At 73.8% G+C, this 47,347-nt stretch carries 49 protein-coding genes and 2 pseudogenes; 28 read left to right on the forward strand and 23 right to left on the reverse strand.

What is annotated here, in order from left to right; genetic code table 11:
• Positions 1–167 precede the first annotated feature (167 nt).
• From AC07BS_RS14675 to AC07BS_RS14685, 3 genes are all read right to left on the reverse strand, one after another.
• Entirely contained in the window at positions 168–1,640 is a 1,473-nt protein-coding gene (locus AC07BS_RS14675) for an MFS transporter (protein WP_478639635.1), read from the reverse strand.
• 96 nt (positions 1,641–1,736) lie between these two features.
• Complete coding sequence (locus AC07BS_RS14680) at positions 1,737–2,945, reverse strand: cytochrome P450 (protein ID WP_478932378.1); 1,209 nt, start codon at positions 2,943–2,945, stop codon at positions 1,737–1,739.
• A gap of 124 nt (positions 2,946–3,069) precedes the next feature.
• Positions 3,070–3,789, reverse strand: a complete 720-nt coding sequence (locus tag AC07BS_RS14685; RefSeq protein WP_478639629.1) for a TetR-like C-terminal domain-containing protein — start codon at positions 3,787–3,789, stop codon at positions 3,070–3,072.
• A 162-nt stretch (positions 3,790–3,951) separates the two neighbouring features.
• On the opposite strand from AC07BS_RS14685, the gene AC07BS_RS14690 reads away from it, so the two are divergent.
• The gene (locus AC07BS_RS14690; RefSeq protein ID WP_478639628.1) at positions 3,952–4,959 is read left to right on the forward strand and encodes an alpha/beta fold hydrolase; all 1,008 of its coding nucleotides are present in this window, start codon (positions 3,952–3,954) and stop codon (positions 4,957–4,959) included.
• Positions 4,960–5,125: 166 nt separating this feature from the next.
• On the opposite strand, the gene AC07BS_RS14695 is transcribed toward AC07BS_RS14690, so the two are convergent.
• From AC07BS_RS14695 to AC07BS_RS14705, 3 genes are all read right to left on the reverse strand, one after another.
• A complete protein-coding gene (locus AC07BS_RS14695) occupies positions 5,126–6,478 on the reverse strand; it encodes an FAD-dependent oxidoreductase (RefSeq protein WP_478639625.1) in 1,353 nt (450 codons plus the stop codon).
• A gap of 113 nt (positions 6,479–6,591) precedes the next feature.
• A complete protein-coding gene (locus AC07BS_RS14700) occupies positions 6,592–7,212 on the reverse strand; it encodes a TetR family transcriptional regulator (protein WP_478639623.1) in 621 nt (206 codons plus the stop codon).
• A 224-nt stretch (positions 7,213–7,436) separates the two neighbouring features.
• Positions 7,437–8,153, reverse strand: a complete 717-nt coding sequence (locus AC07BS_RS14705; protein ID WP_478639621.1) for a TVP38/TMEM64 family protein — start codon at positions 8,151–8,153, stop codon at positions 7,437–7,439.
• A gap of 183 nt (positions 8,154–8,336) precedes the next feature.
• Here AC07BS_RS14705 and AC07BS_RS14710 point away from each other — a divergent pair, with 183 nt between their 5' ends.
• Together AC07BS_RS14710 and AC07BS_RS14715 are read left to right on the forward strand one after the other, a co-directional pair.
• Entirely contained in the window at positions 8,337–8,561 is a 225-nt protein-coding gene (locus AC07BS_RS14710; RefSeq protein ID WP_478639620.1) for a hypothetical protein, read from the forward strand.
• Between the two features lie 102 nt (positions 8,562–8,663).
• Positions 8,664–9,509, forward strand: coding sequence for a spermidine synthase (locus AC07BS_RS14715; protein WP_478639619.1), 846 nt, complete (start codon positions 8,664–8,666; stop codon positions 9,507–9,509).
• A 51-nt stretch (positions 9,510–9,560) separates the two neighbouring features.
• Here AC07BS_RS14715 and AC07BS_RS14720 read toward each other — a convergent pair whose 3' ends face one another.
• Entirely contained in the window at positions 9,561–10,622 is a 1,062-nt protein-coding gene (locus AC07BS_RS14720) for a DUF8017 domain-containing protein (protein WP_478639617.1), read from the reverse strand.
• A gap of 81 nt (positions 10,623–10,703) precedes the next feature.
• Here AC07BS_RS14720 and AC07BS_RS14725 point away from each other — a divergent pair, with 81 nt between their 5' ends.
• The 3 genes from AC07BS_RS14725 to AC07BS_RS14735 all read left to right on the forward strand — a co-directional run bounded on the left by AC07BS_RS14725 (position 10,704) and on the right by AC07BS_RS14735 (position 12,765).
• Positions 10,704–11,156, forward strand: coding sequence for a DUF4442 domain-containing protein (locus AC07BS_RS14725; RefSeq protein ID WP_478639615.1), 453 nt, complete (start codon positions 10,704–10,706; stop codon positions 11,154–11,156).
• A 233-nt stretch (positions 11,157–11,389) separates the two neighbouring features.
• Positions 11,390–12,064, forward strand: coding sequence for a DedA family protein (locus tag AC07BS_RS14730; protein WP_478639613.1), 675 nt, complete (start codon positions 11,390–11,392; stop codon positions 12,062–12,064).
• Between the two features lie 170 nt (positions 12,065–12,234).
• Positions 12,235–12,765, forward strand: coding sequence for a gamma carbonic anhydrase family protein (locus tag AC07BS_RS14735; protein ID WP_478639611.1), 531 nt, complete (start codon positions 12,235–12,237; stop codon positions 12,763–12,765).
• A gap of 49 nt (positions 12,766–12,814) precedes the next feature.
• Here the strand turns inward: AC07BS_RS14735 and AC07BS_RS14740 are convergent, their stop codons facing one another.
• Complete coding sequence (locus AC07BS_RS14740) at positions 12,815–13,681, reverse strand: EamA family transporter (RefSeq protein ID WP_478932384.1); 867 nt, start codon at positions 13,679–13,681, stop codon at positions 12,815–12,817.
• Between the two features lie 107 nt (positions 13,682–13,788).
• On the opposite strand from AC07BS_RS14740, the gene AC07BS_RS14745 reads away from it, so the two are divergent.
• Complete coding sequence (locus tag AC07BS_RS14745) at positions 13,789–14,361, forward strand: helix-turn-helix domain-containing protein (protein ID WP_478639607.1); 573 nt, start codon at positions 13,789–13,791, stop codon at positions 14,359–14,361.
• Positions 14,362–14,382: 21 nt separating this feature from the next.
• Here AC07BS_RS14745 and AC07BS_RS14750 read toward each other — a convergent pair whose 3' ends face one another.
• Positions 14,383–14,880, reverse strand: coding sequence for a GNAT family N-acetyltransferase (locus tag AC07BS_RS14750; protein ID WP_478639605.1), 498 nt, complete (start codon positions 14,878–14,880; stop codon positions 14,383–14,385).
• 86 nt (positions 14,881–14,966) lie between these two features.
• Positions 14,967–15,374: a CoA-binding protein gene (locus tag AC07BS_RS14755; protein WP_478639604.1), complete on the reverse strand. Its 408-nt coding sequence runs from the start codon at positions 15,372–15,374 to the stop codon at positions 14,967–14,969.
• Positions 15,375–15,438: 64 nt separating this feature from the next.
• Here AC07BS_RS14755 and AC07BS_RS14760 point away from each other — a divergent pair, with 64 nt between their 5' ends.
• Entirely contained in the window at positions 15,439–16,065 is a 627-nt protein-coding gene (locus AC07BS_RS14760) for a YigZ family protein (RefSeq protein ID WP_478639601.1), read from the forward strand.
• Positions 16,066–16,130: 65 nt separating this feature from the next.
• Here the strand turns inward: AC07BS_RS14760 and AC07BS_RS14765 are convergent, their stop codons facing one another.
• The 7 genes from AC07BS_RS14765 to AC07BS_RS14795 form a co-directional block, all read right to left on the reverse strand.
• Positions 16,131–17,150, reverse strand: a complete 1,020-nt coding sequence (locus tag AC07BS_RS14765) for a CinY protein (protein WP_478932387.1) — start codon at positions 17,148–17,150, stop codon at positions 16,131–16,133.
• A 63-nt stretch (positions 17,151–17,213) separates the two neighbouring features.
• Positions 17,214–18,092, reverse strand: coding sequence for an ABC transporter permease (locus AC07BS_RS14770; protein ID WP_478639599.1), 879 nt, complete (start codon positions 18,090–18,092; stop codon positions 17,214–17,216).
• Positions 18,089–19,066 (reverse strand): ABC transporter ATP-binding protein, encoded by a 978-nt coding sequence (locus AC07BS_RS14775; protein ID WP_478639596.1) that lies wholly within the window; start codon positions 19,064–19,066, stop codon positions 18,089–18,091. Before AC07BS_RS14775 ends, AC07BS_RS14770 begins: the two co-directional genes overlap by 4 nt.
• 8 nt (positions 19,067–19,074) lie before the next feature.
• The gene (locus AC07BS_RS14780) at positions 19,075–19,992 is read right to left on the reverse strand and encodes a Nif11-like leader peptide family natural product precursor (protein WP_478932389.1); all 918 of its coding nucleotides are present in this window, start codon (positions 19,990–19,992) and stop codon (positions 19,075–19,077) included.
• 14 nt (positions 19,993–20,006) lie between these two features.
• Entirely contained in the window at positions 20,007–23,288 is a 3,282-nt protein-coding gene (locus tag AC07BS_RS14785; protein WP_478639593.1) for a type 2 lanthipeptide synthetase LanM family protein, read from the reverse strand.
• Positions 23,289–23,425: 137 nt separating this feature from the next.
• On the reverse strand, positions 23,426–23,656 hold the full coding sequence (locus AC07BS_RS14790; RefSeq protein ID WP_478639590.1) for a cinnamycin family lantibiotic: 231 nt from the start codon (positions 23,654–23,656) through the stop codon (positions 23,426–23,428).
• 44 nt (positions 23,657–23,700) lie between these two features.
• Complete coding sequence (locus tag AC07BS_RS14795; RefSeq protein WP_478639589.1) at positions 23,701–24,072, reverse strand: DurN family substrate-assisted peptide maturase; 372 nt, start codon at positions 24,070–24,072, stop codon at positions 23,701–23,703.
• 202 nt (positions 24,073–24,274) lie between these two features.
• Here AC07BS_RS14795 and AC07BS_RS14800 point away from each other — a divergent pair, with 202 nt between their 5' ends.
• Positions 24,275–24,751: a hypothetical protein gene (locus AC07BS_RS14800; RefSeq protein WP_478639587.1), complete on the forward strand. Its 477-nt coding sequence runs from the start codon at positions 24,275–24,277 to the stop codon at positions 24,749–24,751.
• A 33-nt stretch (positions 24,752–24,784) separates the two neighbouring features.
• Here AC07BS_RS14800 and AC07BS_RS14805 read toward each other — a convergent pair whose 3' ends face one another.
• Entirely contained in the window at positions 24,785–25,435 is a 651-nt protein-coding gene (locus AC07BS_RS14805) for a response regulator transcription factor (protein WP_478639586.1), read from the reverse strand.
• The gene (locus AC07BS_RS14810) at positions 25,432–26,643 is read right to left on the reverse strand and encodes a sensor histidine kinase (RefSeq protein WP_478932393.1); all 1,212 of its coding nucleotides are present in this window, start codon (positions 26,641–26,643) and stop codon (positions 25,432–25,434) included. Before AC07BS_RS14810 ends, AC07BS_RS14805 begins: the two co-directional genes overlap by 4 nt.
• A 131-nt stretch (positions 26,644–26,774) precedes the next feature.
• Here AC07BS_RS14810 and AC07BS_RS14815 point away from each other — a divergent pair, with 131 nt between their 5' ends.
• Complete coding sequence (locus AC07BS_RS14815) at positions 26,775–27,485, forward strand: class I SAM-dependent methyltransferase (RefSeq protein ID WP_478932395.1); 711 nt, start codon at positions 26,775–26,777, stop codon at positions 27,483–27,485.
• Positions 27,485–27,955 (forward strand): annotated as a pseudogene (locus AC07BS_RS14820) (DedA family protein); the annotation flags it as partial. The gene AC07BS_RS14815 and the pseudogene AC07BS_RS14820, both read left to right, overlap by 1 nt.
• A gap of 189 nt (positions 27,956–28,144) precedes the next feature.
• Here AC07BS_RS14820 and AC07BS_RS14825 read toward each other — a convergent pair.
• Complete coding sequence (locus AC07BS_RS14825; protein ID WP_478639579.1) at positions 28,145–28,930, reverse strand: AfsR/SARP family transcriptional regulator; 786 nt, start codon at positions 28,928–28,930, stop codon at positions 28,145–28,147.
• A gap of 370 nt (positions 28,931–29,300) precedes the next feature.
• Between AC07BS_RS14825 and AC07BS_RS14830 the strand changes: the two genes are divergently transcribed.
• From AC07BS_RS14830 to AC07BS_RS14895, 14 genes and pseudogenes are all read left to right on the forward strand, one after another.
• Positions 29,301–29,813, forward strand: a complete 513-nt coding sequence (locus AC07BS_RS14830) for a zinc metalloprotease (RefSeq protein ID WP_478639577.1) — start codon at positions 29,301–29,303, stop codon at positions 29,811–29,813.
• Positions 29,810–31,069 carry an MAB_1171c family putative transporter gene (locus AC07BS_RS14835; RefSeq protein WP_478932397.1) on the forward strand — a complete coding sequence of 420 codons (1,260 nt, stop codon included), beginning with the start codon at positions 29,810–29,812 and terminating at the stop codon, positions 31,067–31,069. The genes AC07BS_RS14830 and AC07BS_RS14835 overlap by 4 nt, the downstream gene beginning before the upstream one ends.
• Before the next feature lie 165 nt (positions 31,070–31,234).
• Positions 31,235–32,125, forward strand: a complete 891-nt coding sequence (locus AC07BS_RS14840; RefSeq protein WP_478641051.1) for a diiron oxygenase — start codon at positions 31,235–31,237, stop codon at positions 32,123–32,125.
• Between the two features lie 63 nt (positions 32,126–32,188).
• Positions 32,189–33,031, forward strand: coding sequence for a class-II aminoacyl-tRNA synthetase family protein (locus AC07BS_RS14845; RefSeq protein ID WP_478639572.1), 843 nt, complete (start codon positions 32,189–32,191; stop codon positions 33,029–33,031).
• 1 nt (position 33,032) lies between these two features.
• A complete protein-coding gene (locus AC07BS_RS14850) occupies positions 33,033–33,419 on the forward strand; it encodes a holo-ACP synthase (protein ID WP_478639571.1) in 387 nt (128 codons plus the stop codon).
• A gap of 65 nt (positions 33,420–33,484) precedes the next feature.
• Positions 33,485–33,724 (forward strand): phosphopantetheine-binding protein, encoded by a 240-nt coding sequence (locus tag AC07BS_RS14855; protein WP_478639570.1) that lies wholly within the window; start codon positions 33,485–33,487, stop codon positions 33,722–33,724.
• Positions 33,725–33,747: 23 nt separating this feature from the next.
• On the forward strand, positions 33,748–34,572 hold the full coding sequence (locus tag AC07BS_RS14860) for a class I SAM-dependent methyltransferase (protein ID WP_478639568.1): 825 nt from the start codon (positions 33,748–33,750) through the stop codon (positions 34,570–34,572).
• Positions 34,565–35,518 (forward strand): 3-oxoacyl-[acyl-carrier-protein] synthase III C-terminal domain-containing protein, encoded by a 954-nt coding sequence (locus tag AC07BS_RS14865; protein ID WP_478932401.1) that lies wholly within the window; start codon positions 34,565–34,567, stop codon positions 35,516–35,518. Before AC07BS_RS14860 ends, AC07BS_RS14865 begins: the two co-directional genes overlap by 8 nt.
• Positions 35,519–35,523: 5 nt before the next feature.
• The gene (locus tag AC07BS_RS14870) at positions 35,524–36,891 is read left to right on the forward strand and encodes a preATP grasp domain-containing protein (RefSeq protein ID WP_478932402.1); all 1,368 of its coding nucleotides are present in this window, start codon (positions 35,524–35,526) and stop codon (positions 36,889–36,891) included.
• Positions 36,888–38,186, forward strand: a pseudogene (locus AC07BS_RS14875) (type III PLP-dependent enzyme); the annotation flags it as partial. The gene AC07BS_RS14870 and the pseudogene AC07BS_RS14875, both read left to right, overlap by 4 nt.
• Before the next feature lie 36 nt (positions 38,187–38,222).
• The gene (locus AC07BS_RS14880; protein WP_478932537.1) at positions 38,223–38,495 is read left to right on the forward strand and encodes an acyl carrier protein; all 273 of its coding nucleotides are present in this window, start codon (positions 38,223–38,225) and stop codon (positions 38,493–38,495) included.
• Positions 38,492–39,322 (forward strand): hypothetical protein, encoded by an 831-nt coding sequence (locus AC07BS_RS14885; RefSeq protein ID WP_478932404.1) that lies wholly within the window; start codon positions 38,492–38,494, stop codon positions 39,320–39,322. Before AC07BS_RS14880 ends, AC07BS_RS14885 begins: the two co-directional genes overlap by 4 nt.
• Positions 39,319–39,780: a holo-ACP synthase gene (gene acpS / locus AC07BS_RS14890; RefSeq protein WP_478932406.1), complete on the forward strand. Its 462-nt coding sequence runs from the start codon at positions 39,319–39,321 to the stop codon at positions 39,778–39,780. The genes AC07BS_RS14885 and acpS overlap by 4 nt, the downstream gene beginning before the upstream one ends.
• A 1-nt stretch (position 39,781) precedes the next feature.
• Positions 39,782–40,771, forward strand: a complete 990-nt coding sequence (locus tag AC07BS_RS14895) for a carbohydrate kinase family protein (protein ID WP_478932408.1) — start codon at positions 39,782–39,784, stop codon at positions 40,769–40,771.
• 68 nt (positions 40,772–40,839) lie between these two features.
• Here the strand turns inward: AC07BS_RS14895 and AC07BS_RS14900 are convergent, their stop codons facing one another.
• On the reverse strand, positions 40,840–41,469 hold the full coding sequence (locus AC07BS_RS14900; protein WP_478639558.1) for a pyridoxamine 5'-phosphate oxidase family protein: 630 nt from the start codon (positions 41,467–41,469) through the stop codon (positions 40,840–40,842).
• 158 nt (positions 41,470–41,627) lie between these two features.
• Between AC07BS_RS14900 and AC07BS_RS14905 the strand changes: the two genes are divergently transcribed.
• Entirely contained in the window at positions 41,628–42,866 is a 1,239-nt protein-coding gene (locus AC07BS_RS14905; RefSeq protein ID WP_478639556.1) for an MFS transporter, read from the forward strand.
• Here the strand turns inward: AC07BS_RS14905 and asnB are convergent.
• Positions 42,842–44,692, reverse strand: a complete 1,851-nt coding sequence (asnB, locus tag AC07BS_RS14910; protein WP_478639554.1) for an asparagine synthase (glutamine-hydrolyzing) — start codon at positions 44,690–44,692, stop codon at positions 42,842–42,844. The two genes, AC07BS_RS14905 and asnB, sit on opposite strands and share 25 nt — an antisense overlap.
• A gap of 222 nt (positions 44,693–44,914) precedes the next feature.
• On the opposite strand from asnB, the gene AC07BS_RS14915 reads away from it, so the two are divergent.
• Entirely contained in the window at positions 44,915–45,256 is a 342-nt protein-coding gene (locus tag AC07BS_RS14915) for an ArsR/SmtB family transcription factor (RefSeq protein ID WP_478639553.1), read from the forward strand.
• A 23-nt stretch (positions 45,257–45,279) separates the two neighbouring features.
• On the opposite strand, the gene AC07BS_RS14920 is transcribed toward AC07BS_RS14915, so the two are convergent.
• On the reverse strand, positions 45,280–45,834 hold the full coding sequence (locus AC07BS_RS14920) for a TetR/AcrR family transcriptional regulator (RefSeq protein WP_478639550.1): 555 nt from the start codon (positions 45,832–45,834) through the stop codon (positions 45,280–45,282).
• A gap of 178 nt (positions 45,835–46,012) precedes the next feature.
• Here AC07BS_RS14920 and AC07BS_RS14925 point away from each other — a divergent pair, with 178 nt between their 5' ends.
• On the forward strand, positions 46,013–47,254 hold the full coding sequence (locus tag AC07BS_RS14925; protein ID WP_478639549.1) for an MFS transporter: 1,242 nt from the start codon (positions 46,013–46,015) through the stop codon (positions 47,252–47,254).
• Positions 47,255–47,347: the final 93 nt, after the last annotated feature.

Genomic DNA, 47,347 nt, shown 5'->3' on the forward strand with positions numbered 1-47,347 from the left:
GGGGGGTGGGGGAGGGGGAGGGCTAATGGGCTGGGGGGGGGGCGGAGGGGGGGGGGGGGGGGGTGGTTTGGGGGGGGGGGGGGGGGGGGGGGGGGGTTGTGTGGGGGGGGGGGGGGGGGGGGGGGGGGGGGGGGGGGGAGGGCGCGCCCCGCCCCCCCCCCCCCGGGTCAGCGTGCGGCGCGGCGGCGCAGCAGCTGCATCAGGGCGGCGGACGTCAGGCAGAAGGCCACCAGCGGGATCAGGGCGATGTCGAAGGCGTGCGGGTAGTCGCCGGGCAGGCCGGCGCCGAGCGCGGGGAAGAAGACGGTGCCCGCGAGGGAGACGCCGATGGCCGCGCCGCCCTCCTGCGCCGTGTTGAGCGCGCCGGAGGCCGAGGCCGCGTGCTCCGGGTCGATGCCCGACAGCACGGTGTTGGTCAGCGGGCCGGTCGTCATCCCCATGCCCGCTCCGGAGATCACCAGCGAGGGGATCAGCCAGAGCACGGACGCGCTCTCGCCCGACTCCGCGACCGTGACGCCCACCAGCACATAGCCGACGGCCAGCGTCAGCGTGCCCACCGCCGGCAGCTGCTGCCCCACCCGGGCGCCGATCCGGGGCGACAGCGCGACGGACGAGCCGAAGAAGCCCGCGCCGAGCGCGAAGAACAGCAGCCCGGACTCCATCGGCGACAGCCCCCGGCCCTGCTGGAGGTACAGCGCGAGCAGGTAGAAGAACGAGCCCATGGCCAGGAAGTACGCCAGCGTCGCGGACAGTCCGACGGAGAAGCTGCGCACCCGGAACAGCGTGAGGTCGATCAGCGGGCTGCGGCCCCGCGCGCCCCGCCGCCGGAAGTGGGCCACGGCCAGCGCGAACAGCACGACACCGGCGCCCAGGCTCAGCAGGCTCCAGGTGGGCCAGCCCTCCTCGCGCCCCTGCGTCAGCGCGTACACCACCAGCACCAGGGACGCCGTGGTGAGCAGCGCGCCCAGGCCGTCCAGGCGCGCCCCGTCCGCCCCGCGGGACTCCGGGATCACCCGGCCGGCGAAGACCAGGGCGACCAGGCCGACCGGCACGTTGATGAGGAAGATCGACCGCCAGTCCAGGCCCGCCACGTCGGCGGTGATCAGCACACCGCCGATGACCTGGCCGAACACGGCCGCCTGACCGACCACCAGACCGTAGACGGTGAACGCCTTGCCCCGGCTGGGCCCGTCGTAGACCGAGCCGATGATGCCCAGCACCTGCGGGACCATCAGCGCCGCGGCGGCGCCCTGGAGGACGCGCAGGGCGATCAGGCTCTCGGCGGACGGGGCGAGTCCGCAGCCCGCCGAGGCCAGGGTGAACAGCGCCAGCCCCAGCGTGAACATGCGGCGGCGGCCGTAGAGGTCGCCGATCTTGCCGCCGGTGATCATGCCGGCGGTGAAGGCCACGCCATAGCCGACGATCATCATCTGGCCCTGTGCCGAGGTGGCCCCGAGGTCCTTCTGGATGGAGGGGACGGCGACGTTGGAGATGAAGTAGTCGAGGACCGTGATGAAGGTGCCCACCATCACCACCGCGAGCGCCCCCCACGAGGGGCTCGCGGCCGGTGCGGCGGCGGCCGGCGCCGTGGCCGGCGCCACGTCGGTCCCGGCCGGGTGCGTACGCGTGTCAGCGCTCATCCGCTGTTACTCCTGCTCGGTTTCTACCGGGGGGATTCATGGGTCCCGTGGCGCGCCGTGCGGCCGCCGCGGGGAGGTCCGGGACGGTGCCGGAGGTCACCAGGTGACGGGAAGGGCGGTGACGCCGTGGAACACCGTGCCGATCCGGAAGAGGCTGTCGGGGTCGTCCGTGGCCAGCCGCAGATCGGGGAAGCGCCGGAAGAGACCGCGCAGGGCGAGGTCCATCTCCAGGCGGGCCAGGGGAGCGCCCTGGCAGAAGTGCGGTCCGTTGCCCCACTGGAGATGCCGGCTGGTGTCGCGGTCGACGTCCAGGCGGTCCGGGTCGGGGAAGACCGAGGGGTCGTGGTTGGCCGCCGGGATCGAGATGACCACCGCGTCGCCCTGGTGGAAGGTCACGCCGCCGATCTCGACGTCCTCGACCGCCAGGCGGACGATGGCGTCCTGGGAGATCGACCAGTAGCGCATCGACTCCTCGATGAACCGCGGGATGCGGGCGCCGTCGTCGGCCAGCACCTTCGCGCGCAGCGCGTCGTCCCGGAGGATGCTCAGGATGTTCAGCGCGATCTGGTTGGTGGTGGTCTCGTGGCCGGCGACCAGGACGAGCCGCGCGATGCCCACGAGCTCGTCGAGGTCGATCTCGCCGGGCGCCAGGTACCGGGTGGCCAGCCGGGTCATCAGGTCGTCCTGCGGCTCGGTCAGCTTGCGCTCCGCCAGCTCGCCCAGATAGCGCGTCATGTCCTGGTAGGCGGCGAACGAACGTTCGGGGTCGCCCTGGGAGATGGTGACCTGGGTCTTCTCGATGAAGTAGGGGGAGTCCTCGTCCGGCACGCCCAGCAGCCGGGCGATGACCAGCGTCGGCAGCTTCCGGGAGAACGCGTGGTGGAGGTCGGACGGGCGCGGGCGGTCCGAGAAGTCGTCGAGGAGGTCCTCGACCAGCCGCTCGACCGCCGGGCGCAGGTTCCGCACCCGCCGCGCGGTGAACTCCGTGGCGATCATGCCCCGGAGCCGGGAGTGCTCGGGGTCGTCCATCCGGAGGAAGGAGCTGGGCCGCTGGCCGGGCGGCACCTGGATGCGCACCGGGGCGCCGGGAAGGAGTTCGTCGGCGCTCAGCCGGGGGTCCTTGAGGGCCTGCTGGACGTCAGCGTGCTTGGTTACGAGCCAGGCCCGCCGGGATTCGGCGGTACCGGCCGGAAGCCGGACCGCGCACGGCGGACCCTCACGCAGTTCGGCGAGCACCGTGGCCGGGCAGCCCGTGGCCGTCCGCGGAAACGGCCAGTCCAGGACGGTCTGTTCGGCTGCGAGCATCACATGTCTCCCTCATGAGAAAACCGTTGTGACGCCGACTATGCGCGACCATGCTGACATGACCCTGACGGCCCGTGGACAGGGGCCGTCAGCGGTGCGGTGCGGGCCGCCGGACGGGTCCGACTCAGCGGGGCGGACCGCCCCGGCGGGGCAGCCCGACGAACTCGCCCATGGACGCGGCCGCGTGCTCGAAGAAGGCGGCGGGATCCGCCGCGACCCCCGCGATGTGCCCGTTCACCTCGAAACCGACCATCCCGTGCAACTGTGTCCAGACGACCAGCATGCGGGCGATCGTGAAGGAGGACAAGCCGTTCAGCAGCCCGGCGGCGAGGGCCTCCACGCTGCGGCGCATGCCCTCGGCCATCGGCTCGTCGGCGGGCCCCTCCGCCAGCACGCCCTCCTTCCGTGCCTCGTGAAGGATCGCGACGAGCGCCAGCACCGTACGCGCGCCGGCCGCCATCGTCTCCGGGGGAGCGCTGTAACCCGGCACCGGCTGGCCCCAGATCAGCGCGTACTCGTCCGGGTGGGCCAGCGCCCAGCTCCGTACGCCCGAGCACACCGCGACCCACCGCTCCAGCGGCCCACCGTCCGCGGCGGCGGCCGCCGCGGCCTCCGCGCTGTCGCTCATCGCGGTGTAGGCGTCGAGGATCAGCGCCGTCAGCAGCGCCTCCTCGTCGGCGAACGCCTCGCGCACGGCCCCGGGTTCCCGCCCGGCGGCCGCGGCCACCGCCGCGAGATCCAGATCGACGTCCCGCCGCCGGGCGAGCCGCAGCACCGCCTCGTCCTTGACGCGGCGCACCAGCTCCTCGCGTCCACCACCGTCCCGCGCATCCCGCTGAGTCATACAACTACTCTCCCAGGCCGGACGCGATTCGTCGATCATGGCCGGGGAAATCCCGCCACGGACCCGTCACACGATCCGCGTCCGGAGTCAGGAACAATGGGGCCCGCGCGGCTCGTTGACGGTCGTACGCACCGGGCCCGCAGGGCGACGTCAGGAGGACACGTGACCAGCGGACAGACGACCAGCGCGGTCGAGCACGGCTACGTCGAGGTGAACGGCGTGCGGCTGCACATCGCCGAACAGGGGAGCGGACCCCTGGTCGTGCTCCTCCACGGATTCCCGGAATGCTGGTACTCCTGGCGCCACCAGTTCGGGCCGCTCGCCGCCGCCGGCTACCGCGTGGTGGCGCCCGACCAGCGCGGCTACGCCCGCAGCGAGCAGCCGGAGGACCCCGGCGCCTACAGCCTGATGCACCTCACCGGCGATGTCGTCGGCCTCATCCACGCCCTCGGCGAGGAGAGCGCCGTCGTCGTCGGCCACGACTGGGGCGCCCCCGTCGCCTGGACGACGGCCCTGCTGCGCCCCGACGTCGTCCGCGGCGTCGCCGGCCTGAGCGTCCCGCACATCCCGCGCGGCCCGGTCCCCCCGCTGCCCGGCCTGCGGGAGATCCTCGGCGACGGCTTCTACCAGATCTATTTCCAGGAAGCGGGGGTCGCCGACGCCGAGTTGGCGCAGGACCCGACGGCCACCTTCCGCCGCATCCTGTTCAGCGCCTCCGGCGACAGCCCCACCACCGCCCCGCCCCGCCCGTGGGTCGTCCCCGAGGGCGTCAGCCTCCTCGACACGATGCCGGAGCCGGACCGGCTGCCCGCCTGGCTCTCCGAGGACGACATCCACGCGTTCGTCCGCGAGTTCGACGAACACGGCGAACGCGCCTTCACCGGCGGCCTCAACTGGTACCGCAACATCGACCGCAACTGGGAACTCCTCGCCCCCTTCGCCGACCGCGTCATCGACGTCCCGGCCCTGTTCGTCGCCGGCGACCGCGACCTGGTCCGCTCCTTCCCCGGCATCGACGAACTCCTGGCCGCCCAGAAACTCACCACTCCCAAACTCCACGCCAGCATCACCCTCCCCGGCTGCGGCCACTGGACCCAGCAGGAACGCCCGGAGGAGGTCAACGCGGCACTGCTGGACTTCCTGGGGCAGGTGGCGCCGAACGGGAGCTGAGACGGTGGCCGGCCCCGTCGGCGTGTGCGGCGGGGCCGGGTGGCCTCGCGGCGTCCTCGATGGCGGCGAGGCCACCGTGACCGTGTACACCCCGGACGAGCCGGTGGCCTCCGCCGCCGGCTCGTCATCGGTCCCTGGGCGCTCAGGGACCGCGAAGAGACCGGCCCTACCCGGCCCGCCCCCTAGCCGCCGCCAGCAGTCCCGCCCAGTCCGGGATCTTCACCGTGCCGCGGCCCAGTCGGGCGCCCAGGGCCGCTTCCGCCGCCTCGATGCCCAGCCAGCCCGGCCATTCCACCGGCTCCACCCCGGCCGCCCGCAGGGCCGTCCGCGGGTCCTCCGGGACGCCGCGGGCCAGCAGGGCCCGGGCGTCGGCGAGCAGGGAGGTCACCGTCTCCTTCGCGCACGGACGGTTGGTGCCGATCACGCCCGTCGGGCCGCGCTTGATCCACCCCGCGACGTACTCGCCCGGCGACGGCGTGCCGTCCCGGAGCACCCGTCCCCGCTCGTGCGGTACGGTCCCCCGCTCGGGGTCGAACGGCAGGCCGGGGATGGGCACTCCGCGGTAGCCGACGGACCGGAGCACCAGCTGTGTCTCGATCTCCTCGAACCGGCCCGTTCCCGTCACCGCGCCCCGCTCGTCGACGGCCGTCCGTTCGAAGCGCACGGCACGCACCGCGTCGTCGCCCAGCAGCGCCACCGGCCGTAGGAAGAACCGCATCCGGATGTGCCGCCCGCGCCCGGCGGGCGGGGTTCCGGCCCACTCGCGCAGCACCTCCACGTTGCGCCGGGCCGCGGCCGGCAGCCCGGAGGGGTCCGTCCACGCCGGGTCCAGGGCGGCCTCGTCGGCCGTCACGACCGGCCGGGCGCCCGGCAGCGCGCCGAGTTCGCGCAGCTCCTTCGTGGTGAACTTCGCCTGCGCCGGGCCGCGCCGCCCCACCATGTGGATGTCCGTCACCCGGCTGTCGGCGAGTGCCGTCAGCGCCGCGTCCGGCACGTCCGTGTGCCGGAGCTCGTCCGCTCCGCGGGCCAGCACCCGGGCCACGTCGACCGCCACGTTGCCGACCCCGATGACCACGGCCGAGCGGGCCGCGAGCACGAACCCGCCGGGCGCCGCGTCCGGATGGGCGCTGTACCAGGAGACGAACTCGGTCGCGGAGAAGCTCCCGGGCAGGTCCTCGCCGGGGATGCCCAGCCGCCGGTCGGTGGCCGCGCCCACGCAGTAGACCACCGCGTGGTAGAGCTCCGGCAGCAGCCGGGCGGGCAGGGCGCCGGGCCCGTCCCCGACCATCACATTGCCGAGGAAGCGCACGCCCGGCCGTTCCAGGGCCACGCGCAGGTTCCGCTGGAGGGACTTGATCTTCTCGTGGTCGGGGGCGACGCCGTAGCGCACGAGACCGTACGGGCAGGGCAGCCGGTCCAGCACGTCCACCGTCACCGCGGGGACGTCGCGCTGCTCCAGCAGGGCCTGGGCGGTGTAGACGCCGCTCGGTCCCGATCCGACGACTGCGACACGAAGCACGGAGGGCTCCTTCCGCACGCTCCCGTTCCCGCGTGGTCCCGAGGGACTCCAGGATCCCATGGGGGACGGGAGAACGGCAGGCGGAACGTTTCGGCCGCGTCAGGGCCGCGGGCTCAGGCCCAGCCCTCCGCCGGCGGCCGTTCCCCGGGCGGCACGCCCAGGCCCCACTCGAGCCCGTAGCGCTGGAACAGCTCGGCCCGCAGCCGCTCGGCCGGCATCGGCGCGCCCGGCAGCAGGATCGCCACGACCGCCCCCATCAGCAGGGCACGCAGCAGGCGGTAGTCGGTGTCCGGGTCGGGGGAGCCGTAGCGGGCCACCGTGTCCCGCAGCAGGAACGCCAGGCGCTGCTGCTCGGGGCACTGGATGAAGCCCTCCTCGGTCAGGATTCCGGCCATGTGGGTGCGCATCAGGCGCGGCCGGTCACGGGCGAGTCCGAGCACGGCGTCGATGGCGCGGGCCATCCGCTCGCGCCCGTCCGGTACGCACGGTTCCCGCTCCAGCCCCGCCGCGAGCTCGCGGTGCATCAGCCGGTGCACGGCGGACTGCAGCAACTGCCGCTTGCCGGGGAAGTAGTACGAGACGAGCCCGCGCGCCGCGCCGGCCCGGTCCGCGATGTCCGCGAGCGTCGTGGCCTCGTAACCGTGCTCGTCGATCAGATCGACGGTGGCCTGCAAGAGGCGCTCTCGGGACTTGCGGCGCAACTCCTCGTTGACCGCCGCGCTGCGGGGGGACATGACCGTACTCCTGCGTTGACTGGCTGCGAGCCAATATACTCGGGGGGCAGCCGGATGTCCTGCCGCGGGCAGGGCTGTCGACGGGTGTGCCCGCGAGAAGCCGGGCCGCCGGTGCCGGGCGGCGCGGGGGACCGTCCGGCACCGGTGGCCCGGCTTCCGCCGTCCGCGTCCGCGCTTCCGTCAGCCCCCGCGCTTCCGGCGTCCACGCCCGCACCGGACAGGCCCTACGCCTCCGTGCGCCGCGGCGTCCGCCCGCGGGCCCGCCGGCGCCAGACCACCACGACGGCCGCGAGGCCGGTGAGCGCGATGAACGCCATGGCCGCCAGGAACTGCGGTGAGGTCGGCGAGGCCGCGTGGCTGCCCGCGACCACGTAGGCCGCGGTGTTGGGGACGACCCCCACCCCCGTCGCCAGCAGGAAGGCCGGCCACGTCATCCGGGAGACCGCGGCGCAGTAGTTCGCCGCGGCGAACGGCACCCCGGGGAAGAGCCTGATCGCCAGCATCGAGCGGAAGCCGTGCCGGCTGAGCTGCCGGTCGGCCGCCTTCAGCCAGCGGCCGCGCAGCAGCGGCCGCAGCGCGTCCTGCCCCAGGAGCCGCCCCAGGCCGAACGAGGCCGCCGACCCGAGCACCGTGCCGACGACCGCGGCGCCCGTACCCAGCGGGGTGCCGAAGAGGGCGCCGGCGGCGATGTTCAGCACGGGCCGCGGTACGAAGGCCGCGGTGCACAACCCGTACGCCACGGCGAACAGCACGACGGCGGCGGGCCCGGACAGATGCGGCGGCCAGCCGCCCGCCAGCAGCCGCTCCGGGCGGCACACCAGTACGCCCGCCACGGCCCCGGCGAGCAGCGTGACGAGCAGCCCCAGGCGCGACCACGGGGACAGCAGCACCCGTGCGCAGCGCGCGGACAGACCCGGTGAGGGGGCGGCGGTGTCGAGCATCGAAGGAGCGTAACCGACACCGGCGGCCGGCGGCCGAGGAGTCCGCGAGACGGTACGGAACCGGAGACGAACGGTCACCCGATGGTCATCCGCCGTCGGTCCGGTGGCGGTCACGACCGCCTCGTGGCCGGACCGGGCGAAACTCGGATGCCCCCGGACCTGGCCCGTCCTAGGGTTGCCGGCATGGACGAACCGAAGGAAAAGGAAGGGGCGTTCGCCAGCACACAACAGATGGCCTTGTTCGTGGCGGCGGAGCGCCGGGCGAGGCTCGCGCTGAGGCAAGGACATCTGGAGAAGGTGCTCACCGCCCAGCAGCTGCGGATGGTGATCCGCCACATGACACTGACCTGGATGGACGGGTTCCGCATAGGCCGGGCGCAGCGCGCCGCCGACGCCGAGCCGCCGTAGCCGGCACCGGGAGCACCGGAGGCACCAGGAGCACCGGGAGCGCCGGGAGCGCCGGGAGCGCCGGGAGCACCGCGACCTCATCGCATCCCCGACAATGGAGGGGTGGACGAACCGATACCCGTGAGCCGTGACGTGGACTGGGGCACCGCCAAGCTGATGCCCGATGTGGACCGGCCGCGGGCCTGGCTGCTGACGGTGAACGGCGCGCCGCAGTCGTACGTCGACCTCGACGACCCCACCCACCTCGAATTCGAGTACGCGCGCCGCCTCGCGCACGTGCTGGACACCGCCGCCGGGCCGGGCGAACCCCTCGACGTGCTGCACCTCGGCGGCGGGGCCCTCACCCTGCCCCGCTACGTGGCCGCCACCCGGCCCGGCTCGCGCCAGCGCGTCGTCGAGGCGGACCGCGGCCTGATCGCCCTGGTCGCCGAGCACCTCCCGCTCGCCGACGGGGTGGACGTCGAGGTGCGCGCGGACGACGCGCGGGCCGCGCTGGAGGCCGCTCCCGACGCCTCCGCCGATGTGATCGTCGCCGACGTCTTCGGCGGCTCCCGGGTGCCCGCGCACCTGACCTCCGCCGAGTACGCCCGCACGGCCGCGCGCGTGCTGCGCCCCGGCGGCCGCTACGTCGCCAACCTCGCCGACGGCGCGCCCTTCGACTTCCTGCGGTCGCAGGTGGCCACGTACGCGGCCGTCTTCGCGCACCTGTGCCTGATCGCGGAGGCCCCGATGCTGCGGGGCCGCCGCTTCGGCAACGCCGTCCTGGTGGCGGCGCACACCGAGCTGCCCGTGGCCGCGCTGGCCCGCCGGGCGGCCGCCGACGCCTTCCCGGCCCGCGTCGAGGACGGGGCGGCGCTGGAGCGGTTCGCGGCGGGCGCGGTGCCCGTCACCGACGCGGACGCGGTGGGGTCGCCGGAGCCGCCGGGCGGCTCCTTCGGCATCGGCTGACCGGAGCGGCGGGGCGGAACCGGAACCGGTCGCCCCACCGGCCTCTCCGCGTCAGGAGTCCTTCAGCGGCCGGAGCGTGCTCATGATCTTCTTGATGGTGTCCTCGGGCACCTCTTCCTTCTCGTCCTTGACGCCCGCGAAGATCCAGGTGTTGAGGTCGCCCGTGGTGTCCTTGTAGGCCACGGCGTACGCCTTGCCGTCCGAGGCGCACTTGGTGTCCTTGGGGACGTCGGTCGCCGTGGTCATGGCGCTGTAGCCGGTGATGCCGTGGTCGCTCGTGAACGCGGAGGCCTCGCCGATGTTGAGGTGGCCCCGCTTCTTCTGGTCGAACATCGACCAGGCCCAGCTGGCGGCGGCGTTGCGGGCGGCCTCCTGGAGGGACTTCGCGCCCTGGGCGCCCTTGGCGCCGGTGATGCCGCCCTCGTGGTTGAGCTCGATGCCCTTGTCGCTCTTGGAGGTGCAGCGCGTCTCCTGGAAGTAGGCGGGGGAGGACATGGCCTCGGCCATGCCGTCCTTGTCCTCGCCGGTGAGGTCCGGGACGATCACGCCGGTGCCGGTGGCCGCCACCTTCCAGTCCGCGGGAACGTCGAAGACGACGTGCCGCTTGGGGTTCGTGACCACCTTCCAGCCGCTGATGACGGGCTTGGCGTCGCCGCCGCCCGCCCGCGGGTTGTCCTCGCCGCCTCCGCCCGGCGAGGACGAGGCGGGCGCGGAGACCGACGGCGCGGCGCTCTCCTTGGCCTCCGCCTTCGGGTCGTCCTTCTTGTCGTCGCCGGTGAGGACGACGGCGCCGGTGACCCCGGCCGCGATGACGACGGCCACCGCCGCGCTGATCGCGATCACCGTCGTGCGCTTGTTACGGCCGTCGCCCGGCGGCCGCGCCCCGCCGGGGGCACCGGGGGCCGCCCACTGCGCTGTCGACCCCGGCTGCCCGGGCTGCCCCGGCTGCGGGCCGGACGGCTGGGCGTAGGGGTTGGCGTGGGGCTGCTGGTAGCCGCCCGGCTGCTGGTACGGGTTGGGTTGCCGCTGCGGATAGCCCGGCTGCGCGTACGGGTTCCGGTTCGGGTCCTGCGGGTTCTGCTCGCCCCCGGGCGACTGCTGTCCTGGCCACATGGCCGCCCACCTTATTGGGTGCGCGGCGGGATGTGATCCAGACCCCTTCCCGCCGTTACTACCGGCTGGTAACTTAACCGCATGTCTGAGACCCTCCCCTCGATCGGCGAGGCCCTCGCGGCCACCGTGCCCATGGTCCGCACGCTCAACCTGACCTTCGGCGAGATCACCGCCGAGCGGGCCGTCCTCCACCTCCCCGACCAGCCCGACTATCACAACCACGTCGGCGGCCCGCACGCCGGAGCGATGTTCACGCTCGCCGAGTCCGCCAGTGGCGCGATCGTCATCGCCGCCTTCGGCTCGGAGCTCTCCCGGGCCGTTCCGCTGGCCGTCCGTGCCGAGATCGGCTACAAGAAGCTCGCCAAGGGCCCGGTCACCGCCACCGCCGTGCTCGGCCGCCCGGCCGGCGAGGTCATCGCCGAGCTGGACGCCGGCGAGCGCCCCGAGTTCCCGGTGCACATCTCGATCACGCGCGAGGACGGCGCGGTGACCGGCGAGATGACCGTCGTCTGGACCCTGCGCCCGAACTCCTGAGCCGCGGACCCCGCCGGTGCGGCGGGTGATCACCGGCCCGGCCCCGTCGGTCACCGACGGGGCTTTCGTCGTTCCCGGCGCCCACCCCGCCGAACATCCGGTCGAAGAATCGGCGCCCACCCTCAACCAGCGGGGCGTTCCGTGTGTCTTTACCTCCAGTAGGCTTCCCGCCATGTGCGTCCTCGTGCGGCGCGCGGCGGGAAGCAGGTCGTTCAACCGGGGAGGAACCGGCGTTGCACATCCAGGAGTGGCTCGAAACAGTACCGGCGATCGCCGTCTACCTCCTGGTGGGCGGGGTCATCGGGCTGGAGAGCCTGGGCATCCCGCTTCCCGGCGAGATCGTGCTCGTCAGTGCCACGCTGCTCGCCGCCACCCAGGACCACATCAACCCGTACGTGCTGGGCGCCTGCGCCATCGCGGGCGCGATCGTGGGCGACTCGATCGGCTACCTGATCGGGCGCAAGGGCGGCAAGCCGCTGCTGGAGTGGCTGGGCCGCAAGTTCCCCAAGCACTTCGGCCCGGACCATGTGGCCACCGCCGAGCGGTCCTTCCAGAAGTGGGGCATGTGGGCCGTCTTCGTCGGCCGCTTCATCGCGCTGCTGCGGATCTTCGCCGGCCCGCTGGCGGGCGTGCTGCGGATGCCGTACTGGAAGTTCCTGATCGCCAACGTCCTCGGCGGCATCGTCTGGGCCGGCGGTACGGTCGCGGTCATCTACTCCGTGGGCAAGGTCGCCGAGGAGTGGCTGAAGAAGTTCTCCTGGCTGGGCCTGCTCGCCGCCCTGCTCTTCGGGCTGGGCTCGTTCGTCGTGATGCGGATCAAGGCCAAGAAGGCCGGTGCCGCGCGCAAGGACGAGGAGGCGGCGGCCGGACAGCCCGTCGCCGAGGCCGAGACCGTCGTGGCGGACTAGCCGGCGCTTCTCGTTCCGGATCACGTACGGCCCCCGGCGTCCGCCGGGGGCCGTACGTACATGACCCCGCGTGCATCCCGCATGTGATCTTGGCCCCACGCGCCCGCCGCGCCCCGGCCCCGCCCGTTAGCGTGCCCCCGAGACGGTGGCACACGGTGAAGGAGAGGGCGATGACGGAACGAGCGCTGATCGCGGGTGTGGGCGGCAAGAACCCGGACGTCCATCCGGAGGCCTTCACCGCGCCGACGGCCGTCGTGGTCGGCGACGTCACCCTGGCCGCCGGGTCGAGCGTCTGGTACCACGCGGTGCTGCGCGCCGACTGCGGGCCGATCACCCTGGGCGCCGGCAGCAACATCCAGGACAACTGCACCGTCCACGTCGACCCCGGCTTCCCGGTGACCGTCGGCGAGCGCGTGACCGTCGGGCACAACGTCGTCCTGCACGGCTGCACGGTCGGGGACGACGTCCTGGTCGGCATGGGGTCGACGGTCCTCAGCGGCGCCCGGATCGGCGCCGGTTCGCTGATCGCCGCCCAGGCGCTGGTGCCGCAGGGGATGGAGGTCCCGCCCGGCTCGCTGGTCGCCGGGGTGCCCGCCAAGGTGCGGCGGCAGCTGACCCCCGAGGAGCGGGAGCACATCCGGCTCAACGCCGAGATGTACCTGGGCCTGGCCCGCGACCACCGCGAGGCGTTCGACGGCTGACGCGTAGGCCGCGGCGGGCGCGGGGCCGGGACCGGTCCCGTGGCCGGACTCAGCCCGTGGCGAGGAGCACGGTGCCGACCAGGGCCAGGCCGGCGCCCGCCGCCTGGACCGTACGCAGCCGCTCGCGCAGCACGCCGCGCGCGGCCAGCGCGGTGACCACGGGGTAGAGCGAGGCGAGCACGGCGGCCACCGTCACCGGTCCGTTGTTGGCGGCGATGCTGTACGTGCCGTTGGCGGCCACATCCGCGAGACCGACGAAGGCCAGCGCCGGCAGCGCCGAACGCACCGCGCTCCAGCCCTCCTCGGGCAGGGCCGGGGTGCCCCGGCGGGCGGCCGCCCAGAGCGCGCCGGCGCCGACGAGTACGTTGCACACGCGCTGGACGAACAGTGCGAGGAACAGCCCGGTCAGGTTGTGCGAGGCCTCGGCTATCAGCGCCATGACCGAACCGAAGCCGAACGCCGCGATCAGCGTGAGGACCAGCGTCTGCCGCTGCACCGGCGCCCCGCCCAGCCCCGGCCCGCTGGCGAGGACCACGCCGACGACCGCGACCGCGATGCCCGCGAACTGGAGCAGACCGGGCCGTTCGCCCAGGACGAGGCCGACACCCAGGGGCACGGCGACGCCGCCGAGCGCGCCGAGCGGCGAGACGACGCCCATCGGGCCGAGGGCCAGTGCGCGGTAGAAGGCGAGCATGGCGGCGGGGCCCACGACGCCGGCGGCGACCGCGTACCAGAGCTGGGGGCCGGCCTCGGACCAGCCCCCGGTGCCGAGAACGATCGCGCCCAGCGCGCCCACGGCCAGCAGCTGCGAGACCAGGACGACGGTCAGAGCGGGCATGCGCCGGGTGAGCAGACCGCCGCCGAAGTCGGCCAGCCCCCACATCAGGCTGGTGGCCAGGGCGAAGACCGGTGTCATGGGGAGACCTCGCAGTACAGTGTGATGAACGGTGGAGTCCACGACACCGTAGTACAAGATACTCGACTCTTATCAATAATATTTTGCACGGGACGGATCGGATCGACGTGACGGACCTCGACCAGCTCACGCAGTCGCTCGCCCGCAACCTCAAGCACTGGCGCGCGGAGCGCCACTTCACCCTCGACGCCCTGGCCGCCCGCTCGGGCGTCAGCCGAGGCATGATCATCCAGATCGAGCAGGCGCGGACGAACCCCAGCGTCGGCACCACGGTCAAGCTCGCCGACGCCCTGGGCGTCAGCATCACCACACTCCTCGACTACGAGCAGGGCACCCACGTCCGGCTGGTGCCCCGGGAGCAGGTGGTGCGGATGTGGTCCACCGAGGCGGGCAGCCACACCTCGCTCCTCGTCGGCACCGACGTCCGCGGCCCGCTGGAGCTGTGGGACTGGCGCATCGTCCCCGGCGACAGCAGCGCGTCGGACCCCCACCCGTCCGGCACGGTCGAGATGCTGACCGTACGGTCCGGCACGCTCACGCTCGTCGTCGACGGCGAGGAGCACGAGGTGCCCGCCGGCACCTCCGCGACGTTCGAGGCGAACACCGCGCACACCTACCGCAACGACGGCACCGAGCCGGTGGAGATGACGATGGTGGTGGCGGTGCCGCCCGCCCGGTGACGGCCCGCCGCCCGGTGGCCGTCAGGCGGGGCGGGGCCGCCGCGACACGTCGAGGGAGAGCGCCAGGGAGTGCTCGGCGAAGCCGAGACCGCGGTAGAGCCGCTCGGCGTCCGGGGTCGCGTGGAGGTCGACGCGGGTGACGCCCTGCCCGGCGAACCAGTCCAGCAACGCCTCGGTGGTCGCGCGGGCCAGCCCCCGGCCGCGGGCGCGGGGGTCGGTGCACACGGTGAAGACGAACCCGAACCGCCCGGTGGGATGGCCCGGCGCGGGCAGCCGCTCCTCGACCCGCCCCACCGCGCACGCGGCCAGGTACGGCGGCCCGTCCGGGCCCGGCTCCCCGTCGACGACGAAGGCGCCCAGCCCCGGCCCCTCGGCGGCCAGCTGCCGCCGGGCCATCCGTACGGCGTCGTGTTCCCACGCGCCGGGGGAGTCGGCCCCGTCCATCTCGGCGAACATCAGCCTGCGCAGCCGCACGATCTCGGCGGCGTCCCCGGGGTGAGCGGGACGAGTCATGATCATGAAGAGACGGTAGCGCGGCCCGGGACGGGCCGGCAGGGCGGTGCCATGGGCCGCCCCCGCTCCCGGGGCGGCCCGTACGGCCGGGGTCAGCTCAGCCGGGGGATCTCGATCGCCGGGCAGCGGTCCATGACCATCAGCAGCCCGGCGTCACGGGTGCGGTCGTAGGCCTCCTCGTCGATCACGCCCAGCTGGAACCAGACGGCCTGCGCGCCGATCTCCACCGCCTCGTCGGCGACGGCGCCCGCCAGCTCGGACCGCAGGAAGACGTCCACGACGTCGACGTGGAAGGGAATGTCGGAGAGCGAGGCGTAGCCCTGCTCGCCGTGGACGGTCTCGGCCTTGGGGTGCACGGGCACGACGCGCTTGCCGTACCGCTGGAGAACCTCGGCCACGCCGTAGGCGGCGCGCCGCTCGTTGGACGACAGACCGACCACGGCCCACGTGTCGCCGGTCCCCTCGATGATCTTCCGGATGATCCCCGGTTCTGCGTACATGCCCCCACAACGAGCGACCCGGCCCGGCCATTCCCGTGATCGGCGCACGATTTAGGCTGGCCGGATGCAGGACGAATACCGCACGGTCGCGCGCGAGGGCGTGCATGAGATCGAGATCAGCAGGTCGCGCTTCATCTGTGCCCTCGCACCCGTCGCGACCGAGGAGGAGGCCCAGGCCTTCGTGGCGCGTGCCCGTAAGGAGCACCCCACGGCCCGGCACCACTGCTGGGCGTACGTCCTGGGTGCCGACGGTTCCGTCCAGAAGGCCAGCGACGACGGGGAGCCGGGCGGTACCGCGGGCGTGCCCATGCTGCAGATGCTGGTGCGGCGTGAGATGCGGTACGTCGTCGCCGTGGTCACCCGGTACTTCGGTGGCGTCAAACTCGGTGCCGGCGGGCTCATCCGGGCCTACGGCGGTGTGGTCGGGGAGGCCCTCGACACCCTGGAGACGGTGACCCGGCGGCGCTTCCGGCTGGTGACCGTCACGGTCGACCACCAGCGGGCCGGCAAGCTGGAGAACGACCTGCGGGCCACCGGCCGCGCGGTGCGCGAGGTGACCTACGGCGCCGCCGTGCGCATCGAGGTCGGTCTGCCCGAGGCCGATCTGCCCGCCTTCCGCTCCTGGCTGGCCGACGCCACGGCGGGCGCGGCGGAGCTGGAGCTCGGCGGCGAGGCGTACGGCGACGCCTGACCGCCGCGCCGCGAGCACGACCGGGCGGTCGGCCCCACGGGCCGACCGCCCGGTCACGCCGCGCCTCAGCGGCAGTCGCGCACCGGGTTGTCGTGCGTCAGGACGCAGGCCATCCGGGTGCCGCGCTCCTGGCCGTAGCGCTCGGTCAGTGCCACGCGGAAGTCGGCCCACTGGCGGCGGGTGTCGGCTATCGCGCCCTTGACCGCGCGGTCGAAGTTGCCGGCGGACCGGCCGCGGTCGGTGGTCGGGTCGCTGGTGGTCCCCGAGGCGGGGTCGATGAGACCGGTGTCCTTGTTGAGGGTGGAGTGGGTGACCCGGCCCGAGCAGCCGAAGGGCACGAGCGAGAAGCAGCCGGTGCTCAGCTGGTCGGGGACCGCGGCGGGAGCGGGCGCCTTGCCGTTCTTCAGGGCGAACAGCGGGGAGGGCGCGGCCATGTTCAGGCCGGGCGGGTTGTCCGCGCCGATGGGCCGGTTCGGGTCGGCCTTGTCGGTCCAGTTGCTGTGCGAGTAGAAGTCCTGCACGCCGTGGAGCGCCCGGCCCAGGCCCTCGATGCTGTTGCACTTGCCCCGGCCCGGCACGCCGCCGGTGAACAGGCAGTCGGTGGACAGGTCGCTGTCGCCCGCCGACACCGAACCGTCGCCCTTGAGCGTGCCCGAGGCGGCGGACACCCCCTGGCTGAAACGTCCCTGCAGCTTGGTGACGCAGGCGACGAGCTGGTCGGTGGCCTGCTGCCGGGTGCGTGCGTAGCCGGCCGAGGTGAGGAAGTCGGCGTTGTCGCAGTGCGCCTCCGGGGTGAGGATCTCGTCGGAGTCCGGCGACCCCACCGCCCCGAACGTGCCCGTGTGGCCGGCTACCTGGTCCACCGAGCGGGGCTCGAAACAGGTGCCGTCCGAGGCCTTGCCGGGTGCGCAGGCGAGCGCCGCCCGGGTGATGCGCTCGTGCTCGGCGCGCTGCCCCAGCGAATTGATCGTGCCGAACGCCTGCGCCTGGCCGGCCTGGACGGTGAGCAGCATCGGCGCCGCGAGGGACGCCGCCCCCAGCATCAGGGCGGAGCGGCGCGGCGGACGGCGTCTGGTGATGCGCATGGCAGGACTCCTCTTCAGGACGGGTGGGAAAAAGAGATGAAGGAGAGGGGGCGCCCTCGCCCCTCAGTCCGTGCGGGAGAAGCGGCGCGCCGCCACCACCAGGGCGAGGAGCGAGAACGCCACCACCAGCCCCAGCGACAGCCCGAGCGGGACCTCCCAGCCCGCCCAGTCGACCGGCGCGAAGATACGGCCGGACGGGGTGCCGGCCGGCGGGGTGGTGTGGAAGGCGGTGATGGTCCGGCGCATGGCGTCCACCGCGTACGTCAGGGGATTGACGATCGTCAGCGACGCCATCCAGGCCGGCATCGCGCTGACGGGGAACATCAGCCCGGACAGGAAGACCATCGGTCCCGTCAGCACCGTCAGCATCGTGTGGAACGTCTGGATCTTGCGGACGCGGACGGCGATCACCGCGCCGATGACCGTCATCGCCAGTGAGGCGAGCAGCAGTTCGGCCAGCAGCGCGGCGAACAGGTCGACGCGGTACGGCACGCCCACCAGCCCCGCGCTGGCGAGCACCACCGCGCCCTGGCAGGCGGCGACGGTCGCCCCGCCCAGGCACTTGCCGATCAGCAGCGTGCTCCGGCGGACGGGCGCCACCAGCATCTCGCGGAGGAAGCCGCTCTGCCGGTCGTACACGATCGAGGCGCCCACCGAGATCGCCGGGGCCTGGGCGGCCATCACCAGCACACCGGGGAAGAGGAAGATCATGTAGTCCTCCGCCGAACCCGCGCCGCTGAACATCCGCGACAGCCCGATGCCCAGCACGTACAGGAAGAGCAGTGGCTGGAGGAGCGAGACCGCGATGCCGGCCCGCGACCGGAGGAAGTGGATCATCTCGCGCCGCCACACCATCCGCCCGGCGCGCCACTCGGTGGCCAGCCGGCCGGGGCTCCTGGTGGGTGCCGCGGCCGGTGCCGCGGCGGCCGTCGTCTGCGTCATGACCCGCCTCCCGAGCCGTCCCGGATGCCGCGCCCCGTGTGGTGGAAGAAGACGTCGTCGAGGCTGGGGCGGATGACGGTCACCTCCCAGACGGCCACGTCCAGGCCCGCGCAGAGCGCCGGGACCAGCCGGGCGCCCTCCGGGACCTGTACGGACAGGCCGCCGCCCGGCGTCCGTGCCGGGTCGAGCCCGAAGCGTCCGCGCAGCGAGGCCGCCGCGGCCTCGTCGTCGTCGGTGCGCAGCTCGACCCGGTCGGCGCCGATCACCGACTTCAGCTCGGCCGGGGTGCCCTGGGCGACGATCCGGCCGTCGTCGATGATGGCGATGCGGTCGCACTGCTCGGCCTCGTCGAGGTAGTGCGTGGTGAGGAAGACGGTCGTCGCCTCCCGCTCGCGCACCTCCGCGAGATGCCGCCACACCTGGGCCCGGGTCTGCGGGTCCAGGCCGATGGTCGGCTCGTCGAGGAAGAGCAGGCGCGGGCGGTGGAGCAGACCGCGGGCGATCTCCAGCCGCCGCCGCATCCCGCCCGAGAAGGTGCCCACCATGCTCGTCGCGCGCTCGCGCAGCCCGACGAGGCCCAGCATGGCGTCGATGCGGTCCGCGAGCCCTGCGAGCGGCAGGGCGTAGAGGTCCGCGTGGAAGCGGAGGTTCTCCACGGCCGTCAGCTCCGGGTCCAAGGTGGTCTCCTGGAAGACCAGGCCCAGGTCGCGGCGGACCCGCCGGGCGTGGCGGCGGGTGTCGTTGCCCGCGATCTCGATCGTGCCCGCCGTGGGCGTCGCCAGGGTGGTCAGCATCGAGATCGTCGTGGTCTTCCCCGCCCCGTTGGGCCCGAGGAAGCCGAACGTCTCGCCCTGTTCGACGGTCAGGTCGATGCCCCGTACCGCCACCACGTCCCCGTACGCCTTGCGCACCCCCCGCGCCCGGATCGCCGGCGGGGGACCGGCCGGGGCGGTGCCGCCCACGGGCTCGGACATCGTCTCTCCTAGCACTCGAGGGCGTCCGCCCAGTGGTCCGGGACCGCGTAGCCGAAGCTCCAGCGGTGCCGGACGGTGGGGTTGACGATGCAGTGCCAGAACAGCTTGTCCGGGTCCTGCTCCACCTTGAAGAAGCGGACGATGCGCGGCCGTTCGGGCAGGGTGACGATCTCCCGGGTGCGCGGGTGGAGATAGCGGAAAAACGACGTACGCCCCGTCTGCGCCGGGTCCGGGAACGGCGCGTCGACGTCGACGATGTACATGCGCCAGCCGGGCTGGTCGGCGTTGGTGTGCCAGAGGCGGTAGGCCGACGGCGGGTACCACATCGAGCCCGAGGCGCGGACCTCCCCGCCGAAGAGCTCCTCCAGGGCGGTCACCACGCGGGTCTTGGCCGCGAAGTACTCCTCGTACGCGTCGTGGTCGACGTGCTCGTCGAGGTTGAACAGATGGAAGTCGCGGCGTGGCGCCCCGGGCGCGTCGCGCCAGCCGGCGGCGGCCAGCCGGCGGTGCCAGGCCTGGTAGGCGGGGTCGGCGGGGGACCGGTCGGTGGAGCGCAGGTCCTCTTCCCGGAAGCGCTCGCCGAACGCGTCCAGGCCGGCCGTGGGCGGCATCACCTTCAGCCGGGGCAGCTCGGCGACGACGGGCGCGAACCCCGGCAGGTCGTCGAGCGCGTACTCGTAGTGGGCGAAGGTGGTGGGCCCGGCGGCGCGGGCGGGCGGCGGCGGGGAGGCGGGCGCCTCCGGCCCGGCGGCGGGGCCGGCGAGGGCCGCGGAGGCGGCGGTGAACTCCTCGGCGGTGAAGGCGTAGCCGTGCCGGCGGCCGAGCCGGACGAGCTCCGGCAATTCGGTGACCGCCCGCATCTCGGGGCCGAAGCGGTCGGGTTCGAGGGCGTCGCGCAGGAAATCCGCGCAGGTCTTGAGCGCCATGACGGTCTGACTCCCTACTTCTCGTGCGCGTGCTGCTGGTCGTTCCGTGGCTGCTCGGGCCGCTGGGCGCGGCCGGGCGGCGGGTCGAGGAGGAGGACGGACGGGACGCGGTCCGGGTCCGCCAGCCGCAGGAAGTGCATGCCGAAGCCCGACATGCCGATCATCAGCCCGGGGAAGAACCCGGCGCTGTTCCCCGCCGTGCCCGAGGCCGCGTCGTCGAAGCTCCGCCACAGCGCCCGCACCTGAACGTTCGCCTCCAGCTGGAAGGCGGGTTCGTCGGCCAGGCGGGCGAAGCGCAGGAAGAGCTCGGAGTTGCCGGCGGTGCCGTGGCACAGCGTGTGGTTCTTCAGCCGGGGGAAGTTGCGCAGGGTCGCGGACAGCGCCTGCCGGGCGTGGAGGATCAGCTCCTCGTCCGTGCCGCCGAGCTCCGCCCAGCTGCTGATCCGGGCCAGCCCGATGCCGGCGGCGCCGTTGCACCAGGCGTTGGAGAAGTGCCGGGCCCCCGGGACGGCCGAGCCATTGTTCCTCCGCAGGTCGTACCAGTCCTTCTCGGCGCCGTCGAAGTGCCGCGACTCGTAGGCGAACGCCTTGCGTCCCGCGGCGACGAGGTCCTCGCGCCCGGTGCGCGCGCCGAGCAGGACGAGCGCCCAGCCGATGCCGCCGGCGCCGTGCGAGAAGCCGGTGAGGTTGCCGTACGTCTCCTCCGGGTCGGTGGGCGGCCAGCTCAGGGTCTCGCCGTCGTCCTCGGCGTGCCGCAGCAGGTGCTCGGCGCAGCCCAGCGCGTGGCCGACGCCGTGGCCCCCGGTCTCCGCGGCCAGCCCGAGCAGGACGGGGATGAGCCCCGCGGCACCGTGGAGCACGTCGAACCGGCGGTCGGCCTCGATGCGCCCGGGCACCTCGTCGCTCAGTCGTAGGGCCTCCTCCAGCAGCTCCGGCTCGCCCCACAGCCGGTGGAGGTGGGTGAGGAGGTAGACGACGCCGCCGACGCCCGCGTACGCGCCCAGGCGGTCGCGGTCCCAGTGGGCGAGGGTGTGCTCCAGGGCCCGGCGGGCGGCCCGCCGGTACTCGGGGCGGGGCACGAGGTGGTCGAGGTAGGCCAGGAAGAGCGCGACGCCGGCGGATCCCTGGTAGAGGTCGGCCTCGATGCCGACCTCGGTCAGCTGTCCGCCGGCCAGCTCGTACGAGGTCCAGGGCGCGGCCTCGCCGGCGGGCCGGAGCTCGGCGCACAGCCGGTCGCCGGTCCGGGCGGCGTAGTCGAGGGAGGTCGCCACGAAGGAGGGGCTGCTGATCTCGCCCGAGGTCAGCCCGGCGGCGATGTACTGGCTCTGCTGTTCGAGGTTGCGCGGGGACAGCATCCGGATCCGCTCGGCCGCGTGCTCGATCGGCGAGATCCGCAGCGGCGAGCGCAGCGGCCGGGTGTGCGCGTGGACGAGGGTACGGGCGTGCGCGCCCGCCGTGAACAGCGGGACGTCCAGCTGCCACAGGTCCGCGACCTCGCGCTCGGCGAGCACGCCCTCGGCGTCCCAGGTGCGCGGGAAGGTGCGGACGGTGTTCGCGAGGAGGTCGACCTCGAGGGGTTCGCTGAGGCAGCGGGGGTGGCGGGCGGCGCTCAGCAGCTGGGCGTAGATCTGGGTGCCCCAGTTGATGAACCGGGCCGTGATCCCGCTGAACGTCTCCATCAGGAAGTCGGCCGACGCCTCCGGGTCCTTGGCGAACCACGCGTAGACGCGCTCGAAGCCGGCCTGGATCGCCGGGGCCTGGTCCTCGGGCCGGACGAGCTCGTCGCCGAGGTAGACGCGGTTGGTGGTGACGGCCTCGACGCGGACGCCGGTGCGGTGCACGACGGAGGAGCCGAAGCCGATCTCCCGGCTCGTGCGCCGGGCCACCGGCATGGGGATCTCGTACCCCTCCCCGCCGCCGTAGCCGCTGACGCGCATCCCGCCGTCCTCGCCGTCGGGCGGTTCGGCACGCGGCCACTCCAGCAGGCCGGTCTTGAACACCGAGTCCAGCAGGGTGCCCTGGGACTCGTCCCGGCCGCGCGGGTGGACGCCGAGCACCGTCTCGCTGTCGCAGACGAACGCGTGCCCGTCGGCTACGAGAACGTTCTCGAAGTGGAGGTCGCTGCCGCCGAGCACGTAGAACAGCGCGAGGTAGCCGCCGAGTTCCTCGTAGACGCGCGTCACGTCCTCCGGCGTGGCGACGCGGTTGCGCCCGGCCGGGATCAGCGCCTCGTAGCCGTAGCCGTCCCGGGGCAGCACGGGCCGGGTGGCGAACGGGACGACGCCGTCCTCCGCCAGGCGCGCGAGCACGGTCTGCACGGCCGCCTCGGAGCGGACGCTGCGCGGCTTGAGGAAGAACGCGCCGGTGGAGCCGTCGGCGAGCACCACCTCGACCCGGACGACGGTACGGGCCCCCGCGTGGGCGTCCGAATCGCCCAGCCGCAGGGAGCGGAACTCCGCCACGGGCTGCCCGAAGAACTCGCGTCCGAGGGCGTCCGCGTCGGCGGCGAGGTTTTCGAGGATGTCCCGGCCGAAGGCGGTGAGCAGCGCGGTGACGTGCGCCAGCCAGCGGCCGAGCACCGGGAACCGGAGGTGGAAGGCGTGGTGGGCGGTGGCGTCGGCGAACGTCGTGCCGAGGAAGGCGAGGTAGTCCTCGGCGGTCGCCGTGTCCTTGTCGATCCCCTCCCGGGCGCAGTGCACGTTGGCCTCGGCCTCCACGGCCCAGGCCAGGCTCAGCTCGAAGCGGTCGAGGAGATGGGTCTGCACGTCCTCGACGAGACCGGGGGACAGACGGGCGCCGCCGGCCACGAGCGTGGTCCGTACGGCGTCGAGGTCGTGCCCCAGCAGGCGCAGGAAGGGCTCGCACGCCCTGGCCAGACGGCCGTCGTAGGCGTCGGGCGCGCGCCAGGCGGGGGCCGGGCCGCCGCCGGCGTCCCCGTCGCCCCGCGCGAAGGCGTCGAGGGCGCGCCGATACGTGGGCAACCAGGCCTCGTGCAGGTGGGCGATGAACTCCCGCAGCTCCGGGGCCGCCTCGCCCAGGCCCTGCTCGAGGCGGCGGTACGTGGTGAGGACGGCGACGAGCTCGTCCTTGGTGTGCCGGGGCGGGAGCGAGCGGTGGAGCGACTCCTGGAGGAACTTGTCGGCCAGCTTCCCGGCGAGCTTGTCGATCTTCCAGCGGTCGAACGCGTCCAGTCCGGTCGTACCGGCGTCGCGCGCGCCGGCCGCCTCCACGGTGCGCAGCCGCTCGGTGAGGTTGGCCGCCCGTACTGCGATGTCCAGCGGATACGCGTGGTCCATGTGGCGTGTCTCCTGCGGTTCGTGGCGAAGAGAGGGCCGCGCGGCGCGGCGCGGTGGGCCGGCGAAGGGCCGGACCACCGCGCCTGTGAGTGCCCTGCTCATGTGCTCTGCCGGCGCGCCCTAGCGCGCCGCGCGCCTTACTTGGTGTTGCCGTCGCACACGAACGTCAGCGGACCGAAGCTGCAGCTCTGCCGGCAGGCGAAGGCCTCGGTGGCCGCGATGTCCTTGGTCCAGAAGTCGAGCGACGCCTGGTCCTGCGCCTCCACGGGGGTGGGCAGGGACGCCGACACACCGAACGCGGCGGGGTCCTCGAGGAGGGCGGCGCGGAACTCGGCGTCCACGACGGACTGCTGAAGAATTGCGGTCATGGCTTCCTCCGGTGAAGAGGTGAACGTCCTGGCACCGGCTGGTGTCAGGGCTCCTGCCGAGCGATCAACCGGGCGGTCAGCGCGATGCCCATCTGCCGTTCGGCATCGGTCAGTTCGCGCATGGCCGGACCCATGTTGTCGCTCTCGTTCTGCCAGGCGACCAGCTCCTTCTCCGCGTCCGAGACGCCTTCCCCGAGCCACAGGTTCTCGAGCCAAGCCTTCGTCGCGAAGGGGTGGAGGTTGGTGAGGGGAGTGATCCGGGCGAGTGCCGGCTCCTCGTGCAGCGCCAGAGCGAGCTCCAGCACCTCACGCAGCCTGCCGTCGGGCGGCAGCAGCGAGCACAGGACCACGAGCTCCTGAATGCGGCGTATGACGTCCACGTCCTGGTAGATCGTCGGTTCCTTGGCACTCTCCACGGTCCGTCCCCATCCCTTTCGGCTCCCGGTGCCCACGACGTTACGGAGGGCCGCTTGCACATCGGTTTCACTCCGCTTTCACCAGGGATTCCGGCGCGTGCGCGTCACCTCTCCCGCGCGCGGTCGCGGGGGCCTACGCTGGCCGGTACGCTTCGTCGTTCGGAGGCATCGTGTCCACTCCAGAGGCGTCGGGGGCCACCGGATGACCCCCGTCGCACACGCAGGGCTGTACGGCAGGGAGGCCCGCTGGCTGCTCTGCCGGGAAGTGAGCCCGTGGCGGGCCCGCGAGATGTGGCAGTGGGGGAACACGGCCGGCATCCGGGTCGGCGAGCACTTCGACGTCGTGCACGTGCCGGCGGCCCTCGTGGGCGCCCGCGCGCCGGGCGAGTGCGCGGCGCGGGAGCGCTTCCGCTCGTCGGGGATCGTCAGTTCGGTCATCGCCTCGCCGTGTCCCGCGCGGTACAGCCTGCTGGTGCCGGCCGGCACCGCGCTGGGCTGGACGCGCCGCGACGCCGAGTGCGTCGGCGCCCACAGCTACCCCAACTACGTGGCCGTTCCCATGCCCACGTGGCGGGGACCGGCGGGCGTCCACTGGCTGCTGCCGGCGCCCCACGCCTCCGCGATGCTGTGCGACCCCGCCGCCGTCAGGGCGCTGCTGGAGCGGTCCGCCCCGCGGTGACGGGGCCCCGCCGTCCCGTCACCCGTGGCCCCGTCACCCCGCCAGCCCCGCGTCGCGCGCGAGGAGGGCCGCCTGGACGCGGTTGCCCACCTCCAGCGCGGCCAGGATGCGGCTGACGTGGGCCTTGACCGTGCTCTCGCGCATCCCCAGCGCTCCGGCGACCTCGGCGTTGGAGGCGCCGTCCGCCAGGAGGCGCAGGACGTCGGTCTCGCGCGGGGTCAGCCGGTCGACGCGCAGCCGGGCGCGCTGGGCGTCGGGGGAGGCCGTGCGGTGGTAGCGGTCGACCAGGCGGCGGGCGGCGGCGGGGTGGAGCATGGCCTGGCCGGCCGCCACCACCTGGACCGCGCGGATGATCTCGGCCGGGTCGGTGTCCTTGAGCAGGAAGCCCGAGGCGCCGGCGGCCAGCGCGTCGTACACGTACTGGTCGAGGTCGAAGGTGGTGAGCATGACCACCTCCGGCGGGGCGGGCAGGGCGCGCAGCCGCTCGGTGGCGGCGATGCCGTCCAGGCGCGGCATCCGCACGTCCATGAGGACCACGTCCACGCGCACGGCGGCCGCCCGTTCGACGGCTTCGAGGCCGTCGCCCGCCTGGGCCACGACCTCGATGCCGGGGACGTCGTCGAGGATGTCGGCGAGGGCGAGCCGGACGAGGCCGTCGTCGTCCACGATCATGGTGCGGATCATGCCGCCCCCGGTGCCGGACGGTGGCCCGCGGGACCGCCCGCTCCGGCGCCCGCCCCGGCGGTCGCCGGAGCGACCGCGTCGGCCGGGATCTCGGCGCTGATGGTCCAGCCGCCGCCCCCGGCGGGCCCGTGGTCCAGCCGGCCGCCCAGCGCGGCCACCCGCTCCGCCAGCCCGACCAGGCCGTAGCCGCTGGCGACCGGCGCCCCGGGCGGTTCCGCCCCGCCGGGCGGGTCCGGTGGGGCGGCGGGATTGCGCACCTCGACCGTGGACAGCGGGGGGCCGTAGCGGACCGTGACGCTGACGGGGGCGCCGGGTGCGTGCTTGCGGGCGTTGGTGAGGGACTCCTGCACCAGACGGTGCACCGCCAGGCGGTGGCTGGCCGGGAGGGCGGCGGCCGTGCCCTCGACGACCGCGTCGATCTCCTGGCCCGCCGCGCGGGCCTCGTCGAAGAGGACCGGCAGCTCGCGCAGCCCCGGTTCGCGCCGGCCGCGCAGGTCCGGCTGGTCGGGGCCGCGCAGCGCGCCCAGGACGTCGCGCAGGTCGCCGAGGGCCTCGGTGGAGGTGGTGCGCAGCAGCGCCAGCCGCTCGGCCACCGGCTCGGGCAGCGAGGCGCCGCGCCGCTGGAGGGCGCCGGCGTGGAGGGCGAGCAGGCTCAGCCGGTGGGCGAGCACGTCGTGCATCTCGGCGGCTATCCGGGCGCGTTCGTTCAGCCGGGCCTGCTGGGCGCGCAGTTCGCGCTCGACGCGCAGCTGGCCGACCTGGGCGGTCAGGCTCGCCTCCAGCCGCCGGCGGCCGTCGGCCCACAGCCCGAGAACACCGACGAGGGCGAACGGCAGCACGGGCCCGTACGCCCGGGTGGTCCACAGCAGTCGCTCGTCCTGAGCGAACCAGTTGCCCGCCAGGGCCGCGGCGGCGGCCAGGGCGGCCATGGCCGGCCAGCCGCGCGAGGCCAGGTAGAAGACCGCGACCAGCAGCGGGGGAAGGACGCCCGGGACGATCGCCGCGCACACCGTGGCGACCAGGGTCACGGCGGGGAGGCGGTAGCGCAGGGCGACGGACAGGCTGCCCGCGGCCGCGATCGCGGTGCCGGGGCCCAGCAGCGTGGCGTGGGCGCCGACATAGGCGTTCTGCACCGACAGCGTGCCCACGACAACGACCAGCAAGGTCTCCGCCCACCACGGCCATTTCCGGTCGTCCGCACTCAGCACGGGTAAATCGTAGTCACCCAACGTCCTTGTTCCTTCCGCCAGTCGGCCTACGCTACCCCCTACTTTGGTACGGGGTGGCCGTCGCACAAAGGCCGATGGTGCGGGCCGCCGCGGCCCCTAGGTTCATGGTCATGGATCTCAAGCAAGCCAACTCCTCGCCCGTACCGCCGACTTCGGCGTCCGGGCTGGCCTTCCTCCGTGAGGCAGCCCGTTCCTTCCGCACCACCGGCGCCGTCGCGCCGAGCAGCCGGCAGCTCGCCGAGCGGCTGGCCGCCCCGCTCGCCGGCGCGGGCAGACCGCACCGGCCCACCGCGGTGCTGGAGGTCGGGGCCGGGACGGGACCGGTGACGCGGGTGCTGGCCAAGGCCGTGGGACCCGCCGACCGGCTCGACGTCGTCGAGATCAACCCGCGCTTCGTCGAGATCCTCCAGGGCGCGCTGCGCACCGACCCGGCCATGGCGGCCGCCGCCGACCGGATCCGGATCGTCCCGGAGTCCATCACGGACATGCGCATCGACCACCCGTACGACGTCGTCGTCTCCTGCCTGCCCTTCACCAACTTCGAGCCGGAGACGGTCCGGGAGATCCTGGACCGCTACCTCGCGGTCCTCGTCCCCGGCGGGCACCTGACCTTCTTCGCCTACCTGGGCACCCACACCACCCGTTCGCTGATCAGCACCCGCAAGGAGGCCGCCCGGCACCGGGAGGTCAACGACCTGCTGCACGACTTCACCCGCCGGTACGCCAGCCGGGCCAGCGTGGTGTGGCGCAACCTGCCGCCGGCCCGCGTCTGGCACCTGCGTGCCCCCGAGCACGCCGCGCGGGTGGTGGACGCGGCCTGATGCCGAGCGCGGACGAGCTGTTGCAAGGGGTGCCGCCCACGGCCGCGTACGGCGTTCTCTTCGGTCTGGTGCTCCTCGAATCGGTGCTGCTGCTCGGCTCGTTCGTACCGACGCTGAGCCTCCTGCTGTGCGCGGGGGTCCTCTCCCACGAGGGAACGCTGCGGCTGCCCCTCGTCGTCCTCTGCGCCGCCGCCGCGGTGGCGTCCGGTGACCTGCTCGGGCAGCGCGCCGGACGCCGCCTCGGACCGGGGCTGCGCGGCGGCCGGCTGGGCCGCCGGCTGCCCGCCGCGGCCTGGGAGCGGGCCGCGGCGGTGCTCCGGCGGCGGGGCGGCCCCGCGCTGCTGGTGTGCCGGTTCGTGCCCGTCGTACGGACCTTCGCGCCATACCTCGCCGGGGCGGCCGGGATGCGCTACCGCGTGCTCGCGCCGTACAGCATGGCCGCCGCCGTGGTCTGGGCGGGCGCCGAGGCGGGCACCGGCTACGCGCTGGGCGCCTCGTACGCGCGACTGGCCCCGCCGGGCGGCGCGCCGGCCCTCCTCGCCGCGGCCGCCGCGCTGGCGGTCGCGGGCGGGGCCGTCGCCGTGCTGCGCCGCCGCGCGCGGGCGGGCGCGGCCTCGGCGGGCGCGGTCCCGGCCGGCATGGCCTCGGCCGGCGCGTTCTCAGGCGGAGCGGGCGAGGGAGAGGCTGACGTCGGTGCGCAGCATCGCGACGTGGAGGTGGCGGAGTTCGCGCCCGGGGTCCACCCCGAGCTCCTCCCGGAAGAGGTCGCTGACCTCGGCGTACGCCGCCAGGGCCTCGCCCCGGCGGCCGCTGCGGTACAGGGCCAGCATCAGCCGCTGCCACAGGCTCTCGCGCAGCGGGTACTCGGCGGTGAGCGTGCGCAGATCGCCGACGATCTCGTCGTGCCGGCCCAGCGCGAGGCACACGTCGTGGTACCGCTCGCGGGCCCGTATCCACTCCTCCACGAGCCCCGGTACGACATCGCGCCGGAGCGCCTCGGAGCGCACGCCGGTCAGCGGCTGGCCCCGCCACAGGGCCAGCGCCTCGGTGAGCGCCGCGTGCGCGAGGGCCCGGTTGCCGCCGTCGGCGGCGAACCGGGCCCGGGTCGCGGATTCGCGGAAAAGAGTGAGATCGAGACAGCCCCGGTCCACCTCGATGAGGTACCCGTCCGGGGTGGTGCGCAGCAGACCGGCCAGATCGGCGCCGTCGGCGTCCAGGCTCCGGCGCAGCCGGGTGAGGAGGGTGTGGAGCGCGGAGCGCGGGCTGTGGGGGAGGCCGTCGCCCCAGACGGCCTCGACGAGCCGGCCGACCGGGACGATCTCGCCCGGGGAGACCAGGAGCGCGGCGAGCAGGGACCGCTGCCCGCCGCCGGGTAAGGAAACGGTTTTCCGGCCCACCGCCACGCTCAGTGGTCCGAGCACGCGGAAGGACACTTCCCGGTTCATGAACACTCCCCTTCGCTCGTCGAGCCGCACCTTGATGCCGGCTGGGGACTGCCGAGCCCGCGGATCACGCGGGATCGCACGGCGGTTGTCAAGCCTACGGTGCACGTGTCGAGGATTGTCAACTATTGCGGATGGAAGGAGAGTTGAGTGTCGCCATCCATACGCTCCAGCGGACGGAAATCCATCGGGACGACGGAAACCGGACGACGGCCGGAACCGGCCGACCGCACTCCCAGAAGATGACAAAGGCCCCGCCCGCGCGGGGTAGTCAACGACCCGACGCCGGTCCCTCGGGCCTGGAGGACCGATGCCCCTGTCCCAGCACGCCGCCTATCGACGCTGCCCGAGAAAGGGTCTACGGGAACCCGAGATGCCGTACCAGAACACCGCCGCCCTCCGCCGCCGCTGCCGGGCCGTGCTCGCCCGGCTCACCCTTCCGCGCCCCTTCTCCCTGGACGCCCTGTGCCGCTGCCTCGGCGAGCAACGGGGCCGGCCCATCCATCTCCACCCGCTGCCCCGGCAGGCCGCCGTGGCCGGCGCCTGCGGCCTGTGGCTGGCCACCGCCACCGACGACCACATCTTCCACGAGCGCCACACCGTCCGCCCCCACCAGGAGCACATCGTGCTCCACGAGATCGGCCACATGCTCTTCGACCACCACTCCCTGGCCTCGGCCGACGGCCCGGCCGGCGAGCTGCTGGGCGACCTCGACCCCCGCCTCGTCCGCCGCATCCTGGCCCGCACCAACTACTCCACCCGCCAGGAGCAGGAGGCCGAACTCCTCGCCAGCCTGCTGCGCACCGACGGATGCGTCCCCCGACCCGAGGAGCGGCCGGCGGACGCGCTGGGCAGACTCCAGGCCGCCCTCGGGGTCACGCCGTGACCGCCGCCGACCCGGCGGGCGCCGTACGGGTCCTGGAGACGACGAGCGTGCTGTGCCTGTGGGCCGCGGTGCTCGTCCGATGTCCGCACGCCGTGCGCCACCCGGCCCAGCGCGGACTGTGGCTGGCGGTGGCCACGGCGGCCCTCGCGATGACCCTCAACCTCCCCTCCGTCACCTCCCTCCTCACCGGCCTGGGGCTGCGGCCGCAGGTCACCGGGCTCGTGCGCAGCCTGGCCGGACTCGCCTCCGCGGCGGCCGTCCTGGGCTTCGCCACCACGATCGTGGCCGCCCGGCGCGCCCGTGCCTGGGCGTGCGGCGGCGCCGTCGCCGCCGTGGCCGCGGCGCTCACCGTCCTCGCGCTCACCTGCCGGGCCCGGCTCGGCCACGACGACGCCGGCGGCCTGTCGCCCGCCGCCACCGCCTACTGGGTGCTGCTCATCACCACCCACCTGTCCGTCAACACCCTCTGCGTCGCCGTCTGCCGGCGCTACGGCCGGGGCCGGGGCTCCGCGCTGACCCTGGGGCTCCGGCTGTTCGGGGCCGGCACGGCGATGGCCGGTGTCTACTGGCTGATCCTGCTCGCCGGCCTCCTCACCCCGCTGGACGCGCCGGTCGCCCTCGCCCCGCTCCCCATGGCCCTCCACGCGCTGCTGCGGGCCGCCGCCGTGCTCGTCCCGACGGCGGTCGCGGCCCGCCAGGCCTGGACCGACATCCGGACGATCTGGCGGCTCTGGCCGCTGTGGCGCGATCTGGTCGACGCGGTCCCGCACGTCGTCCTCTCCCGGTCCAGGCCCCGCCTGACGGAGATCCTGTGGCCCCGGGCGTCCTGGCGGCTGCTGGCCTACCGCAAGGCCGTCGAGACCCGTGACGCGATCCTGGTGCTGCGCGACCACGCGGACCCGGAGACCGCGCCCGCCGCCCGGGGGGCCGCACCCGCCGTCCTCGTGGCCGACAGCGGGCGGACCGACGTACGGGCCGGCGTACGGGCCGACATGCGGTCCGACACCGGGCGGGCCGAGGCCGCGGCCCTCGCCCGGGTGCTGCGCACGGCACGCGAGGCCCGGCTGGCCGGTCACCCGGCCACCGGACGGCCGCCGGAGGCCACCGGGCCGGACCCCGGCGGCAAGGACCTGGCCGGTGAACGCGCCTTCCTCCTCCTGCTCGCCGAGGCCTGGGCCGCGGCCCCGCACCCCGCCCCGCCGCTCCCGGCCCGCCGGCCCGGCCCGGCGGAGGACGACCGCCGCGACTGCGCCTGACCGCCCGGCCCCTCCCGACAGCCCGCCACTCCACCGGCGGTCTGGCCGCTTGCGGCCAGACCGCTGGAGGGCATTGCCGCCCTTTCCCGCCCGGAATTACGTTCTCCGTGATCGCGCGGCGGAGTGCGCGAACGCGCGGCGGACGAGAAGAAGGGCTGTTACGCCATGGTCAGCGCGCTGATCGACACCAACGAACGCTTCCTCGGGATTCTCGACCGGCTCTCCGAGAAATCCGTGGACGACTACTACAACCCCTATCGCGTGTTCGAGTGGCCCGACACCCTGCCCGAGGCGATGTGGTGGATGAGCCCCGAACTCACCACCACCCACGGCACCGACGCCGCCCGGCGGCTGGACGAGGAACGCCTCCACGCGCTGTCGAAGTACGAGAGCCTCAACTTCTACAGCCTCAACGTCCACGGCATCCGGGAACTCCTCATCGAGGTCACCAAACGGATCCACACCTCGGGATTCGAGACGCCCTCGCAGTTCTTCCACCATTTCATCGGTGAGGAGAACGAGCACATGTGGTTCTTCGCCGAATTCTGCCTGCGCTACGGGAAGAAGCTCTACGGGCAGCTGCCCGGTGGCACCGTGAGCATTCCCTCCAGCAAGGCCGAGAGCCTGCTCGTCTTCGCGCGCATCCTCATCTTCGAGGAGCTCGTCGACCACTTCAACTCCATGATGGCGACCGACGAGCGGCTGCACGCGACGATCCGCCACATCAACCGCATCCACCACCAGGACGAGTCCCGGCACATCGCCTTCGGCCGGGAACTGGTGGCCCTCCTCTTCGAGGACGTCCGGCGCGGGGCCACGCGGGAGGAGCTGCGCGGCATCGAGGAGTACGTCAAGCGCTACATGACCTACAGCTTCGCGTCCCTCTACAGCCCCAAGGTCTACCGCGACGCGGGGATCGACGACCCGCAGGGGCTGCGCAGGGAACTGCTGGCCGGCCCGGAGCGGCGGGAGTTCGAGCGGCGGGTGTTCCGCAAGACGCTCAAGTACCTGGAGCGGACCGGGATCATCGGCGACCAGGACCTCACCCGGTTCTGAACGGCCCCTCCGCCCCTACCGTTCCGCCCCTCCCGTGCAGCGACCACCCGAAAGGACCGTGCGATGCCCGTACGGGAAGCCGCCGGAATCTCCGGCGCCGTCACCATCCTCGACCCCGACCAGACCGAACTCCTCAAGGAGCTCGACCGGATCTTCACCGGCTGGGGAACCGCCGCCGGCGCGCGCGAGATCTGCCCGCCCCCGGTGCTCCCGGTCGCCGACCTCGCCAAGTTCGACGTCTACCGCAACTTCCCCCACCTCGCCCTCGTGGCCAGCCCGCTCAACCCCGCGGACGTCCCCGGCCGCCCCGCGGACGCCCGCTTCGAGGGCCCCGTCCTCGCCGGCGCCCGCTTCGGACTCCCGCACGCCACCTGCTACGCCGCCTACCTCTTCCACGAGGGCCGGGAGCTGCCCACCGACACCCTGGTGACCCTGGTCAACCGCTGCTTCCGCAACGAGACCCACTACAACGGCCTGCGCCGGCTGCTCAGCTTCCAGATGCGCGAGATCGTCGCCCTCGGCTCGTTCACGCACACCCAGTGGCTGCTGGAGGAGTTCACCGGCCGCATCCAGAAGTTCTCCGACGCGCTGGGGCTGGGCCTGGAACGGAACGCCGCCGCCGACCCCTTCTTCGAGAACGACGGCGCCCGGGCCCTGCTGCAGAAGCTCAGCCCGGTCAAGTTCGAGTTCCAGCACGGCGACCTGGCCATCGCCTCCGTCAACACCCACCGCAACTTCTTCGGCGAGCGCTGCGACATCCGGCTCCCCGGCGGCGCGGAGCACGCGTACACCAGCTGCGTCGCCTTCGGGCTCGAGCGCTGGCTGGCCGTCCTCGACGAGGTCTTCGGCGGCGACACCGCCCGCGCGCTGGACGCCGTCCGCACGGCCGGGCAGCAGGTCTCCTGACGTGACCCCGCGACGGGTCGGCATCGACCTCGTGCCGTTCAGCCGGGTGCGGGCGCTGCTCGCGGAGGACGGCGGGGACCGGCTCGCCACCCGGATGCTCACCGCCGCCGAACGGGGGCTGTGCTACCGCGAGGACGCCCCCGACGTCCCCGGGATCGCCGGCCGCCTGGCGGCGAAGGAGGCCGTCTTCAAGCTCTTCCACTCCGCGCGCGGCCCGCTCCCGTGGCAGGGCATCGAAGTGCTCAAGGGCCCCGGCGGCTGGCCGGAGGTCCGCCTCAGCGGCCGGGCCGCCCGGCTGGCCGAGGACGCGCGGATCGAGCACATCGAGATCAGCATCGCGCACGACGAACCGTGCGCCATCGCCGTCGCGTGCGTCGCGGGCCCCTGACCACGGCCGCACCCGCCGACGGCACCCCACAGGACGACATGACGACAGGAAAGGCAGGAACAGCAGTGGCTTCCACCGGAATCGAAGAGGTCCGCGCCTGGATCCTCTCCCGGCACCAGGACCGCGACGTGCTGTCCGACGACGAGAACCTCATCGAGAGCCGGCTCGTGGACTCGCTGTCGTTCGTGGAGCTCGTCTACACGATCGAGTCGGCCGCCGGCGTGGAGATCGACTTCGACGCCATCGACATCAACGACTTCCAGACCGTCTCGGCGATCGAGAAGGCCTTCTTCGTCGCCGCGTGACCCCACCGGAAAGGGTGTGAACCATGGAAGCCGTCTCGTACACGGCACAGTGGACGGCGGCCGCGCGCGCGGTGGAGTCCGAGCGGGCCGACGCCCTCTTCACCGACCGCTTCGCCCGGGACCTCGCCGCCCCGCGCGGCTTCGAACTCCTCGACAAGTACGGCGGCGGCGGACTGCTGCAGTTCATCGCCATCCGTACCCGCTTCTACGACGACGCCGTCACCGCCCTGACGGCGGACACCGGCATCCGGCAGGTGGTGTTCGTCGCCGCCGGCATGGACACCCGGCCCTTCCGCCTCGCCTGGCCGGACGGCACCACCCTCTACGAGGTGGACCACGGCGGCCTGATCGAGGAGAAGCGCGCCCGCCTCGCCCGGCTGGGCGCCGCCCCGGCCGTCGAACGCCGCGAGGTCGGCGCCGACCTGGCCCGGGACTGGCTGCCGGCACTGGCCGCCGCGGGCCACGACCCGTCCCTGCCCACCCTGTGGGTGGCCGAGGGCCTCTTCTTCTTCCTCACCGAGGACCAGGCCGCCACCCTGCTGCGCACCCTGCGCGGCGCCTCCGCCCCCGGCAGCTGCCTGGTCACCGACATGGCGAGCAGGGCCCTGCTGCGCAACCCCTTCAACCAGACGTTCCTCACCGCGCTGAAGGAGGACGGCACGCCGTGGCTCTTCGGCACCGACGAGCCGGAGGAGTTCCTCGACGCGACCGGCTGGAAGACACGTGTGCTCAAGGAGCCGGGCGAGCCGGGCGCGAGCCCGGAGCGCTGGCCCTACGAGGTGCAGCCCCGGACCCGGCGCGGGGTGTCCCGCAGCTGGCTGATCCACGCGGAGACCGCGGGTGACTGACGCCGCCACCACTCTGGAGAGGATCGAGTCGGTCGTCCCCGCCCGCACCGTACGGATCGAGGACCTGGCGGACCGGCTCGGGCTGCGCCGCGCCGAGACCGGGGTGTTCCGCAAGATCTACGGACTGGACGAGCTCCGTTACGACCCGGACGGCACCCTCTACGACCTGGCCCTGCCACCCGCCCGGCGGGCGCTCGCCGCCCTCCCCGAGGGCGGCCGGGTCCGGTACGTCCTCTACGCCCACACCGTCCACACCCTGGCCCCGGCCGGCACCGACCCGGCCCGGGTCATCCGCGACGCGCTGGGCCTGCGCGACGCCGAGGCGTTCGCGCTCGGCCAGCAGGCCTGCGTGAGCGGCATGGGCGCCATCGACGCGGCCGCCGCGCTGCTGCGGGCCGAGGCGGACGACGACGCGTACGCCCTCGTGGTGACCGGGGAGCAGGCCTTCTCGCCCACGGTCCAGCTGATCCCGAACACGGCCGTCATGGCCGAGGCCGGCGGCGCCTGCCTGCTGCGCGTCGGCGGCGCCGGGGACGTCGTGCGCTCCTACGTCACCCGCACCCTCGGCGAGTACGCGGCCGGGCTGCTGCTGACCAAGGAGGAGACCCGGCGGTACGGGCTCGTCTACGCCGACGCGCTGGGCTCCGTCGTGCGGCGGGCCCTCGACGACGCCGGCCTGGACCTCGCGGGCATCGACCTGATCGTCCCGCACAACGTCAACCTCATCTCCTGGCGCAATGTGATCAAGGAGCTCGACCTGGATCCCGACCGGGTCTTCCTGGACAACGTGCCGCGCTACAGCCACTGCTACGCGTCGGACCTCTTCCTCAACTACACGACGCTCAGGGACGCCGGACGCCTCACCGACGGCGCCCACTACCTGCTGGTCTCCGTCGGCCTGGGCGCCACCCTCGGCGCCATGGTCATCACCCACCGGGCGCGGTGAGCGGCGTGCCGGACACCGCGCACACGGTGGCGTACACCGCGGACCTCAAGGAAGCCCTCACCGGCCGGCGCGACGCCCGGTTCGTCTGGCTGTGCAACTTCGAGGTGGAGAACGCCTGGGCGCGCGGCCGCCCCGGCCTCCCCCTGCCCCGCGCCACGGGCACCACCCCGCTGGCCCGGCGGATGGAGGAGCTGGGCGCGCCGCTGGCCGAGCCCGGGGACGTCCTGCTCCTCGGCGACGGCCTCGACCCCGCCTTCCGCCGCTACGCCGAGCGGCTGGGCCTCGGCCTGCCCACCGAGCTGGTCGCCGGCGCCGCGCCGGGCGAGGAGACCGGCCGGGCGGTGCTCGCCTCGCCGCCCGTGCTCGCCCGGCTCCGCGCACTCGCCGCGGAGGGAGCCCTGCTGATGCCCATGGGCGTCTCGGCGCTGGAGGAGGAGATCGCCGAGGCCACCGGGCTGCGCCTCGCGGTGGCCGGCGCGCACGTCGCCGAGCGCGTCAACAGCAAGATCTACAGCCGCCGGGCCGCCGCCGGGCTGGGCCTGCGTACCATTCCCGGCCACACCTGCGAAAGCGTCGCGGAGCTCCGCGAGGCGCTCGCGGGCGCCGCCCCGGACACCCGCCCGCTGATCGTCAAGGACGCCTACGGAGTCTCCGGCAAGGGCCTGCTCGTGCTCGACAGCGCGGCCAAGGCCGCCCGGCTGCTCCGCATGGTCGAGGCGCGCGCCCGGCGCACCGGCGTCGACGCGCTGCACGTCGTCGTCGAGCACTTCCTGCCCAAGGCCGCCGACCTCGCCTACCAGTTCACCGTCGACCGCGCGGGCCGGGTCCGCCCCGGCTTCGTCAAGGAGGCCCTCATCCGCGACGGGGTGCCGGCCGGCAACATCACCCCGGCCGCGCTGACCGAGAGGCAGCGCGAGGAGCTCGCGGCGGCCGCCGAGGCCCTGGGCGGGCGGCTGCACGCGGACGGGTTCTTCGGCGTGGTCGGCGTCGACGCGCTGCTGGGCGCCGACGGGCACCTCTACCCCGTACTGGAGATCAACGCCCGGCTGAGCATGGGCAGTTACCAGGGCCGCGTGCTGGAGCACGTCGTGCCGCCGTCGCACGTCGCGCTGGCCCGGCACCACCCGCTCACCCTCGGCCGCCCGATCGCCTTCGCCGATGTCGAGGAGGCGCTGGAGACGGCCACCGGGCCGGACACGGGCGCCGTCGTCACCTGCTTCGGCACGGTCAACGCCGCCGCCGGCACCGCGACGCCGTTCCGCGGCCGTCTCTACACGCTGCTGCACGCCGCCGACCGCGCCGCGCTCACCGCGCTGGACCACCGCGTCACCGCCGCACTCGGCCGGATCGCGGGCGTCGAAGGGACCATATGAGCACCACCACGCCGACCGGCACCACCACGGCCGCGACCGAATTCCACGTCCAGGGACTGCCGGTCTCCGCGCTCGCCGAGCGCTTCGGCACGCCCCTCTTCCTCTACGACGCCGACCGGCTCCGCGCGGTGTACGAGGACCTGCGGGCCCGCCTCCACCCGGCCGTCGACATCTTCTACTCCCTCAAGGCCAACCCCAACATCAGCGTGTGCGGCTATCTGGCCTCGCTGGGCGCCGGCGCGGAGCTCTCCTCCGGTGTCGAGCTGCTGACCGCGCGGCGGGCCGGGGTGGCGCCCGACGACATGATCTTCCTCGGCCCGGGGAAGACCCGCGCCGAGCTGGCGGCCTGCCTCGACGCCGGACTCCACGCCGTGGTCTGCGAGTCGCTGGCCGAACTCCGCCTGCTCGACGAGCTCGCGGGGGACCGGGGCCGGACCGGCGTCCCCGTCCTGCTCCGGGTCAACCCCGACTTCGACAGCCGGGGCGCGGGGCTGACCATGGGCGGCAAGCCGCGTCAGTTCGGGATCGACGCGGCGGTGCTGCGCGGCGCGCGCGAGGTCATCGACGGGCTGCGGCACGTCGCGGTGCGGGGCTTCCACGCCTACCTGGGCACCCGCTTCCTGGACCCCGCGCAACTGGTCGCCAACACCGAGCGCGTCCTGGCCACCGCCGAGGAGCTGTCGGCCGTGCTGGGCGTGCCCCTGCGTACCGTCGACATCGGCGGCGGCTTCGGCGTCGCCTACTTCGACAACGAGAAGGACCTCGACCTCGACGCGCTGGCCGAGGGCGTCAACGCCGCCGTCGCCGCCTTCACCGCGGCGCACCCCGGCTGCCGCGTCATCACCGAGCTGGGCCGCTACCTCACCGCGACCGCCGGCGTCTACGTCACCCGCGCGCTGTACGTGAAGGAGTCAATGGGGGAGTCGTTCGTCGTGGCCGACGGCGGCACCAACCACATCATGCCCGCCGTGGGCATCGGCGGCTTCGTCAAGCGCAACTTCCCCGTCCGCTCGCTGACCCGCCCCACGGCCGAGGCCGTCCGGCCGTACACCGTCACCGGCCCGCTGTGCACCCCCAGCGACGTCATCGCCAAGCGGGTCCCGCTGCCGGAGGTGGCGCCCGGCGACCTCATCGGTGTCGAGCGCTGCGGTGCCTACGGGCCGTCCGCCTCGCCGGGGCTCTTCCTCAGCCACGGCTTCCCCGCCGAGGTGCTCGTCCACCGGGGCAGGGCCCACCTCGTCCGCGAGCGCGACACCGACGAGGAACTGCTGGCCAAGCAGCGGCTCGTCACCTTCACCCCGCCCGAACCGACGACAGGAGCCATGTCCCCCATGGACCGTCAGACCGTGCTGACCGCCATCGCCTCGGCCCTGGCCGACGTGCTGGAGAAGGAGGTCCCGCCCATCACCGAGGAGACCCGCTTCTTCGAGGACCTGTTCCTGGACTCCACCTCCGTGCTGGAGCTGCTGGTCTGCCTGGAGGACCACATCGGCTACGAGGTGGACCCCGAGGAGCTGGACATGGACGACTTCGCCTCCGTGGGCAGCCTCGCCGACCGCCTCGCGGACCGGCTGACCGCCGCCGCCCGAGGGGGCCGGCCGTGACCGTGCTGCGGGCGGCGGCCTCGGTGCTCTCGCCGCGCCCCCGCCCCTTCTCCGACGACCCCCGGATGCTCTCCTTCCAGCAGGACCTGATGGCGTCCGCCGGCGGCACCGCCGACGAGGCGCTGCTACGGGCCGGAACGAACGTCTCCCACCGCGACCTGGTGGACCACCTCGCCACCGCCGAGGGCGTCCGGGACGCGGAACCGGACCTGATCGTGCTGGCCCACGCCCTCCCGGACCTCCACCCCTTCACCGCCGTGGCACCCCACCTGAACATGCTGCTCGGCGGTGGCGCCACCAGCATCGGCATCTCGCAGCAGGGCCTGGCCGCGCCCTTCACGGCCCTGCGCGTCGTGGCCGCGTACGAGCGGAGCGGCCGCGGCGCCCGGGCGGTCGTGGCGGTGCTCGAACAGACCACGCTGCCCGCGCACTTTCCGCTCGTGCACGACACCCCGCTGACCGACTCGGGCGTCCTGCTGCTCCTGGGCGAGGGCGAGGGCGGGGACGAGGGCGACGGCCCGTGGGTCGACCGCGTCGAGCGGCTGCCCGAGGACGTCCCCCTGGCCGGCCGGGTCGCGGCACTGGCCGCCGACGACCCGGACGGCACCCTGGTGGTGGCCGGGCCGTGGGTCGAGCCCGGTGCCCTGGACGGGGTCGCGCACGTCGCCCGCGCGGACCCCGGTACGTACTGCACGAGCGTGTGGCTCGCCCTGGCCCGGAACCTCGCCGACTGGCGGGAGCGGTACGCCACCATCCTGCTGTGCGACACCGATCCGCTGCTGGGCGACAGCCACCTCGCGGTCCTGCGCGCCGGGGGCGGCGGGTGAGGCTCGGCATCGACCTGCTGCGCGTCGACGAGCTCGACCGCCTGCTGGACCGGCCGTGGTTCCGGGCCTACGCGTACGCGCCGCAGGAGCTGGCCGTCGCGGGGACCCTCGGCGAGGGGCGCGCCCGGGAGTTCCTGGCGGGCCGGTTCGCCGCCAAGGAGGCCGTGGCCAAGGTGCTGGGCACCGGGCTGGGCGGCGGGGTGACGCCGCGCCAGGTGGCGGTGGAGCGCACCGCGGAGGGGGCCCCGCGGGTGCGGCTGAGCGGGGTGGCCGCCCGCCGGGCCGGGGAGCTCGGCCTGGGCGAGGTCGCGGTGTCCATCACCCACAAGCGGGGGCTGGTCCTCGCGGCGGCCGTGGGGGTACCGCGCGGGGGAGCGGACGGTCTCCCCGCGGCGGGCGGCCTCGCGGAGGCCGTCGCGGGCGATCTCGTACGGCAGTTCATCGCGGAAGGAGCCTGACATGCGGATCGCGGTCACCGGATCGATCGCCACCGACCACCTGATGACGTTCCCGGGCCGGTTCGCCGAGCAGCTCATACCCGACCGGCTGGATCACGTCTCGCTGTCGTTCCTCGTCGACGAGCTGGAGGTCCGGCGGGGCGGGTCGGGCGCCAACATCGCGTTCGGGCTGGGCGTCCTCGGGGTGCCCGCCCTGCTCGTCGGCGCCGTGGGCGACGACTTCGCCGAGTACCGGGTCCACCTCAAGGAGCACGGTGTCGACACCGACCACGTCCGGGTCTCCGGCACCCGGCAGACGGCCCGGTTCGTGTGCGTGACCGACCGGGACGAGAACCAGATCGCGGTGTTCTACGCGGGGGCGATGCGCGAGGCCCGCGAGATCGGCCTGGCGGACGTCGTACGCCGGTCGGGGCCGGTCGACCTGGTGGTGATCTCGCCCGACGACCCGGAGGCCATGCTCGTCCACACCCGGCAGTGCCGCGCGCTCGGCGTGCCGTTCGCCGCCGACCCCTCGCAGCAGCTGGCCCGCCTGGACGGCGCGGCGGTGCGCGAACTCGTCGACGGGGCCGCGTGGTTGTTCACCAACGCCTACGAGGCGGCACTGCTGCTGGAGCGCACGGGCTGGCGGCGCGAGGAGGTGCTGGGCCGGGTGGGGGCGTGGGTGACCACGCACGGCGCCGACGGGGTACGGATCGAGCGGCGGGGTCAGGAGCCGTGCGCGGTGCCCGCCGTGCCGTCCGGCGGGGTCGCGGACCCGACGGGCGTGGGCGACGCCTTCCGCGCGGGCTTCCTCGCCGGCCGGGCGTGGGGGCTGGGCGACCGGAACGCCGCCCGGCTCGGCGCGGCGCTGGCCACCTCGGTGGTGGAGTCGGTGGGCACCCAGGAGTACGTCCTCGACCCGGAGCTCCTGCTCGGGCGGATCGCCGGCGCCTACGGGGAGGAGGCCGGGCGGGCCGTCGGTGCCGCGCTCGCCCGCTCCCCGCGCACCTGACGTCCTTCCGCGTGTCCGTCCCCCGGCCGGCCCGGCCGGGGGACGGTGGCGTTCCCCGCCGGCCGTGCCTAGCGGGCGCGTTCGCCGAGGAGGGCGCGCAGCCGTGCGTTCTCCTCCTCCAGGCCGGCGATGTGGTCGCGGACCGGCTCCAGGAGCTCGGCGAGCTCCCGCTCGGTGTAGCGGGGGGTGATGTGCTGGGGGCAGTTCCAGTTCACGCCCTCCACCGCGATGACGACCAGGCGCTCCACCCGGCCGTCGGTGCGCTTCTCCGCCAGCCGCGCGGCGAGTCCGGGCTCCTCCTCGGCGGTGCGCACGGTGGCGCGGCCGTAGAGCTTGAGCCGGGTGCGGTGCGCGTAGTCCATGAGGAAGAGGGCCACCCGGTCGTCGGCGCGCAGGTTGCCGACGGTGATGTACTGCCGGTTCCCGCGCACGTCGGCGAAGGCCAGGGTGTGCGCGTCGACGACGTGCAGGAAGCCGGGCGGGCCGCCGCGGTACTGCATGTACGGCCAGCCGGTTTCGCCCACGGTCGCCAGGTAGAAGCCGTCGCGGGCGGTGATGAACCCCGCCTCGTCGGGGCCGAGCGGGTCGGGGCCGTCGCCGCCGCCCCGCAGCTGGCGCTGCCCGGCGAGGGCGCTGCCGTTCTCCTCCTGGACCCTCACCACCGAGTCGGTGTAGGCGATGCGGGCGAAACGGGTCATGGGTGACCTTCCTTCGACTCCGGCCTGTGGTACGGCACTTGGGCCGTCGACGGCCTCCTTTTAACCTACCGTGACCATCGTAAGGGTCGATGGTGATCGTAACTCAATTACGATGCTCATCGTCTCAGCCGAAGCTCATAGGAATTGGAGCGTGACCGATGACTTCAGCGGTCGACGGGCCCGCGCCGACGGCGGACCGGAACTGGCGCGCCCACGCGGCGGTGCTGGCGCTGGGGACGTTCGTGGTGGGCACCGACGCCTTCGTCATCGCCGGGGTGCTCCCCTCCATCTCCCGGTCCCTGCACGTCAGCGTGGTGATGGCCGGTCAGCTCATCACCGTCTTCGCGATCGCCTACGCGGTGCTCTCGCCGGTGCTGGCCGCTCTCACGGCGGCGTTCGCCCGGCGGACCGTCCTGGTGGCGGCGCTCGTCGTGTTCGCCGCCGGGAACGCCGTCACCGCCCTGGCGCCCACCTACTCCCTCGTACTGCTCTCCCGCGTCGTGGCGGCCGCGGGCGCCGCGATGTTCACCCCCAACGCGGGCGCCACCGCCGCCGCGCTGGCCGGCGACGCCCACCGCGGCCGCGCCATCGCCGTCGTGAACGTCGGGCTCACCTCCTCCCTCGTCCTCGGGGCGCCGCTGGGCACGCTCATCGGCGGCACGCTCGGCTGGCGGTCGACGATGTGGTTCGTCACCGTGCTGCCCGCGCTGATCGCCCCGGTCATCGCCTGGCGGCTGCCGGCCGTCCGCCTCGCGACGGTCGCCGGGATGCGCCGGCGGCTGGCGCCGCTCGCCGACCGCGGGGTGGCCGGCATCCTGCTCACCACCGTGCTGGCCTTCATCGGCATCTACATCCCCTACACCTACATCAGCGTCGTCTGGGCGCCCGCGGTGGCCGGCGACGAGCACCTGCTGTCCGTGCTGATGCTGGTCTTCGGCATCGCGGGCACGGCCGGCAACCTCGCGGCCGGCCGCTTCGCCGACCGGTACGGCGCCCGCACCGTGGTGCTGGGCGCCATGACCGCGTGCACCGTCGTCTTCGCCGTCATCGTCGTCGCCCGGGACTCGCTGATCGCCGCGGTGCCCGTGCTGCTGGTGGCCGGCTGGGCGTCCTGGTCGGTCCTCACCCCGCAGCAGCACCGGTGCATCGAGGCCGCGCCGCCGGGCGCCCAGCCCCTGGTCGTGTCGCTGAACGCCGCCGCCGTCTACCTGGCGATCTCGCTGTCCAGCGTCGTCGGAGGGCTGGGCATCCGGGTCGTCGGCGAGGGCCCGCTGCCGCTGACGGCCTGTCTCTTCACCGTGGCGGCGGGACTGTTCACCCTGTTCACCGGGCGGCCCGGGAGGGCGTCCCGGGCCGCCGCAGCGGAGAGTCCTCAGATGTCCAGGGTGACGTCATAGGCGCGCAGCCAGGAGTCGAGCCCGAGGACCAGCTCCATGCCGGTGCGACTCTGCTGGGGACTGGTCTCGCCGAGTCCGGTCCCCAGCAGGCGCCGCGCCGCCGCGTCGTCGAGCAACGGCAGCACCGGCGACCCCGGGTCGGCCAGCACCCCGGCGAGCTCACCGCGCAGCGCCCGGTCGTACGCGGGGTCCTGGGTGGTGGGGTACGGGCTCTTGACCCGCTCCACCACCGACGCCGGCAGCAGATCGGCCGTGGCGGCGCGCAGCAGGCTCTTCTCGCGGCCGTCGAAGGTTTTCATCGACCAGGGCGCGTTGAAGACGTAGTCGACGAGCCGGTGGTCGCAGAAGGGGACGCGCACCTCCAGGCCCACCGCCATGCTCATGCGGTCCTTGCGGTCCAGCAGCGCCTGCACGAAGCGGGTGAGGTTGACGTAGGAGAGCCGGCGCATCCGCCGCTCCCGGGCGTCCTCCCCGGGCAGGACGGGCGCCTCCGCCATGGCCTGCGCGAAGCTGTCGCGCAGGAAGTCGGCCATGCCGAGCTTCTGGAGCAGGCCGGGGTCGAAGAGCGACTTGTCGTCGAAGAACGCCCGGGTGGCCGACGACAGCCAGGGGAAGACGTCGCCCTCCACCGCCTCCGGGTCGAAGAACCAGCGGTAGCCGCCGAAGACCTCGTCGGCGGACTCGCCCGACAGCGCCACCGTGGACCGCTCGCGCACCGACTGGAACAGCCGGTACAGCGACGGCCACATGTCGCCCCAGTAGGCGGGCGGCAGGTCGACGGCGCGCAGGACCGCGGCCCGCAGCCCCGGGTCGGCCATCTCCGCGCTCTCCAGCACGATCTCGCTGTGGTCGGCGCCGACGTGCCCGGCGAGGTCGCGCACGAAGGGCGCGTCGGCGGTGCCGCGCAGGTGGTCGACCACGAACTCCTGGCCGTGCGTGGCGAAGTCCACGGAGAACGACCGGACCGGTCCCGCCCCCCGCGCCGCCAGGCCCCGGGCCGCCAGCGCGGTGATCACGGAGGAGTCCAGGCCGCCGGACAGCAGGGTGCACAGCGGCACGTCGGAGATCAGCTGCCGGTCGACGATGTCCTCCAGCAGCCCGCGCACCGTGGCGATCGTGGTGTCCAGGTCGTCGGTGTGCTCGCGGGCCTCCAGGCCCCAGTAGCGGCGCTTGGTCAGGCCGCTCCGCCGCACGCGCACGATCTGGCCGGGCCGCACCTCGTACATACCGGCGAAGACGGCCTGTTCCGGCGTCTTCACCATCTCCAGGACCTCGCGCAGCCCGTCGGCGGTGAGCCGGCGCTGCGCCCCCGGGTGGGCGAGGATCGCCTTGGGCTCGGAGCCGAAGAGCACGCCGTCGGGCAGCGGGTAGTAGTAGAGCGGTTTGACGCCCATCCGGTCACGGACCAGCAGCAGTTCGCGGCGGCGTACGTCCCATACGGCGAACGCGAACATGCCGTTGAGCCGGTCGGCGACGGCCTCGCCCCACTCCAGGTAGCCGCGCAGCACGACCTCCGTGTCGCTGCGGGTGCGGAAGCGGTGGCCGCGCCCGGTCAGCTCCTCGCGCAGCTCGCGGAAGTTGTAGACCTCGCCGCTGTAGGTGAGGCAGGCGACCTCGCGCCCGTCCTCCTCGGCGGTCATGGGCTGCCGTCCGCCCTCGAGGTCGATGACCGACAGCCGCCGGTGGCCCAGGGCGGCGGGGCCGTCCGTCCACATCCCCTCGGCGTCCGGGCCGCGGCAGGCCATGGTCGCGGTCATGGCGGCCAGAACCTGCCGTTCCCGGCCGAGGTCGCGCTCGAAATCCACCCAACCGGCTATTCCACACATATGGTGACTCCTTGCCGAATGACGTGCCGAAGCGGCGTGTGCGCGGAGGAGGCGAACAGTCGGGAGCGCGCGCCCGGTCCTCGGGGCGGCTCGCGGGAAACGCTCACACGGAACGCTCACAGGGAACGCTCACAGGAATGATGATGGAGACCGACTGTTCCGATCGTCATCGTAACAGTCGGCGGCCTTTATCATAAGGGCCGAGACACATCGGAGGTTGACGTGGACGATCGCCAGTACGCCTGGCTGCCGGAGCCCGATCTGGCCGACATCGAGGTGGGAGGCGTCCTGCAGGCGCTGGCCGACCCGGTGCGGCTGCAGATCGTCCGCCTCCTCGACGGCGCGGGCGAAGGCTCGTGCAGCACCCTGGAGTTGCCGGTCAAGCGGTCCACGGTCTCGCACCACCTGCGCACCCTGCGCGAGGAGGGCGTCGTCTCCACCCGGATCGACGGCAACGCCCGCTTCAGCCGGTTGCGCCGCGACGACCTGGAGCGCCGCTTCCCGGGTCTCATGGACGCCATCCTGGGCGCGGCCCCGGCCCGTTCGGCGGCCGGCCCCTCCTGACCGGCGCCTCCTGGCCGGCCGCGTCAGCGGTCCGTGTCCCGGGCCAGCAGGCCCGAGGCGATCCCCCGGGCGCGCCGGATCGGCTCCGTGCTGCGCTCGCGGGACGCGGTGACGGTCGAGCCGTCCATCAGGAGCACGAACTCCCGTGCCAGCGCACGGGATTCCGTGTGTCCCGCGGCGGCGAGGAGCTCCGCGATGAAGTCCGTGACGGCCTCCTTGTGTGCCTGCGCCACGCGCCGCACGGGGCTGTCGGTGTCCGTGATCTCCGCCACCGCGTTGATGAACGCGCAGCCGCGGAAGTCCCCGCCCGCACCCTCCTCGGCGAGGGCGTCGAAGACCGCGAGCGGGTCGTTGCCCCGGGCCCGTACGGCCTCGGTCAGCCACTGCCGCCACGTCCTGTCGCGGCGCTCCAGCACCTCGATCACCAGCTCGTCCTTGCTCGCGAAGTGGCGGTAGAACGAGGCGCGTCCGACCCCGGAGGCGGTCAGCAGACGCTCGACGCCCACCGCCCGGATGCCCTCGGCGAAGAAGAGGTCCTGGGCGGCCTGAACCAGCCTGTCGCGCGCGTGAGTCGGCATGGCCCACACGGTAATCGACCTTGACTCCAAACGGAAACGATCGGTACTGTCCCGCAAGAACGGTATCGATCGGTACCGAATGGCCGGACGTCCTCCACACGCCGTGCCGACGCGTCCGCCGCGTGCCCCGCGGCCGCGCGTCGCCGGAACTCCCCCCCAGACCTACGACTGGACGCGTATGGACAGCCACACCCGAGACAAGTCCCCGTTATCCGCCCGCTGGGCCGTTCCCGTGCTGGGCTTCGCCACCTTCGCCATCGGCACGGACGAGTTCGTCCTCGCCGGCGTCCTCCCCGAACTCGGGGACGACCTCGGCGTCTCCATCGGCACGGCGGGCCAGGTGGTCACCGCCTTCGCCCTGACCTGCGCGGTGCTGGCGCCCGTCCTGGCCACCCTCACCGCCTCCCGGCAACGCCGCGGAGTCCTGTTGTCCGCCATCGGCGTCTACCTGGTGGGCAACGTCGCCACCGCGCTCGCCCCGACCTTCGCGGCCGTCCTGGCCGCCCAGATGGTCGCGGCCGTGGGCGCGGGGCTCTTCGTACCGACGGCCGCGGTGACCGCGGCCTCGCTGGTATCCCCCGGCCGGCAGGGTCGCGCCATCGCGGCCGTCACCACGGGATTCACCGCGGCAACAGCGCTGGGCGCGCCCATCGGCACCGCCGTGGGCGGTCAACTGGGCTGGCGGGCCACGATGTGGTTCGTCGCCGCGCTGGCCGTCCTCGGCCTGCTCGGCGTGCGCGCCCTGGTGCCCGCCAGGGTCGCGGCCCCGGCCCCGGAGGGGCTGCGGGCACGGCTGGCCCCGCTCAAGGACCGCCGGGTGCTGGCGATCCTGGCCACCACCCTGATCGGGTTCACCGCCGTCTACATCCCCTACACCTACATCGCCCCCGTCTTCGAGAAGGCCACCGGCGGCGAGGGCGACCGGCTGGCCGTGCTGATGTTCACCCTCGGGGTCATCGGCACCCTGGGCAACCTCGGGGCCGGCGCGCTCGCCGACCGGATCGGCGGACGGGGCGTGGTGGCCGGCGCGCTGCTCTGGCTGACCGGCAGCCTGGTGCTCTTCCCGCTGGCCACCGGCCACTTCGGCACGGCCGTCGGCATGATCGTGGTGTACGGGATCGCGGCCTTCGCCATCACCACCCCGCAGCAGCACCGCCTGATCACCCTCGACCCGGGGGCGGCCTCGGTGCTGGTGTCGCTGAACGCCGCCATCCTCTACCTGGCCATCTCGCTGTCCGGCGTCGTCGGAGCGGTCGGGATCGCCTGGGACGGGGCGGGGTCCCTGCCGCTGATCGCGGCGGGCCTGGCGGTCGTCGCCCTGCTCGTCTCCGAGGTGGGCCACCGGCTCGCGCACCGCGGCCGGGCCGCGGCGGTCCCCGCGCTCGGCGAGGAGCCGTCCGCGGTCGTGGGCGGCGGCTGAGCGGGCCGGGGGGGGGGGGGGGGGGGGGGGGGGGGGGGGAGGGTGACGGGTGGTTGCGCTGGGGCGGGGGTGGGGGGAGACCCTTGTCATGCG

The sequence above is a fragment of the Streptomyces sp. NPDC044063 genome (genome assembly GCF_056434285.1).

What these genes read in the sequence shown, in the direction of transcription:
- AC07BS_RS14750 (WP_478639605.1), bottom strand. Translation starts at nt 14,880, where the DNA reads ATGATCATGACTCGTCCCGCTCACCCCGGGGACGCCGCCGAGATCGTG.
- AC07BS_RS14675 (WP_478639635.1), bottom strand. Translation starts at nt 1,640, where the DNA reads ATGAGCGCTGACACGCGTACGCACCCGGCCGGGACCGACGTGGCGCCG.
- AC07BS_RS14725 (WP_478639615.1), top strand. Translation starts at nt 10,704, where the DNA reads ATGTCTGAGACCCTCCCCTCGATCGGCGAGGCCCTCGCGGCCACCGTG.
- AC07BS_RS14920 (WP_478639550.1), bottom strand. Translation starts at nt 45,834, where the DNA reads ATGCCGACTCACGCGCGCGACAGGCTGGTTCAGGCCGCCCAGGACCTC.
- AC07BS_RS14925 (WP_478639549.1), top strand. Translation starts at nt 46,013, where the DNA reads ATGGACAGCCACACCCGAGACAAGTCCCCGTTATCCGCCCGCTGGGCC.
- AC07BS_RS14830 (WP_478639577.1), top strand. Translation starts at nt 29,301, where the DNA reads ATGCCGTACCAGAACACCGCCGCCCTCCGCCGCCGCTGCCGGGCCGTG.
- AC07BS_RS14815 (WP_478932395.1), top strand. Translation starts at nt 26,775, where the DNA reads ATGGATCTCAAGCAAGCCAACTCCTCGCCCGTACCGCCGACTTCGGCG.
- AC07BS_RS14860 (WP_478639568.1), top strand. Translation starts at nt 33,748, where the DNA reads ATGGAAGCCGTCTCGTACACGGCACAGTGGACGGCGGCCGCGCGCGCG.
- AC07BS_RS14840 (WP_478641051.1), top strand. Translation starts at nt 31,235, where the DNA reads ATGGTCAGCGCGCTGATCGACACCAACGAACGCTTCCTCGGGATTCTC.
- AC07BS_RS14720 (WP_478639617.1), bottom strand. Translation starts at nt 10,622, where the DNA reads ATGTGGCCAGGACAGCAGTCGCCCGGGGGCGAGCAGAACCCGCAGGAC.
- AC07BS_RS14680 (WP_478932378.1), bottom strand. Translation starts at nt 2,945, where the DNA reads ATGCTCGCAGCCGAACAGACCGTCCTGGACTGGCCGTTTCCGCGGACG.
- AC07BS_RS14905 (WP_478639556.1), top strand. Translation starts at nt 41,628, where the DNA reads ATGACTTCAGCGGTCGACGGGCCCGCGCCGACGGCGGACCGGAACTGG.
- AC07BS_RS14880 (WP_478932537.1), top strand. Translation starts at nt 38,223, where the DNA reads ATGGACCGTCAGACCGTGCTGACCGCCATCGCCTCGGCCCTGGCCGAC.
- AC07BS_RS14700 (WP_478639623.1), bottom strand. Translation starts at nt 7,212, where the DNA reads ATGTCCCCCCGCAGCGCGGCGGTCAACGAGGAGTTGCGCCGCAAGTCC.
- AC07BS_RS14900 (WP_478639558.1), bottom strand. Translation starts at nt 41,469, where the DNA reads ATGACCCGTTTCGCCCGCATCGCCTACACCGACTCGGTGGTGAGGGTC.
- AC07BS_RS14735 (WP_478639611.1), top strand. Translation starts at nt 12,235, where the DNA reads ATGACGGAACGAGCGCTGATCGCGGGTGTGGGCGGCAAGAACCCGGAC.
- AC07BS_RS14775 (WP_478639596.1), bottom strand. Translation starts at nt 19,066, where the DNA reads ATGTCCGAGCCCGTGGGCGGCACCGCCCCGGCCGGTCCCCCGCCGGCG.
- AC07BS_RS14740 (WP_478932384.1), bottom strand. Translation starts at nt 13,681, where the DNA reads ATGACACCGGTCTTCGCCCTGGCCACCAGCCTGATGTGGGGGCTGGCC.
- AC07BS_RS14845 (WP_478639572.1), top strand. Translation starts at nt 32,189, where the DNA reads ATGCCCGTACGGGAAGCCGCCGGAATCTCCGGCGCCGTCACCATCCTC.
- AC07BS_RS14705 (WP_478639621.1), bottom strand. Translation starts at nt 8,153, where the DNA reads ATGCTCGACACCGCCGCCCCCTCACCGGGTCTGTCCGCGCGCTGCGCA.
- AC07BS_RS14710 (WP_478639620.1), top strand. Translation starts at nt 8,337, where the DNA reads ATGGACGAACCGAAGGAAAAGGAAGGGGCGTTCGCCAGCACACAACAG.
- AC07BS_RS14825 (WP_478639579.1), bottom strand. Translation starts at nt 28,930, where the DNA reads ATGAACCGGGAAGTGTCCTTCCGCGTGCTCGGACCACTGAGCGTGGCG.
- AC07BS_RS14770 (WP_478639599.1), bottom strand. Translation starts at nt 18,092, where the DNA reads ATGACGCAGACGACGGCCGCCGCGGCACCGGCCGCGGCACCCACCAGG.
- AC07BS_RS14790 (WP_478639590.1), bottom strand. Translation starts at nt 23,656, where the DNA reads ATGACCGCAATTCTTCAGCAGTCCGTCGTGGACGCCGAGTTCCGCGCC.
- AC07BS_RS14685 (WP_478639629.1), bottom strand. Translation starts at nt 3,789, where the DNA reads ATGACTCAGCGGGATGCGCGGGACGGTGGTGGACGCGAGGAGCTGGTG.
- asnB (WP_478639554.1), bottom strand. Translation starts at nt 44,692, where the DNA reads ATGTGTGGAATAGCCGGTTGGGTGGATTTCGAGCGCGACCTCGGCCGG.
- AC07BS_RS14785 (WP_478639593.1), bottom strand. Translation starts at nt 23,288, where the DNA reads ATGGACCACGCGTATCCGCTGGACATCGCAGTACGGGCGGCCAACCTC.
- AC07BS_RS14765 (WP_478932387.1), bottom strand. Translation starts at nt 17,150, where the DNA reads ATGCGCATCACCAGACGCCGTCCGCCGCGCCGCTCCGCCCTGATGCTG.
- AC07BS_RS14805 (WP_478639586.1), bottom strand. Translation starts at nt 25,435, where the DNA reads ATGATCCGCACCATGATCGTGGACGACGACGGCCTCGTCCGGCTCGCC.
- AC07BS_RS14800 (WP_478639587.1), top strand. Translation starts at nt 24,275, where the DNA reads ATGACCCCCGTCGCACACGCAGGGCTGTACGGCAGGGAGGCCCGCTGG.
- AC07BS_RS14895 (WP_478932408.1), top strand. Translation starts at nt 39,782, where the DNA reads ATGCGGATCGCGGTCACCGGATCGATCGCCACCGACCACCTGATGACG.
- AC07BS_RS14755 (WP_478639604.1), bottom strand. Translation starts at nt 15,374, where the DNA reads ATGTACGCAGAACCGGGGATCATCCGGAAGATCATCGAGGGGACCGGC.
- AC07BS_RS14780 (WP_478932389.1), bottom strand. Translation starts at nt 19,992, where the DNA reads ATGGCGCTCAAGACCTGCGCGGATTTCCTGCGCGACGCCCTCGAACCC.
- AC07BS_RS14760 (WP_478639601.1), top strand. Translation starts at nt 15,439, where the DNA reads ATGCAGGACGAATACCGCACGGTCGCGCGCGAGGGCGTGCATGAGATC.